The sequence below is a fragment of the Pinisolibacter aquiterrae genome, assembly GCF_019160155.1.
Classification (GTDB): Bacteria; Pseudomonadota; Alphaproteobacteria; order Rhizobiales; family Ancalomicrobiaceae; genus Pinisolibacter; species Pinisolibacter aquiterrae.
Genome location: NZ_JAFNIH010000019.1, coordinates 276,363 through 331,949 on the forward strand (window position 1 = coordinate 276,363; position 55,587 = coordinate 331,949).

The window sequence follows — 55,587 nt, forward strand, 5'->3', positions numbered from 1 at the left end:
GCGGGCGAGCATCAGGCGGCCGCGCTCGCCGCCCGAGAGCACCGAGACCGGCGTGTTGGCCTGCTCCGGCGAGAACAGGAAGTCCTTCATGTAGCCCATGACGTGGCGCATCTCGCCGCCGACCGAGACGTTGTCGCCGCTGCCCCCGGTGAGCGTCGCCTTCAAGGTCGCGTTCGGATCGAGCGCCTCGCGCTTCTGGTCGAGCGTCACCATCTCGACGCCGGCGCCGATCTTGATCGTGCCGGAATCCGGCTGGAGCCGCCCCGTCAGGAGCCCCAGCAGGGTCGTCTTGCCGGCCCCGTTGGCGCCGATCACACCGATCCGGTCGCCACGGGCGATGCGGATCGAGAAATCGACGACGATCGGCCGGTCCCACGCCTTGGAGACGCCCTTGGCCTCGATCACCAGCTTGCCCGACTGCTCGCCCTCGGTGAGGCTCATCTTGACCTCGCCCTGGACCCGCCGCTCGGTCCGGCGCTTCTCGCGCAACGCGCCGAGATCGGCGAGGCGGCGCTGGTTGCGCTTGCGCCGCGCCGTCACGCCGTAGCGCAGCCAGTCGAGTTCCATCGCGATCTTACGGTCGAGCTTGTGGCGGTCCTTCTCCTCCTGCTCGAGCAGGTCGTCGCGCCACGCCTCGAAATCCTTGAAGCCGCGATCCATCCGCCGCGTCTCGCCGCGATCGAGCCAGACCGTCGCCCGCGAGAGGTTCTCCAGGAAGCGCCGGTCGTGCGAGATCAGCACCAGCGCCGAACGCATGGTCTTCAACTCCGCCTCGAGCCATTCGATGGCGGGAAGGTCGAGATGGTTGGTCGGCTCGTCGAGGAGGAGCACGTCGGGCTCCGGCGCCAGCACCCGCGCCAGCGCGGCCCGGCGGATCTCGCCGCCGGAGAGCGTCTTGGGATCCTCGTCGCCGTGGAGACCGAGATCCTCGAGCAGCCGCCGCGCCCGATAGACGTCGTCGCCCGGCCCGAGCCCCGCCTCGACATAGGCGAGCGTGGTGGGAAAGCCCGAGAGATCCGGTTCCTGCGGCAGATAGCGGATGGTGACGCCGCCCTGGACGACGCGCTCGCCACCGTCGGCCTGAAGGATGTCGGCGGCGACCTTGAGGAGGGTCGATTTGCCCGAGCCGTTGCGGCCGACCAGACAGATGCGCTCGCCCTCGTGCACCATCAGCTCGGCGCCGTGGAGGAGCGGCCCGCCGCCGAAGGTCAGGGTGATGTCGCGAAGGGTGAGAAGAGGTGCTGCCATGGCGTCTCGCTTACCCGATCGGCTCGCGAAACGCCATGGCGGCGAGGATCACACCACGTGTTCGGGTCCCGGGAAGACCCGCGCCTTGACCTCGTCGGCATAGGCCGAGGCCGCGCCCGAGACGATCGTCGCCAGATCGGCGTATTTCTTGACGAACTTCGGGGTGAAGTCGGTGAAGAGACCGAGCAGGTCGTCGATCACCAGAACCTGCCCGTCGCAGGCCGCCGAGGCGCCGATGCCGATCGTCGGGATCGAGATCGCCTCGGAGATCGCGGTCGCCACCGTCGCCACCGTGCCCTCGATCACCACCGAGAAGGCACCCGCTTCCTCGACCGCCTTCGCGTCGGCGATGAGCGCCGCCGCCCCCGCCTCGTCGCGGCCCTGGGTGCGGAAACCGCCGAGCGTGTTGACCGACTGCGGCGTGAGGCCGATGTGCGCCATCACCGGAATGCCGCGCTGGGTGAGGAAGCGAATGGTCGGCGCCATCTCGACGCCGCCCTCGATCTTCACCGCCTGCGCGCCGGTTTCGATCATCGTCCGCGCGGCGCTGCGATAGGCCTGTTCCGGGCTCTCCTGATAGGTGGCGAAGGGCAGATCGATCACCACCACCGCCCGGCTCGAGCCGCGCACCACCGCCGCGCCGTGGGCGATCATCATGTCGAGCGTCACCGGCAGGGTCGAGGAGAAACCGTAGACCACCATGCCGAGCGAATCGCCGACCAGCAACAGGTCGACATGGGGGTCGAGCAGCTTGGCCATCGGCGCCGAATGGGCGGTGAGACAGACCACTGGCACCTTGCCCTTGGCGTTGCGGATGTCGCGCACGGTCCGCCGCCGGATCTCACGAATGGCACTCATGTTCGCTCTCGCTGGTTCGAAGGACGAGGAGGGGCGGCCGATCAGCCGCCCTGCCCCCAGGCCGTCATCGCGTCGGCGAGCGCCTGATCGCCGCTGCCCGCCTTCTCGAGGGTGAGGATCGCCCGCCGCCCGTTCTCGTAGAGAAGCGGCACGTCGATCCAACCGCGCTCCTTGAGGAGCTTGAAGTTGCGCTCCTTCTCGGCCTCTCCCGAGCCGAGCGCGATCCAGAAGAAGTTGTCGGCGACCTTGGCGGAGGCCGCGACCAGCGGGTCGCCGCGCGCCTGTTCGGTCGCCTTCATGATCAGCGCCGGAACCCCGGTCACGGCTTTGCCGTCGAAGTCGCTCGGCACCTGGAACTTGATCTCGACCAGATGGCTCGCCGGGAACGAGGCGTCCGCGTTCGGCCGCATCGACAGATTGACCACCATCTTGCGATCGGGGATCTCGGCCCGCACCCGGAGCATCACCGCCCCGTCCTTGCCGACGGTCGGATCCGGCACCACCTGCCACACCACCTTGCCGGAGGTGATCAGCGCCTGAGCCCCGGCCTTGCCCTCCTCGTAGAGGATCGCCTTCTGGGCGACCAGCGGCACCGCCTGTTTCGGCGGCGCCGGCGGCTCGGCCGGCTTGGTGCCGGTATCGCCCTGGATCTGCGGCGTCGTGGTGATGGTCTGGGTCGGCACCGGCTTGACCGTGCCCGCCGGCCGCGCGCCCGTATCGTCGGAGGCGAGACGGTCGGTCGCCTTGGGCGCCGGCTTGTCGCCGGCGTTGCGCTTGGTGACGTCGGCGATCTTCTCGCCGGAGCCGCCGAAGAAGGCGGAGATCACATCGCGCTGCGACCACAGCGCGACGATGCCGATCACGAAGACCACGATCGCCGCGCCGAGACCGATCACCACCGGCAGACGCGACGGCGGCTTCTCGCCGTTGACCACCGTGTCGCGCCGGCGCCGGCGTTCGGCCGCCTCGCGCTTGCGCGGCGGCTCGCCGCCCTCGCGACCGAAGCTCGGAGCCGGCGGCGCCTCCGGCGCGCTCGGTTCGGCGAGCGCGTCGCGCGCCTGTCGCCCGAGCTCGGCCGCCGCCCCGCCCAATTGCCCCGCCTCGACCACCACCGCGCCCAGAGCCGCGCTCGGCGCGGTGTGGCCGGGAACCGTCGGCGGCACCTCGCGCGAGGGCTCCTCCTCGGCGGGAACCTCCGCCGCCGGCTCGGGGGCCGCCACGCTCGGCACCGCGGCCGGAGCGGGTTCGGGAACCGGGGAGCGCACCGCCGGCGCGCTCGGCGTCGGCTTCAGGAGCCCCTTGGCCGCCTCCGATTCGACCTTGCGGATCGCTTCTTCCAATTGCAGGCGCTGTTGGGTGATCTCGGAGGGCGACAGCGGCGGATCGAACGCCTTCAGCTGATTGACCAGCGCCGAGCGGGCCTTCTCGTAGACCGCCCGGCGCGCCTCCCCGTTGGGAGCGGGCAGGGCCGAGATCGCCCGTTTCAGGATCGCGTGATAGTCAGCCATTCCAAGCCTTCCGCAGGCGGTTTCGAGGACGCCCCCGCAAGCGCGCCTCGCCCATCCGTTGCCTCGGCGTCACCGCCGTCCCCGAGAGTCTCGGCGGCGTTGTGCCGCTTCGAACCATACGCCCTGTCGTGGCACCGAGCGAAGCCCTCGATGAGGGTTTCGCCCCGCGCCCGTCCCCGTGCCGCCGGTGCCGGCCGAGCCGTTCCGGCGGCGTCCTTGCTCAGTCGCGGAACGGATCCTGGACCAGGATCGTGTCCTCGCGTTCCGGCGAGGTCGACAGCATCGCCACCGGCGCGCCGATCAGTTCCTCGACGTGACGCACGTATTTGACCGCCTGCGCCGGCAGATCGGCCCAGGAGCGCGCGCCCCGGGTCGTGCCCTGCCAACCCTCGAGCGTCTCGTAGACCGGCACCACCCGCGCCTGATCGGCCTGGGAGGCCGGCAGATGGTCGATCTCCTTGCCGTCGAGCAGATACTTCACGCAGATCTTGATCTCGTCGAGCCCGTCGAGCACGTCGAGCTTGGTCAGCGCGATGCCGTCGATGCCCGAGACCTGCACGGTCTGGCGCACCAGCACCGCGTCGAACCAGCCGCAGCGCCGCTTGCGCCCGGTCACCGTGCCGAACTCGTGGCCTTGGGTGCCGAGGAAGTCGCCGATCTCGTCGGTCAGCTCGGTCGGGAACGGGCCCTCGCCGACCCGGGTCGTGTAGGCCTTGGTGATGCCGAGCACGTAGCCGATCGCGCCCGGTCCGAGGCCCGAGCCGGTCGCCGCCTGACCCGAGACCGTGTTGGACGAGGTCACGAAGGGATAGGTGCCGTGATCGATGTCGAGCAGCGCGCCCTGGGCACCCTCGAACAGGATCCGATCGCCGGCGCGCCGGCGCTGATCGAGCAGCCGCCAGGTCACGTCCATGAACGGCAGTACCTTGTCGGCGACCGAGGTCAGCTCCTCGAGCAGCGTCTCGACCGCCACCTCGGGCTGGCCGAGGCCGCGCCGGAGCGCGTTGTGATGGGCGAGCAGACGCTCGATCTTGGCCGGCAGGATCGACGGCTCGGCGAGATCCATCAGACGGATCGCGCGACGGCCGACCTTGTCCTCGTAGGCCGGGCCGATGCCGCGCCCGGTGGTGCCGATCTTGGTGCCGGAATTGGAGGATTCGCGCTTCTGATCGAGTTCGCGATGAACCGAGAGGATCAGCGTGCAGTTCTCGGCGATGCGCAGATTCTCCGGCGTCACCGAGACGCCCTGCGCCGCGAGCCGGCCGATTTCGGCGACCAGCGCGTGGGGATCGAGCACCACGCCGTTGCCGATCACCCCGAGCTTGCCGGGGCGCACCACGCCGGACGGCAGCAGCGAGAGCTTGTAGGAGACCTCGTCGATCACCAGCGTATGGCCCGCGTTGTGGCCACCCTGGAACCGCACCACCACATCGGCGCGTTCCGACAACCAGTCGACGATCTTGCCCTTACCCTCGTCGCCCCACTGCGACCCGACGACAACCACGTTGGCCATTGCGCCCTTTCCCGCGCCGGTCTCGAGACCGGCCGAACCGAAACGCGCCCTCGCGCCGTTCGCCTCCGGCGCCACGCGTCGCGCGGGTCGGAGGGACGAAGGCGCCCGAGGGCGATCGAACCACGCCGCGCGTCCGCCACCCCGAGGAGGTCGCGCGCGGCGGCGGGACTATAGCCGCAATCCTCCGTTGGCGCGACCCTCCCGACGTCGGGGTCCGAGCGCCGGTAGCCCGCGCCGATCGCGGCCCGCGACCAGGGGTCGCGCCCCCCGCGCCCGACCCGCGCCCGATCGTCGCGAATGCCGGATTTCCCTTAAAGATTCCGGTAACTTCACCGAGCGTAGAGTGGCAGGGCGCCCGAACGTCCCCACGGAAGCGGCGCTTTCCGGATGGTTCCGATGAGCCTGTCGACGGAACCGCTCCCAGCGTGAGGATGGAATGCGAATCGTCTTGGCCGAACCGAGTCGCATCGGGCTGCGTCTGATGACCCAGATCCTCACCGAGGGTGGGCACGAGGTGCTTCCGTTCAACGACGGGGCGGTCGCCTTGGAATGTCTCCACGGCGACGAGACGGTCGACGTCCTCATGACCTCCTTCGAGGTGCCCAACGTCTCCGGCCTGGAACTGTGCTGGGAGGCCCGCCTCATCGCCAACGGCCGCCGCCCGATCTACGTCATCGCCATGTCCTCGACCCACGACCGCGATCGTCTGATCGAGGCCCTCGACAGCGGCGCCGACGACTTCATCACCAAGCCCCCGGTCCCGGCCGAGCTGTTCGCGCGCCTGCGCGCCGCCGAGCGCATGACCAAGGCGAGCCGCGAACTGTTGCGCCTCGCCACCGTCGACACCCTGACCGAACTGCCCAACCGCCGCGCCTTCTTCGACCGCGCCGGAGCCGTCATGCTGCGCCGGGAGAACGACCCGCCGGTCTCGGTGTTGATGTTCGACATCGACCATTTCAAGCGGGTCAACGACACCTGGGGCCACGACGTCGGCGACGCCGTCCTGACCGCTGTCGCCGAGGTGGTGCGCACCCGCGCCGGCCATCCCGCCCGCCTCGGCGGCGAGGAATTCGCCCTGCTGCTCGACGGTTGGGACATGCTCGACGCCTATCACGAGGCCGAACGCCTGCGCCTCGCCGTCCAGGCCCTCGTCATCCCCGTCCCGGGATCGACTCTTTCGGTGACGATCTCGATCGGCGTCGCCGAGCACGTCTGCGGCCAGACCGTCGATCAGGTGCTGAAACAGGCCGACATCGCCCTCTATGCCGCCAAGACCAGCGGCCGCAACCGGGTCGTCGCCGCCCATTCCACCAGCAAGCCGCACGAGGAGACCGGCTTCGCCGAGGCCTCCGAACCGGCCCAGACCATCTATCTGGCCTGCTGACCCCCCGGCCCGATCCGGCGCTCGCGCCGACCCGCCTCCGCGCCCGTCCCGAACCCCGTCTCGCCCTCGTCCGGGCGGCGAACCCACGACATGGCACCTGCGCGCGCCCTCGACTTTACTTTACCCCCCGCCTCGGCTTCCTTGACCGCGCCCGCCCCTCTCGAAGAGCAAGCCCCGTGCGTCCCACCCCCTCCGGCATCTGGCAGAGCCCCTATCCGCTGCTGACGCTCGCCTCGATGCAATGGGCGGCCAACACCGTGGCCGGCCGCCTCGCCGTCGGCGAGATCTCGCCGATGTTGCTGGCGTCGCTGCGCTGGGGCCTCGTGCTCCTGGTGCTGATCGCCTTCGACGCCCGTTCGATCCGCGCCGAGCTGCCGGTGCTGCGGCCTCGCTGGAAGCTGCTGTTTCTCCTCGGCACGGCCGGCTACACCGCCTTCACCGCCTTCTTCTTCGCCGCCGCCCATCACACCACCGGCGCCAACATGTCGATCATCCAGGGGGCGATGCCGTTCTTCGTCTTCACGCTCGCCTTCGTCACGCGCGGCCGCCGCGTCCGGCTCGCCCAGGCGCTCGGCATGGTCTTCGGCGTCGCCGGCGTCGCCCTGGTCGCCACCCGCGCCGACCCGGAGGTGATCCGCACCCTCTCCTTCAATCTCGGCGATCTCTTCATGATCGGCGCGACCATCTCCTACGCGATCTACACGGTCTGGCTCGAGGATCGGCCGAGCGTCTCCTCGCTCACCCTCTTCACCGCGCTGGCGGCGGTGGCGCTGGTGACCTCGATCCCGCTGACCCTGATCGAGGCGGCGACCGCCGGCACCTTCTGGCCGACGCCGAAGGGCTGGCTCATCACGCTCCTCGTCGCGATCTTCCCCTCGTTCCTCGCCCAGGTCTTCTACATTCGCGGCGTCGAACTGATCGGTCCCGGCCGCGCCGGCATCTTCGTCAACCTCATTCCGGTGTTCGGCGCCGCCATGGCCGTCGCCTTCCTCGGCGAACCCTTCGGCTGGTATCAGGGCGTCGGTCTGGCGCTGGTGATGGCCGGGATCGTCCTCGCCCAGAAGCGCTGACGCGGGCGCGATCGAAAATCGGGTGGCGCGAAGCCCCGCGCCACGCCATGAAGGGCGAAAGACGACCGACCAGACCGGAGCCGACCATGCCGATCGCCGCCTGGGGAATGCTCCTCGCCCTGTCGGGCCTCTGGGGCGGATCCTTCCTGTTCAATCGCATCGCCGTCGCCGAGATGCCCACCCTGACGGTGGTCTTCGCCCGCGTCACCCTCGCCGCCCTCGCGCTCCTCGTCGCCGCCCGCCTCGCCGGGATCGACCTGCCGCGCGATCGCGCCTCCTGGCGCGATTGGCTGGTGATGGGCCTCCTCAACAACATCGTCCCCTTCTGCCTGATCGTCTGGGGCCAGAAGACCATCGGCGCCGGCCTCGCCTCGATCCTCAACGCCACCACCCCGATCTTCGGCGTGATCATCGCCCATCTCTTCACCCGCGACGACAAGGCGACGCCCCTGAAGGCGCTCGGCATCGCCTTCGCCTTCGTCGGCGTGGTGGTGCTGATCGGCGTCGACGCGCTCGCCGGGGTCGGCGACCATCTGACCGCCGAGCTCGCCTGCCTCGGTGCCGCCGTCTCCTACGGCTTCTCGGCGCTGTGGAGCCGCCGCTTCCGTGGACGCCCGCCGATCGCCACCGCCGCCGGCCAGCTGATCTGCTCGAGCCTGATCCTCGCCCCCGCGATCCTCCTCCTCGACGCACCCTGGACCCGCCCGATGCCGAGCGACGCCGCGATCGGCGCCGTCGTCGGCCTCGCCCTGCTCTCCACGGCGGTCGCCTATATTCTCTTCTTCCGTCTCAACACCCTGGTCGGGCCGACCAACACCATCCTGGTCACCTTCCTGATCCCGCCGAGCGCCATCCTTCTCGGCATCCTCGTGCTCGGCGAAAGACTCGCCCCGCAGCACGTCGCCGGCGTGCTGCTGATCGGCGCCGGCCTCGCCGCGATCGACGGCCGCCTGGTGCGCCGCTTGCGCCGGCCCTGAACGAAGAGAGGCGGCGGGATCGCTCCCGCCGCCTCTCTTCGTTTCGACCTGGACTCATCGGTTCAGAAGGTCAGACGCTTGGCCTGGACCACGCCCTCGAGCCCGCCGACCTTGGCGAGCAGCTCTTCCGACACCGGCCCGTCGACGGCGATCAGGCAGATCGCCTCCTCGCCCGCCGCCTTGCGGCCGAGCGCGAAGGTGGCGATGTTGGTCTCCACCTCGCCCATCAGCGTGCCGAGCCGGCCGATGAAGCCGGGCTTGTCCTTGTTGGTGACGTAGAGCATCGACGGCTGGAACTCGGCATCCATCTGGATGCCCTTGATCTCGACGATGCGCGGCTTGCCGTCGGCGAAGACGGTGCCGGCGACCGAGCGCTCCTGCCGCTCGGTCTTCACCGTGAGGCGGATCAGGCTGTCGTAGGTGCCGGCCGATTCACGCCGCACGTCCTCGACCGCGATGCCGCGTTCCTTGGCCATCACCGGCGCCGAGACCATGTTGACCGAATCGAGCTGCGGCTTGAGGAGCCCGGCGAGCGCCGCCGCGCCGAGCGCGCGGGTGTTCATCGTCGAGACGTCACCTTCGTATTCGATGCGGACGCCGGTGATCCCGGTCTCGGTCAGCTGACCGGCGAAGGAGCCGAGGAGTTCCGCGAGCCGGACGAAGGGCGTCAGCTTCGGCGCCTCTTCCGCCGACACCGACGGCATGTTGAGCGCGTTGGTGACCGCGCCGGTCAGAAGGTAGTCGGAGAGCTGCTCGGCGACCTGCAGCGCCACGTTCTCCTGCGCCTCGTTGGTCGAGGCACCGAGATGGGGCGTGCAGACGACGTTCGGATGACCGAACAGGACGTTCGAGGTGGCCGGCTCCTCGACGAAGACGTCGAAGCCGGCGCCGGCGACGTGACCGGACTCGAGCGCCGCCTTGAGCGCCGCCTCGTCGACCAGACCGCCACGGGCGCAGTTGATGATGCGCACGCCCTTCTTGCACTTGGCGAGGTTCTCGGCCGAGAGGATGTTGCGGGTCTTGTCGGTCAGCGGCGTGTGCAGGGTGATGAAGTCGGCGCGCTTCAGGAGTTCGTCGAGTTCGACCTTCTCCACGCCGAGATCGGCGGCGCGCTCCGGCGACAGGAACGGATCGAAGGCGATCACCCGCATCTTCAGGCCGATGCCACGTTCGGCGACGATCGCGCCGATGTTGCCGCAGCCGATGATGCCGAGCGTCTTGGCGGTGATCTCGACGCCCATGAAGCGGTTCTTCTCCCACTTGCCGGCCTGGGTCGAGGCGTCGGCGGCGGGGATCTCGCGGGCGACCGCGAACATCAGCGCGATGGCGTGTTCGGCGGTGGTGATCGAATTGCCGAAGGGGGTGTTCTCGACGATGATTCCCTTGGCCGAGGCGGCGGGAATGTCGACGTTGTCGACGCCGATGCCGGCCCGGCCGATCACCTTGAGCCGGGTCGCCTTCTCGAGCAGCTTGGCCGTGACCTTGGTCGCCGAGCGGATGGCGAGACCGTCGTAGTCGCCGATCACCTCGGCGAGCTTCTCCTTGTCCTTGCCGAGCGAGGGCAGGTAGTCGACCTCGACGCCGCGATCCTTGAAGATCTGGACGGCGGCGGCGGACATGGAATCGGAAATGAGAACGCGCGGAGCCATGAGTTGCACCTCGTGAGACGGGGTCGCGCGTCGATCTTCGCCGCGACCGCGACGTCTGAAATCGGAGTGAACGGGAAGGTCGGAGACGGCCGGCTGGCCGCCCCCGAGGTCTGTCGTGCGCTCAGAGCGCCGCCTTGGCTTCCGCCAGCGCCCAGTCGAGCCAGCCCGTCAGGGCCTCGACGTCGGCGGTCTCGACGGTGGCGCCGCACCAGATCCGGAGACCCGCCGGCGCGTCGCGATAGGCGCCGATGTCGTAGGCGACGCCCTCCTTGTCGAGGCTCGCGACGATCGCCTTGGCGACCTTGGCGACCGTCTCCGCGCCCTTGGCGACGACGTCGGCGTCGACGATCGACAGGCACACGGAGGTGTTGGAGCGGGTCGCCTCGACCTTCGGCAGGAAGGCGAAGGACTTCGACGCCGCCACCCAGTCGGCGATCGCCTTGGTGTTGGCGTCGGCGCGGGCCATCAGGCCCTTCAGCGAGCCGACCGTCTTCGCCCATTCGAGCGCGTCGAGATAGTCCTCGACCGCCAGCATCGACGGGGTGTTGATGGTTTCGCCGACGAAGATGCCGTCGATCAGCTTGCCGCCCTTGGTCATGCGGAAGATCTTCGGCAGCGGCCACGCCGGCTTGTACGTCTCGAGCCGTTCGACCGCGCGCGGGGAGAGGATCAGCATGCCGTGCGCCGCCTCGCCGCCCAGCACCTTCTGCCAGGAGAAGGTGACGACGTCGAGCTTGGCCCAGTCGAGATCCTGCGCGAAGGCGGCCGAGGTCGCATCGCAGATCACGATGCCCTCGCGGTCCGCGGCGATCCAATCGGCGTTCGGAACCCGCACGCCGGAGGTAGTGCCGTTCCAGGTGAAGACCACGTCGCGGGTCTTGGTGTCGACGGCGGAGAGATCGGGCAGCTCGCCATAGGCCGACTTGAAGACGCGCACGTCCTCGAGCTTCAGCTGCTTCTGAATGTCGGTGACCCAGCCTTCGCCGAAGCTCTCCCAGGCCAGCATGTCGATGCCGCGCGCGCCGGCCATCGACCACATCGCCATTTCGACGGCGCCGGTGTCGGAGGCGGGCACGATGCCGATCTTGTAGTCGGCGGGCACGCCGAGCACTTCGCGGGTGAGATCGATCGCGCGCTGGAGCTTGGCCTTGCCGGGCTTGGCGCGGTGCGAACGACCGACCAGAGCGCCCGAGAGGGCTTCGAGGGACCAGCCGGGGCGCTTCGCGCAGGGGCCGGAGGAGAAGTTCGGGCAGACGGGCTTGGTGGTCGGACGAGCAGTCGTCATGTGATTTCCATCCTTTCAGATGGGCGCCCTTCGGTGGGGAAGGGTGTCCCGGAGACGTCGCTATCGGAAGCGGGGCCGGGAATCAATCGTCTCCCCTCACGAGAGGTGGATGTTCGCGTGGCGCCATATCGTCGCGGGGCCCCCGCGGAAGCGTCGCCGAACACGAAAGAGGCGCGGCCCTCGCGGCGCCGCGCCTCCTCGATCGACGGGTCCTTTCGGACGGATCAGTACTTCGCCACGACCGGCGCCGAGGCGTAGATCGGGGCCTTCGGCACGACCGGATCGATCACCCAACGCGCGCCGATGTGGACGTCGTGGAAGCCGAGGTTCTTGATCTTCAGCTGCTCGTTGCAGCCCGTGCCGCTGAAGCAGGTCAGATTGCCCGAGGTGATCGTGCCGTAGTCCTTGTAGGAATAGCCGACGTCGAGCTTCAGGTTGGGGTTGACGTCCCAGGACATGCCGGTGTGCAGCGCCCAGGCGAAGTTCCACTTCGAGCTGCCCGCCATCACGCCCTTCTGGGGCACCTGCGGGCTGCCGGCGACGTAATAGCTGGTGTCGATATAGGTGTCCGACATCTGGTTGTAGGCGACACCGAGGCCGGCGCCGACATAGGGCGTGATGCCCGACCAGGTGCCCATGTCCACGTAGCCGTTGGCCATGAAGGCGAGCGAGCGGGTGTGGGTGTCGTAGTTCACGTAGTTGGTCGAGGGCAGGCCGCCGTAGGTGCTGGCATAGGTCGAGACGCCGCGCAGACGCGAGCTGCCGCGATATTCGGCGGTGATGTCGCCGCGCAGATAGTCGTTGAACTGATAGCCGACGCCGAGCTGAATCATCGGCGCGTCGGTCATGTCGCGGTGAATGATCGTCTTCGCCAGACCGGGCTCGACGTCCTCGATCGAGGGCTTGCCGGCGATCGCCACGCCGACGTCGCCGCGCAGATACCAGCTGCCCGACACGATCGGATCGGCCACCGACGGCACGATCGCCGGACCACGCAGAGGCGACGCCATGTCGGCCGCCTGCGCGACCGCCACGAGGCCGAAGAAGGCCGTACCGGCCAAGAGAGACGTCACGATCTTGGTCATGGGATCATTCCTGCCTGTTCCGAAGGCTCGCGGGGCGAACCGACCTGCTGTCTTGCTCGGGTCGATTTCAGCACGGTCTTGGTTAATGAAGGGTTGAAGTGCTCGAAGGTTTCGCGCCGCGTCATCAACCATGTACATCGCCGACGACTTGGAGCCGGGAAATCCGTCGCGACCGCGCCGCCCGTCCGGATCGCCTCGGCGATCCGCGAAACCCCGCCGAACGGACGGATTTCCGCCGCTTCTGGGGCGGATAGAGGGCGATCCGAGCGGAGGCGGCGGCCGCCTTGCTCGACCGGCACCTTGCCCCCGATTTGTTGAGCTTTTCTTAACCGTGACGATGTTCGTGAAAAATCAACCTTGATGAAATCTTGACGACCGCGACGAACGAAGACGCCCCGCGTCCCGGGGGGACGCGAGGCGCGATCGTCGTCGAGAAGAATTCGGTCGGATCAGGTCGCGGCGCGGCTCAGCGCGGAGACGATGTCCTCGACCACCGAGTCGAGCAGCGCCGCGTCGTCGGCCTCGCCCATCACCCGGATCAACGGCTCGGTGCCCGAGGGACGGATGACGAGACGGCCACTTCCATTGAGACGTCCCTCGCCCTCGCGGATCGCCGCCTGCACATGGGCGTCGTCGAGCGGGCGCCCGCCCTGGAAGCGGACGTTGCGGAGCACCTGCGGCACCGGCTCGAACCGATGGCAAATCTCCGAGACCGGCCGATCCTGCCGCTGCACCACGGCGAGGATCTGCAAGGCGGCGATCAGCCCGTCGCCGGTGGTCGAATAGTCGGAGAGCACGATGTGGCCCGACTGCTCGCCGCCGACGTTGTAACCGCCGTTGCGCATCTCCTCGACCACGTAGCGATCGCCGACCTTGGTGCGCACCAGCTCCAGGCCGATGCCGGAGAGATGCCGCTCGAGCCCGAGGTTCGACATCACCGTGGCGACGATGCCCTTGCGCGACAGGCGCTGGTCCTCGGCGAAACTCTCCGCCACCACCGCCATCAGCTGATCGCCGTCGACGATGACGCCCTTCTCGTCGACGATGATCACCCGGTCCGCGTCACCGTCGAGCGCGATGCCGATGTCGGCGCGCAGTTCCGTGACCTTGCGCTGCAACTGCCCCGGCGCGGTCGAGCCGCAGCCGTCGTTGATGTTGCGGCCGTCCGGCTCGACGCCGATCTTGAAGACCTCCGCGCCGAGTTCCCACAGCGCGTCCGGCGCCACCCGATAGGCGGCGCCGTTGCCGCAGTCGATCACCACCCTGAGACCCGACAGCGACAGGTGACGCGGCAGCGTCCGCTTGGCGAATTCGATGTAGCGATCCTGCACGCCGTCGATGCGCTTGGCCCGCCCGAGATCCGGCGAGGCCGCCAGCCGCGTCGACAGATCCTGATCGAGCAGATCCTCGATCTCCTTCTCGATCTCGTCGGAGAGCTTGTAGCCGTCCGGACCGAAGATCTTGATGCCGTTGTCGTAATAGGGATTGTGCGAGGCCGAGATCATCACCCCGAAATCGCAGCGCAGCGACCGCGTCAACATCGAGACGCCCGGCGTCGGGATCGGCCCCGTCATGAACACGTCGACGCCGACGGCGGTGAAGCCGGCCACCATCGCGGTTTCGATCATGTACCCCGAAAGGCGCGTGTCCTTGCCGATCACCACCCGATGGCGATGACTTCCCTTGCGGAAAGACAAACCCACCGCCATGGCCACCTTCATCGCCAGTTCCGGCGTGATCGGCCATGAGTTGGCGCGGCCGCGAATGCCGTCGGTGCCGAAGAGTTTACGACCCATGTCCCTGCGTATCCCGTCGTCGTCGCGAGGGGCTCGGGTGCCCGCTCGTCGGCGCGCACCCTACAACACGGCCCCCGGCACGACCAGTGCGCTCCGCCGCAGCCCCTGGTCGCACGACCCGAGGCGGCGGTGGAGGACGGGATCGTCGGCCCGACGCTCCCGCGTCAGGCGTGTTCGACCGCCTTGGCCGCCTCGGCCGCCGCCGCCAGCGCGTCGCCCTCGCCCTTCACGCCGTTGAAATAGGCGTTGAGCAGGACCGCCGAGATCGAGGCGAGCAGGATCCCGGACTCGAGCAGCGGCGCCATCACCTTCGGCATGTGCTCGAAGAACTTGGGCGCCACCAAGGGGATCATGCCGAAGCCGATCGAGAGGGCGACCACCAGGAGGTCGTTCTTGCGCGCCTTGAAGTCGACGTTGGCGAGGATGCGGATGCCCGTCGCCGCGACCATGCCGAACATGCAGAGACCGGCGCCGCCGAGCACGAACTGCGGCACCGCCTCGACGAGCGACGCCATCTTCGGCATCAGGCCGAGCAGCAGCATGATGACGCCGCCGACCACCGCCACCCAACGCGACTTCACGCCGGTGACGCCGACCAGCCCGACGTTCTGCGAGAAGGACGTGTAGGGGAAGGTATTGAAGACGCCGCCGAGGAAGGTGCCGACGCCGTCGGCCCTGAGACCCTTGGTCAGGCGCGCCTCGTCGACCTCGGTGCCGGTCATCTCGCCGAGCGCCAGGAACATGCCGGTCGATTCGATCATCACCACGATCATCACCAGGCACATCGTGACGATCGCCGCCACGTCGAACTTCGGAATGCCGAACTGGAAGGGCAGCACCAGCCCGAACCACGGCGCGGAGCCGACCTTCTCGAAATGCATCAGCCCGAAGACGGAGGCGATCACGCAGCCGACGACGATGCCGAGAAGAACCGAGACGTTGGCGAGGAAGCCGCTGCCGTATTTGGTGAGGACCAGGATCGTCACCAGCACGAAGAAGGCGATCGCCAGATAGGCGGGATCGCCGAAGGCCGGATTGCCGACACCGCCGCCGGCCCAATTGACGCCGACCCGCATCAGCGTGATGCCGATCACCGTGATGATCGTGCCCGTCACCACCGGCGGGAACAGGGGCAACAACCTGCTCACGAACGGAGCAATCAGCACACCGAAGAGGCCCGCCGCCATCACCGCCCCGTAGATGCCGAGGATGCCGAGTTCGGGGTTGGTGCCGATCGCGATCATCGGCCCGACCGAGGCGAAGGTCACCCCCATCATCACCGGCAGCCGAATGCCGACCCCCGGCACGCCCCAGGCCTGGATAAGGGTGGCCAGCCCGCCGGCGAAGAGATCGGCGCTGATCAGCATCGCCACCTGCTCCGGCGGCAGCTTCAGGGCCCGTCCGACGATCAGAGGCACCGCCACGGCACCCGCGTACATCACCAACACATGCTGTAGGCCGAGCGCCCCCAGGCGCGGCAACGGCAGACGCGCGTCCACCGAATCGATGTTCTCCGACATGAATTCGTCCCCCGGATCCATTGGTGGCCGGTGCCCCTCAGGACCCGCCCCGGAGAAACGAAGCAAGCTTCGGGCCAGATCGTATACATATTTCACCACCGCCGAAGACGGTCGGAAACGACGATGCCCGCCGAGGGGGCGGGCATCGCGAGATTCCGGATGGGGCGAAGGAAGCCGATCAGCTCGGCTGCGGCATCGGATCGATCCCCGGTTCGCCGCCCTTGCTGTCGCGCCCGGTGGAACCGGCCGGCGGCACCGCCGAGGACCGCGGCGTCGCCGAGACGTCGCCCCCGTCGCGGCGCGGCGGCTTGCCGGCCAGGATGTCGTTGATCTCCTCGCCGGTCAGCGTCTCGTATTCGAGCAGGGCCTCGGCGAGCGAAATGAACTGATCGTGGTTCTCGGTCAGGATGCGCTTGGCCTCGTCATAGGCGGTCTGGACGATGCGCTTGACCTCGCGGTCGATCTTCTGCGCGGTGTCCTCCGACATGGTGGTCTTCTGACCCATCGAATAGCCGAGGAACACCTCTTCCTGATTGTCGCCGTAGGCGACGGTGCCCAGCTCGTCGGAATAGCCGAAGCGCATCACCATGGCGCGCGCCATCTTGGTCGCCTGCTCGATGTCCGAGGAGGCACCCGAGGTGATGTTCTCGCGACCGAAGGTCAGTTCCTCGGCCGCGCGTCCGCCCATCGCCGAGGTGAGACGCGAGGTATACTCGATGTATTTGGTCGAGTAGCGATCGCCTTCCGGCAGATAGGCGACCATGCCCAGCGCCCGGCCGCGCGGAATGATCGTCGCCTTGTGGACCGGCCAGCCCTGCGGCACCTTGAGGCCGACCAGCGCATGACCGGCCTCGTGATAGGCGGTCAGACGCTTTTCTTCCTCCGACATGGCCATCGACTTGCGCTCGGCGCCCATCATGACCTTGTCCTTGGCGTCCTCGAACTCGGACATGGTGACGAGGCGCTTGTTGCGCCGCGCCGCCAAGAGCGCCGCCTCGTTGACGAGGTTCATCAGGTCGGCGCCCGAGAAGCCCGGCGTTCCGCGCGCCAGCACGCGCAGATCGACGTCGGGCGCGGTCGGCACCTTGCGGACATGGACCTTGAGGATCTTCTCGCGGCCGTTGACGTCCGGGTTCGGCACCGTGATCTGACGATCGAAGCGGCCGGGACGCAACAGCGCCGGATCGAGCACGTCGGGCCGGTTGGTGGCGGCGATGATGATGATGCCTTCGTTCTGCTCGAAGCCGTCCATCTCGACCAGCAACTGGTTCAGCGTCTGCTCGCGCTCGTCGTTGCCACCGCCGAGGCCGGCGCCGCGATGACGGCCGACCGCGTCGATTTCGTCGATGAAGATGATGCAGGGCGCGTTCTTCTTGGCCTGCTCGAACATGTCGCGGACGCGGCTGGCGCCGACGCCGACGAACATCTCGACGAAGTCGGAGCCCGAAATGGTGAAGAAGGGCACGTTGGCCTCGCCGGCGACGGCGCGCGCGGTCAGGGTCTTACCCGTGCCCGGGGGGCCGACCAGGAGCACGCCGCGCGGGATGCGGCCGCCGAGCCGCTGGAACTTCTGCGGATCGCGCAGGAACTCGACGATCTCGAGCAGATCCTCTTTGGCTTCGTCGATGCCGGCGACGTCCTCGAAGGTGACGCGGCCGTGCGCCTCGGTCAGGAGCTTGGCCTTCGACTTGCCGAAGCCCATCGCCTTGCCGCCGGCACCGCCCTGCATCTGCCGCATGACGAAGAGCCAGATGCCGATGATCACCAGCATCGGCATCCACGAGATCAGCGCTCCGAGGAGCGAGAAGTTCTCGCCCGCCGGCCGCGCGACGATGGCGACGTCCTTCTGACGCAGCGTGTCGACGACGTTGGCGCCCGCCGGCGCATAGGTCTGGAAGGTGCCCTGCGCCTTGTAGGAACCGGCGATCTGCTGGTCGGTGATGGTGACCTGCTTGACCTTGCCCGCCTCGACGTCGTCGAGGAACTGCGAGAACGCGATCTCGTTGGTGCCACCGCCGCGACCCGGGTTCTGGAAGAGTTGGAAGAGCGCGATCACCAAGAGACCGACGATCACCCAGATGGCGAAATTCCTGAGATTGGCGTTCATCGAAGATCCTGTTCTCGCGCTCGCGAGGCACCCGCTGTCGCCGTCCGACCCGCGTCCGTGAAGGGAAGATAGGGTTCACCCCCCCGAATGCCAAGACGATGGCGAAAAACTCGACCGACCCTATGACGAAATCGTTACCGTTTCTCCCGCCCCGGCGAGGCCGAAACCGCCGATCGCGACGCCTTCGAGCCCCCCCTTCCCGGCCCCCATGTCGCCGAGGCCCGGCACCGTCGTCGTCCCGCGCGCGTCGCGGATCGCCGTCGCCCCGGCGAGCACCCCGGCGCTCGGCGCCGGCCGGCCGAGCCGATCGGCGGAAAGACATCGCCCGGCGAGAAACGCTCGCCGCCCCGCCTCGCCGAGCGGTCCGACCGCGACCGGCCCCGGCGCCGCCGCGTCGACTGCGACGACCCGCCCCGCCCAGACGATCCGCTCGCCCGGCCGCACCAGACGCTCTCGCGCCCGCCCCGCTTCCGGGACGAACCACAGAACGCCGCGCCGCCGCTCGACGCGCACCCCGGCGAGCGTGCGCACCACCCGGTCGCCCGCGCCGAGCGCCGCGTCGAGCTCCTCGCAAGCCGCGAGCCGCGGCCCATAGGCGGCCCCGCCGATGGTGGCGATCAGCCGCGACAGGAGCCGCAACCGAACCTCCGCCCGCGCCGCCGCGTGGAGCCCCGCCTCGAGGCGTACCCAGCCGGCCGGATGAGCGCTCCCCGCGCGTCGCATCAGATCGTCGACCGCCTCGTCGATCACCGCCGCGCCGCGCGCCATCGCCGCCGCCGTCGCGACGAGCCGGTCGCGGGAGAGCCCGAGCGCGATGAGCCCCGGCATCGCCGCGCGCATCCGCGCCCGCTCGAAACGCTCGTCGCCGTTGGAGGGATCCTCGGTCCACGTCGCCCCGCGTGCCGTGAGCGTCGCCACCAGCCGCGCCTTGGGAAAGGTGAGAAGTGGCCGAAACCACGCCAGCCCGTCGTCGCGGCGCACCCGCGCCATGCCCGCGAGCCCGGCGACGCCGCTGCCGCGCGCCAATCGCAGGAGAAAGGTCTCGGCCTGATCGTCGGCGTGATGGGCGAGCACCACGGTGTCGAGCCCCTCGGCCCGCGCTGCCGCCGCCAAGAGGCGCCGTCGCGCCGCGCGCGCCTCCGCCTGGAGATTGGCGACGGGCTTCTCGCCCTCCCAACGCAGGACCCGGTGAGCGAGCCCGCGTTCGGCCGCGATCCGTCCGACGAAGGCGGCCTCGTCGCGGGCTTCGGCCCGCAGTCCATGATCGATGGAGACCACCACCGCGCGCGGCAGGCTCGGCTCGAGCGCGCGGACATCGGCCCACAGATGGAGGAGCGCCAGCGAATCGGCGCCGCCGGAGACGGCGAGCACGACGCCGTCACGTCCCGGCATCGGCGTCAGCGCCGCGAGCGCCTCCGCCGGCGAGACGGGAAGGGCGTCAGCACTTGCCACGGGCCCGCTCGGCCGCCGCGCGATCGCGCACGGTCTTGGAGGCCTTGGGATATTTGGCCAGCAACTCGTCCCAGGAGGCGCAGGCGGCCTTCTTCTCGCCGAGACCGGAGAGCGCCATGCCGAGCTTCAGCAGGCTGTCCGGCGCCTTCGGCCCGTCGGGAAACTGGGTGTAGCTCTTGAGGAAGGCGTCGGCCGCCTCCTTGTTGCGCTGACGCGCGAAATAGCTCTCACCGAGCCAGAATTGCGCCGCGCCGATCCGCTTGTCGGTCGGATGATTGGCGAGGAAGGTCTTGAAGCTCTGTTCGGCGAGATCGTATTCGCCGTTGAGAATATAGCCGTAGGCGGCGTCGTATTCGTCGCGCGGGCTCGCCGTCGGCGCCACCGACGCATAGCGCGGATCGACGCCCGGCACCGGCGCGCTCTCAGCCGGCGTGGCCGACCGCGACCGCACGCCCGGGGCGCCCAGTTCCATCGGCGCGCTGGAACCGATCAGGCCGCCGATCGGATCGGCGCCGCCCGGCAACTGCCCGAGCGTGGCCGGCGGCGCGCCCCGGCTCGGCGCCGCCGCCATGGCGGTGGAGGCGCCGTCGTCCGGCGCCTCCGACTTCTTCTGCGGCTTGGGCGCGGCGTGCCCGGCGCCGTTCTCCAACTCCTGCAGACGGAACTCGAAGTCCTTCTGCTGGCGCGCCAGCGTCTCCTGGAGCTGGCGAATCTGGAACGACAACTGCTCGATCTGGCCGTTGAGGCCGCGCATCTGGCCCTCGAGCTGGTTGAGGCGCACCGACATCTCGGCCGCCTGCCGATCGTCGCCGCCACCACCACCACCGAAGAGGCCCTGCGCGGCCGCCGGCCGTCCGGCGAAGACGGCGAGGCCGATCGCCAGGCCGAGCACCGCGAGAGGCGCGACGAAGCGTCGAGCCGCTCCCCGTCGCGGCGAGAAAAATGAAACTGGTGTCCGTTGCGCCATGAACGACGACGCTCCTTCCCCTTGTCCGAACGGACCGCGCCGACCGGGTCCGACCGAGGATCCTCCTAACATGACCCGCCGCATTCGGCCAAAATTTGTCGCCCGAGCGATCTTTTCGCGAGACACGACCCGAGTCGCGGTCTTTTCGCGAGGCCGCGCCGAAACCGCCGCCTCGCCGCGCGATCGGCCGGCCGAAACGAAAACGGCGGCCCCGAGGAGCCGCCGTCCGATGCCGTCGCGTCCGGCCGACCCTACCACTCGGGCGGGGCCGCCGATCCGTCCGATCACATGGCGCCGCCGAGCACCGTCACCGCGCGGCGGTTCTGGTTCCAGCAGTTCTCCGCGTCGCAGACCGCGACCGGGCGCTCCTTGCCGTAGGAGATGGTCTTCAGGCGGGTCGAGGAGACGCCGCGCGCCATCAGATAGTCGCGGGTGGCGGCCGCGCGGCGGGCGCCGAGGGCGATGTTGTATTCGCGGGTGCCGCGCTCGTCGGCGTGACCTTCGACGGTCACCGAATAGCGCGGATAACGGGCGAGCCACGCCGCCTGACGATCGAGCGTCGAGCGCGCCTCGGTGGTCAGGTCGGTGCTGTCGACGGTGAAGAACACGCGGTCGCCGACGTTGACCACGAAGTCCTGCTGCGAGCCCGGGGTCGCAGCACCCGCGCCGCCCAAGCCGCCGGCACCGTCGCCGGCGCTGTCCTGCTGACTGGCGCAGGCGCCGAGCGTCAGAGTGGTGGCGAGAACCGCCGCGAACTTGAATCCGCGCCCGAGCGCGATGCTGCTGAACATCCTGGAACTCCTTCGGATCACCCCGATGACCTTCCGGTAACCTTGACGGACCGTGGTTAAATCGTGGTTCAGAAACTTGGTGAACGAAGTCTTGACGCGAACTTTTTTCGAAGAGAAAGGCGCGGCGTTTCGTCGAATTCGACTTCACCGCCCGAGCATGGCGGAAAGGTGTCGCCGCGACGGCCTTCGCGCGACCGTCGGGGACGGTCGCGCGACGTTGCCGAAATGCATCACTTCTGCAGCGGCGACCACGCCGGATCCGAGGCGGAGCCCGGCGTCTTGACCTGAGTCAGCACGTGGCCGGTGACGTCGGCGAGCCACAGTCGCGAATCGCCGCCCTCTTCCTTGAAGAACATCACGTAGCGGCCGTTCGGCGCGAAGGTCGGCCCTTCCGCGTGGAAGCCCTCGGTCAGGATGCGTTCGCCGGTGCCGTCCGGCTTCATCACGCCGATCTTGAATCCGCCGCCGTCCTGCTTGGTGAAGGCGATGAACGGATTGTCCGGATCCGGCGACCACACCGGCGTGGCATAGCGGCCCGAGCCGAAGGAGATGCGCTTGGCGCCACCGCCGCCGGCCGACATCACGTAGAGCTGCTGGGTGCCGCCGCGATCGCTCTCGAAGACGATCTGCGATCCGTCCGGCGAGAACGACGGATGGGTGTCGATCGCCGCGCCCTCGGTCAGCTGGCGCATCCCGCGACCGCCCAGTTCCATCGCGAAGATGTTGGCGTTCGCCTCCTTCTGCATCGAGAAGACCAGCGTGTGGCCGTCCGGCGAGAAGCGCGGGCTGAAGGTCATGTTGGGGAAGTCGCCGACCAGCTGGCGCGCGCCCGAGGCGACATTGAGGATGAAGACCTTCGGCTCGCCCGCGCCATAGGCCATGTAGGCGATCTGCTGGCTCGACGGCGAGAAGCGCGGCGTCAGAACGAGTTCCTGGCCCCGGGTGAGGTAACGCACGTTGGCGCCGTCCCAGTCCATGATCGCGAGCTTCTTCACCCGCGCCGTCTTCGGCCCGGACTCGTCGACGAAGACGATGCGGCTGTCGAAGAAGCCCTTGAACCCGGTCAGGTTCGAATAGGCCGCGTCGGCGACGATGTGGGCGAGCCGGCGGACGGCGTCCTGCCCCGCGCCGACCTGGGTGCCGACCAGCTGGGTGCCGCCGAACACGTCCCAGACGCGCACCTGCGCGGTGACCTGATTGCCCGACCGCGACACCGTGCCGGCGATCAGCGCCTGTGCGCCGATGCCCTTCCAATTGTTGAAGTTCGGCATCTGATCGGCGCCGACCGTCCCCTCGAGATAGGAGGACGGATCGAGCACCGTGAAATAGCCGGAGAGCCGCATGTCGGCGGCGACGATCTGCGCCACCTCGCGCGCCAGGGCCGGATCGCCGCCGAACTGCGGCACCGCGATCGGCATCGGCTGGAACGCCGCGCCGGGCGTCACCGTGATCTTCAGCTCGGCCGAAGCCGGCGTCGGCGCGATCGTGAGCCCCGCCGCCGCGCCGAGCAGCGTCAGCGCCAGAGCAGTCGCGGCACCGAACCTGCGACCGACGCGCTTCGCGTCGGCGGCCCGCGCCGTGGGGGGGAACTCCATCGATGTCGTCGTCATCGTCGTCCTCGTCGTCGGGAGGGAGCGTCTCGCCTCGTCGCGATCATGCCCCTCGAACATCACAGATCCTTGGGATCGAAGGTCGCCTGCACCTGACTCCACGCGGAGAACTTCTCCGAGGGCAGTTTGTAGGGACCGCATTGAATGAGCGCGCGCCGGGCCGAAGCGGCCAGGCTGACGCCGAGCGGGTGGGCCGGCGCCTCGATCACCGACGGCTGACCGTTGAGCGAGCCGTCGGCGTTGAGCGAGAAGCGCATCGTCACCTTGAGCCCCGCCTCGGCCGCGCCGATCGGTGGATTCCAACACTTCTTGATCTGGCCGATCAGACCGTCGGTCTCCGCCTGGGTCATCCGCACCACGTTGATCTTGCCGGTGGGCGAGCCGAGCGACGCGGTCTTCTGTTCGTGACCCGAGGCGGAACCCGTCTGGTTCTTGTTGAGCACGTCGGAAATCTGCGACGAGAACGCCTTCGAGCTCGACGCCTGCTTGGCCGCGGCCGCCTTCGCGTCTGCCGCCGCCTTGGCCTTGGCGTCGGCTGCGGCCTTCGCATCCGCGGCCGCTTTCGCCGCCTTGGCATCCGCCGCGGCCTTCGCGTCCGCGGCCGCCTTCGCGTCGGCGGCGGCTTTCGCGTCGGCCTTGGCCTTGGCGTCGGCGGCGGCCTTCGCGTCCGCCTTCGCCTTGGCATCGGCGGCGGCTTTGGCGTCCGCCTTGGCCTTGGCCTCGGCCGCCTTCTTCTCGTCGAGCTTCTTCTGCTCCTCGATCAGCTTGTCGAGCGCCTTGGTATCCTTCGGCGGCTCCTTCGGCTGAGGCGGCTTGCCCTCGCCGACATCCTTGGCCTTCTCCGCCTCCTTGGGCAGATCCGGCTTCGCCTCGGCGACCTTGACCGGCGCCGGCTTCGGCTCGGGCGCCTTGACCGGCTCGGCCTTGGCGGGCTCGGCCTTGGCCTCCTGCTTGGGCTCGGGCTTCGGCTCGGCCTTCGGCAGCGGCTTCGGTTCGGGCACCTTGATCGGCTCGGGTTTCGGCGGTTCGGCCGCCTTCGGCGGCTCCGGCGTCGGTTCGGGCCGGGGCGTCGGGCGCGCCTCAGGGAGCGGCGGCGGCGGCTCCTCGTGCGCGTCGGTGCCGGCACGGGCGCCGTCGGCCTCCTTGGCCGCCTTGGCCATGTCCTTCGGCGTCACTTCGTCCTTGGGCTTGGCCGTCTTCTGGCCGAGCTTCAGGTCCGCGACGGTCGCGATGGGCACGAATTCGATCGGCATGGCGTCGACCGCCGGCGTCTCCTCGCGCTTCTCGAAGCCGGGGAATCCGAACAGGATCCAGGCGAGGAGCGCGGCATGGAGAAGGGCGGAGGACGGGAGACCCGGGCGCATGCCGCGATCACCTCGACGCGGTTTCGGGAAGCGAGACGAGACCGATCTTCTTGTAACCGGCGTCGTTCAGCCGACCCATCACCTTGAGAATGGAGCCATAGTCGGTCGACTTGTCGCCGCGCACCAGGATCCGCTCGTCGACGCCGTTCTTGGCGATCGCCTGCAGCTTCGGCACCAGCTCGTCGATCTTGAATTCGGCGTCCTGGATGTAGATCCGGCCCTGACCGTCGAGCGAGACGGTGATCGGCTGGGTCTGGCCCTCCATCGCCTTGGCGCGGGTCTCCGGCAGATCGACCGGCACGCCGACCGTCATCATCGGTGCCGCCACCATGAAGATGATCAGGAGCACCAGCATGACGTCGATGAACGGCGTCATATTCATTTCGCTCATCACGCCGCCGCGCGAGCGCCGCCGTCCGCGCCGCCCGCCCGAGACACCCGATCCGCCGACCGCCATACCCATGGGTCTCTCCTCAGGCCGCCTGCCGCTCGTCGATCTGACGCGACAGGATGGCGGAGAATTCGTCCGCGAAGGTCTCGAGCCGGCCACCCAGCGCGCCGGCGTCCGACGACAGCTTGTTGTAGGCGATGACCGCCGGGATCGCCGCGACCAGACCGATGGCGGTGGCGAAGAGCGCCTCGGCGATGCCGGGCGCCACCACCGCGAGCGAGGTGTTCTTCGAGGCCGCGATGCCCTGGAACGCCGTCATGATGCCCCACACCGTGCCGAAGAGGCCGATGAACGGGCTCGACGACCCGATCGTGGCGAGCACCAGGAGATTGGACTGGAAGCGATCGACCTCACGGTTGATGGTCACGTCCATCACCTTGTCGATGCGCTGCTGGAGCGAGCCGATCGCCGGCCGTCCGCCCTCGTGGGAGCGCTTCCATTCGCGCATGGCGGCGACGAAGAGCGCGGGCATGCCGTGATTGGCGCGCGCCGACAGCGTCCGATAGAGATCCTCGAGGCTCTGGCCCGACCAGAAGATCTGCTCGAAGTTGTCCATCTGGCGACGGGTCTTCATGTAGAGCACGATCTTGTCGACGATGATCGCCCAGCACCAGACCGAGGCCGAGAACAGGCCGAGCATCACCAGTTTGACGACGATATGCGCGCTCCAGAACATCGAGAGCAGCGTCATGTCGGTATGCGGCGCGGCCAGCGCGGCCTGAGCGACTTCGGGATTCATGTGTCGAGTACCCTTTCGGCCGAGAAACGGCGCGGGCGACGGACCAACCGGCGGGATGACCGACGGCGATGGAAGAGACGGATCCGGCGGCGCCGGGTCGCGCCCCCGTGAGGGGCGACCTTTCGGCGCGCATCGTCGTTCCCGTCCTCGGACCCGAGATCCTTCTGCCCGGCGAATGTGACCAAACGAGGACCCTGCCGGGTCCCCTTCACCCGTCAGCAAGCCATTGTCATGGTTAAGGAACCGTTACGGTTGTTGCACTGCGGAGGAGATCGCGCGGCGGCGGTTCACTCCGGATGACCGATCAGGGCCCGGATATCGGCCGGCACCCGATGCGGCCGCGCGTCCGGTCCGAGGCACACGACGGTGACGACGGCCGTGGAGATCGTCTCCTCGCCGCGCTTGAGAACCTGATCGAGCACCATCCGCGCGCCGCCGATCTCGCGGGTCGAGGTGGTGACCTCGAGCAGGTCGTCGAGCCGGCCCGGCCTGAGATAGTCGACCTCCATGCGCCGGACGGCGAAGAGCAGCGGATGGTCGGACGCCTGCATCTCGGACTGGCTGATGCCGAGCGCGCGCAGATATTCGGTGCGGCCGCGCTCGAAGAATCGGACGTGGGAGGCGTGATAGACGATCCCGCCTGCGTCGGTGTCCTCCCAATAGACGCGGACCGTGATCGTGTCCTCGAAATGGGGGGTGGGATTGCCGGGCTTCTCGATCGTCATCACACCGTCTCCGCTCGCGGCGGAAGCAGGATCCGCCCTCGACCCCGACACGACGGAACACGGCCGAACGGGGTCCATGCCGCACTGCGACAGGCGACGAATAGAGAATGTCGGTGCCCACATCAACCCGAACCGGATCGAAGCCGGCGTCCTCGCGCCCAGATCCCTCGATCGGGCGATCGATGCCGACCTCGGATCGCCGATCGGTTCGGCGTGCCGCGCTCAATCGAAGCGATACCGCGCGCCGACGAGGAACTGATTGAAGGAATTCTGCTTCGACGTCGCGGTGATGGTGTAGCCACCAAACTCCTTCGACGTCTTGATCCGATCGACATAGAGATATTTGTAGCCGAGATCGATCGTCAGATTCCTGGAGACGTCGTACGACAGACCCGCCATGGCCGAGGCGGCGAAACTGGCGCTGTTCGAACTCGCGATCTGGTACTGCGTGCTCACCCCGCCCGAGGTCAATCCGGCCGTGAGGTCGCTCCACGACACGGCGACGCCGACGCCCGCGCCGAGATAGGGTCGAAGCGCCGTCTTCGTATCGAAGTCGTGATAGACGTCGAACATGATCGGAAGGATCGTGCTGGTGTTTCTGACGCTCCCCGAATAGGTCGTTCCGCTCACGACGGCCGCCGGGGCATTGTACTCGATCCGGCTGTTGAGGATCGGGCTGACACTCAGTTCGACGCGCCAATCGGGCGTGACGTGCCCCCCCAGACCGAAACTCGTGGCGAGAGAGCCGTTGCGCGACAGACCGTCGATCGACCAACCTTCGATCGAAACCTCCGGCTTGTTGCCGATGCCGTATCCGACCGCGCCGCGCAGATACATGCCGTTGTAGAGGTCCTCCTCGGTCGCCTGCGCATAGGGCGTGCACCCGCCCGGCGGGAAACAGGATGCCACCGCGCTCCCGCTCCCGAACGACGCGAACAGAACCGTCGCCAGGGCGACTGCCGGCGATGAGCGATGTCTCATTTCGATGACCCCCGAGAACGCTTGCGACTCTGAGTAGCATCGTCTCGTTAGGGTTAATGAACCGTGAAACCTGCGGTCGCCGTCCCCGCCGGTCCGAACCGACGGTCGGGCTCGGGCACGCTCCGACACGAGCCCTCCCCCGCCTCACTCCTCGTCGAGGCCGAGGCCCAACTGCTCCGGACGACCGCTCGGCGGCTCGATCCCGAGATGGCGGAAGGCGCCCTGCGTCAGCATGCGCCCGCGCGGCGTCCGTTGCACGAAGCCCTGCTGGATCAGATAGGGCTCGACGATCTCCTCGATCGCGTCGCGCGGCTCTGACAGCGCCGCCGCGATCGTCTCGATGCCGACCGGACCGCCGCCGAACGAGACCGCGATCACCTCGAGATAGCGCCGGTCGAGCTGGTCGAGACCGGCCCGGTCGACCTCGAGCCGCACCAGCGCGCGATCCGCGATCTCGCGATCGATCGCCGCCTTGCCGCCGACGATGGCGAAGTCGCGCACCCGGCGCAGAAGCCGTCCGGCGATGCGGGGGGTGCCGCGCGAGCGCCGCGCGATCTCGTTGGCGCCCTCCTCGGTGATGGCGAGCCCCATCAGCCGCGCGCCGCGCTTCACGATGAATTCGAGCTCGGCGACCGTGTAGAAGTTGAGCCGGATCGGAATGCCGAAACGGTCGCGCAGGGGCGTCGTCAGGAGCCCGAGCCGGGTCGTCGCCGCGACCAGGGTGAACCGCGCCAGATCGATCTTGACCGACCGCGCCGCCGGCCCCTCGCCGATGATCAGATCGAGCTGATAATCCTCCATGGCGGGATAGAGGATCTCCTCCACCGCCGGATTGAGCCGATGAATCTCGTCGATGAAGAGCACGTCGCGCTCTTCCAGATTGGTCAGCAGCGCCGCGAGATCGCCCGCCTTGGCGATCACCGGCCCCGAGGTCGAGCGGAAATTGACCCCGAGCTCGCGGCTGACGATCTGCGCCAGCGTCGTCTTGCCGAGCCCGGGCGGGCCGACGAAGAGAACGTGATCGAGCGCCTCGCGCCGGGTCTTGGCCGCCTCGATGAAGACCGAGAGATTCTCGCGCGCCGCCTGCTGACCGACGAAATCGCCGAGCGCCTGCGGACGCAGCGAGGCGTCGAGATCCTCCTCGCGCTTCTCTCCCGTGACCAGTCGTTTGGGTGTCGCCATCGAATCGCGTCGTCCTCGAGATCGGCTCTACCGTTTCCCTAGCATGATGCGCGTCCGAGGACGAAGCGAGAACGAAGGAAGCGCTCCGACGCCTTTCCACCGATCGGCCGGTTCGGTGTAGTGTCGCTCGCCACTCGCCCGAACGGAGCAGCGACCATGACGATCCGTGCCCCCCTCCTCGCCGTCCTCGCCCTCGCCGCGACGGCGGCCCCGGTCGCCGCCCAGGGCGCCGCGCCCGCAACCCTCGCCTGCGCCCCGCCGCTCGGCCCGAAATCGTCCCACGCCGAGGTCGTCGCCGCCTATGGCAAGGCCAATGTCGTCTTCCGGATGATCGACGGCGCCGAGGGCGAGAAGATCGCCGCCACCGTCGTCTTCCCCGACGATCCGAAGCGCCGCCTCGAACTGATGTGGGCGGACGAGAAGAAGCGCTCCGGCCTCCTCGCCGTCCGCCCCGCCAAGGAGACCGCCCTCGTCGCCCCGAACGGCATCCGCCGCGGCATGACGCTCGCCGAGGTGGAGAAGCTCAACGGCCGGCCCTTCGTCCTGGTCGGCTTCGATTGGGACTACGGCGGCGCCGTCACCGATTGGAAGGGCGGCGCGCTGGCGGGCCCGGCCGCCGGCGGCTGCACCGTCTCGGTCTCCTTCGCCCTGCCGGAAGACGTCGACGAGGCGGTCTCCGCCGCCGTCGCCGGCGACACCGAATTCTCCTCGTCCGACACGACGATGAAGGCGGCGAAGCCGGTCGTCGACGGCTTCGCCCTCGGCTGGCCCCAACCCTGAGCGGCCCTTCGGTCACCCCGCCGCCATGTCGCGCGCCGCCCGCCTCCTCGATCTCGTCCAGGCCCTTCGCCGCCGGCGCGGCCCGGTCGCCGGCGCCGTGCTGGCGGGCGAGCTCGGCGTCTCCCTGCGCACGCTCTACCGCGACGTCGCCACGCTCCAGGCCCAGGGCGCGGCGATCGAGGGCGAGGCCGGCGTCGGCTACGTGCTGCGCTCGGGCTTTCTGCTGCCGCCGCTGATGTTCGCCGACGAGGAGCTCGAGGCCCTGGTGCTCGGCTCGCGCTGGGTCGCGGCGAACGGCGATCCGACGCTCGCCCGCGCCGCCCGCGACGCCCTCGCCAAGATCGCCGCCGTCCTGCCCGGCGAACGCCGCGAGACGTTCGACGAGCCCGGCCTACTGGTCGCCGATCGTCAGCTCCTCGCGACCGCCCCCGTCGGGCTCGACCTGCTGCGCCGGGCGTTGCGCGAGGAGCGGAAACTCACCCTCCTCTATCGCGACGCCGAGGGCCGCGAGACCCGCCGCCTCGTCTGGCCGATCGCCCTCGGCTTCTTCGAGACCACCCGCGTCCTGGCGGCCTGGTGCGAGAGCCGCGCCGCCTTCCGCCATTTCCGCGTCGACCGCATGGTCGCGGCAGAGATCGAGGAGACCCGCCCGCCACGCCGCCGCCGCGCGCTCCTCGCCGAATGGCGCCGCGCCGAGGGCATCCCACCGCGCCCGTGACGATCGCGCGCCCATGCCGCGAGAAGCGCCGCGAGAGGCGCCGCGCGTCGCTCGCACGCGTCGACTGCTGACGCGGATCGTCAGCAGCCCTGTCGCAGGATCGGGGCCTCCACCAACGAGGACCCCACCATGATCACGCCCCGTCTCCTGCTTCTCTACGTCGCCGACGCCCGCCGTTCCGCCGCCTTCTGGGCCGACCTGATCGGCACCCGGCCGGTCGAACTCTCCGACACCTTCGCCATGCTGCCGCTCCGCGACGGCCTGATGCTCGGCCTGTGGACGATCGACGGCGTCGCCCCGGCCGCCACGATCACCGGCGGTGGCGGCGAGATCGCCGTCGCCGTGGCGAGCGACGCGGCGGTCGACGCGACCCACGCCGACTGGTCGGCGCGCGGGCTCACCATCCTCCAGGCGCCGACCGCGATGGACTTCGGCCGCACCTTCACCGCCGCCGACCCAGACGGCCATCGCATCCGCGTCTATCACCCGGCCGGCTGAGGGCACGGGATCGTCGGAAGATCGTCGCAGGCCGGATACATCGGCCTGCGATGATCCCGGCGAGCCCCGTCCTCGCCGGAACCCGGACCATGATCGACCGCCGCCGTCTCCTCGCCACCGTCCTCGCCGCTCTCGGTCTCGCCGCCGCCCGTCCCGCGCGCGCCGCCGAGGAGCCGCGCGACTGCCCGACCCGCGATTGCGGCTGGGTCTACGATCCGGCGATCGGCGACCCCGAGCACGGCGTCCCGCCGGGCACCGCCTTCGCCGACATCCCCGACGACTGGGTCTGCCCCAATTGCGGACGCATCAAGGATCTGTGGTGACCTCGGACGCGGACGGATCGCCGAGACCGCGCCGCGCCCACATCGCCGCGCTCACGCCCGCCGCGACGAAGACCGCCGCGCCGATCCCGCCGTAGAAGACGGCCGGATCGAAGAGCCGAAGACCCCGCTCGCGGTGCTCGAGCCCGATCGCGAGCAGGACCGTCGCGATCGCGCTGCCCGCGGCGAAGGCGGCGATCGCCGCGCGCTTCGACCCCGGCCGCTCGAACCACCCGGCGAAGGCGAGGCCGACCGGAAGGCTCGCCCCGCCGACCACGCCGAGGACCGGCGGCAGGACGCCCGGCAGATCGCTCGCGAGATCGACGAGCGTCGCCCCCATGTCCCGCGCGGTCGTCATGCCGGCGGCGAGCACGACGACGATCAGCGCGACGCCGGCCGCGATCGCCGTCGTCGCCGCCAGCCGGATCGCCACGCCCCAACGGCGGCGCGGCGTCATTTCGCCAATTCCTTGAGGCCCAGCCGGATCAGCTTTTCGGTGGTCGCGTCCTCGCCCGCCTCGCGCGACGCCGCCGCCACCGCCGCGCTCGCCTGGATCTGCGGATAGCCGAGATTGACCAGCGCCGAGACCGCGTCGGCGAGCGGCTTCGGCGCCGTCTTCTCGGCGATGCCGCCGGAGAGCGCCACCAGGGCCGGATCGACCGAGGCGAAGGCCGGCGCCTTGTCCTTCAGCTCCTGGGCGATGCGCTCGGCGAGCCGCTTGCCGACGCCGTTGGCGCGGGAGAGCGCGGTCACGTCCTTCAGCGCGATCGCCGAGGCGATCTCGTTCGGCCGGAGCGCCGAGAGGAGCGCCAGCGCCACCTTGGTGCCGACGCCCTGGACCGTCGTCAGCAGGCGGAACCAATCCCGCTCTTCCGCGTCGGCGAAACCGTAGAGTCGGATCATGTCCTCGCGCACGATCGTCTCGATCGACAGAACCGCCGCCTCGCCCGGCGCCGGCAGATGCTGGAGCGTGCGCGACGAGCAGTAGCAGACGTAGCCGACCCCGCCGACGTCGAGGATGACCCAGTCGTCGCCGTATTCGTCGACCAGACCTCTGAGCTTGCCGATCATGCGCGCGTCCTCATCTTGCCGCGATCCGGAGCGCCCGGCCGAGCGTCTGGCGATGGTGGGCGTGGCAGATGGCGATGGCGAGCGCGTCGGCCGCGTCAGCCCCCTTCCACACCGCCTTGGGCAGGAGGATCCTGACCATGTGTTGGATCTGATCCTTGTCGGCGTGACCGGCCCCGACGATCGCCTTCTTGACCGCGTTGGGCTGGTATTCGGCGACCGACAGCCCGGCCCGCGCCGGCACCAGCAGCGCGACGCCGCGCGCCTGACCGAGCTTCAGCGTCGAGGTCGGATTGGTGTTGACGAACGTGTGCTCCACCGCCGCCTCGTCGGGGGCGTGATCGGCGATGACGCTCGTGAGCCCGTCGTGCAACTCCACCAGCCGCCCCGCCAGTTCGTCCGTCGCCGTCGAGGTGACGGTGCCGCAGGCGACGAAGGACAAGCGATTGCCGACGCTGTCGATCACCCCCCAGCCGGTACGCTGGAGGCCGGGATCGATACCGATGATTCGAACGACCTGGGTCATGCGCGCGACGCTACATGTTCTCGCTTCGTTTCGCAAAGGGGCGAGGCTTCGGAAGATCGCTCGTGACGCCCGCGACGTCGGGTCGAAATCGATCGACCCCGCCCCCGGCATCGACGGCGCGCGTTCCTCTTCTCCCCATCGCTGAAGAAGCGGCCCGAAGCGCGGACGAGGGCGCTCGGACGCGCACCGAGCCCTCCGATTTCCATCGCTTGACATTAGATCGTGCACGATATAAATCTCTCCCCATGACGACGAACGACCCGATCGGCCCCACGCCCCAGTTGAAGCTCGACGCGCAGCTCTGCTTCGCGCTCTATTCGACCATGCACGGTGTCGCCAAGGTCTATCGCCGCCTGCTCCGCGATCTCGATCTGACCTATCCGCAATATCTTGTCCTGCTGGTGTTGTGGGAGAAGGACGAGATCAACGTCTCGGAAATCTGCCAACGCCTCCAGTTGGAGACGACGACCCTGACCCCGCTCCTCAAGCGCCTGGAGGGACGCGGCCTGATCCGCCGCACCCGCTCGGCCGAGGACGAGCGGCAGGTGATCGTCACGCTGACCGCCGAGGGCCGGGCGCTGCGCGCCACCGCCGCCGGCATCCCCGACTGCATCGCCGCGGCGGCCGCCCTCCCGCGCGAGGATCTCGCCGACCTGCGCGGCCGACTGACCCGCTTGCGCGACAACCTCGCCGCCGCCGGCTGACCCGGGAGAGCCCCTCCCAGTCCGGCCGCATCGAGACACGCCGCCACCGCGAACCACGGCGCCCTCCTCCGGGGCCGCGTTTCGCCTGCCTTTCGCACAAAAATATATCGTGCACGATATGAATACGAACGATGTATCAACCGAGGAGAAGACCGATGTCCCTGGAAAAAGTTCTCTACCGCGCCACCGCGACCGCCACCGGCGGCCGTGACGGCATCGCCGCCACCGACGACGGCCACCTCGCCGTCAAGCTCACCGTGCCGAAGGAACTCGGCGGCCCCGGCGGCGAGGGCACCAACCCGGAGCAGCTCTTCGCCACCGGCTATTCCGCCTGTTTCCTCGGCGCGATGAAGTTCGTCGCCAACCGCGACAAGCTCCCCGTCCCCGCCGGGACCACGGTCACCGGCAAGGTCGGCATCGGTCCGCTGCCGACCGGCTTCGGCATCGAGGTGGAACTGCGGATCGCGCTCCCCGGCGTCGACCCGGAGGTCGCCCGCACGCTCGTCGAGCGCGCCCACGTGGTCTGCCCCTATTCCAACGCCACCCGCGGCAACATCGACGTCACCCTGACGCTGGTGTGACCGCCACCGGCGACGGAAAAGAAAAACGGGCGCCGGAGGTCTCCCTCCGGCGCCCGCTCGTGGTTTCGGTTCGGCTCCCGCGCCTCAGGCGGCGGTGAGCTTGGCCATGACCTCGTCGGAGATCTCGAAGTTGGTGAAGACGTTCTGCACGTCGTCGTCGTCCTCGAGCATGCCGATCATCTTCATCAGCGACATGGCGCGCTCCTCGTCGACCGGCACGGTGTTCTGCGGCTTCCAGTTCATCTTGACCGAGCTCGCCGTCCCCAGCGCCGCCTCGAGCGCCTTGGAGACCTCCGACAGGCCCTCGAAGGTCGTGACGATGACGTGGCTCTCCTCGTCGGAGACGACGTCGTCGGCGCCCGCCTCGATGGCGGCTTCCAGCACGGCGTCGGCCGAGCCGACCGAGACGGGATAGGTGATCTCGCCGATCCGGTCGAAGGAGAAGGAGACCGAATTGGTCTCACCCAGCGCTCCGCCGAACTTGGTGAAGGCCGCGCGGACGGCGCCGCCGGTGCGGTTGCGGTTGTCGGTCAGCGCCTCGACGATCACCGCCGTGCCGCCGGGGCCGTAGCCCTCGTAGCGAACCTCTTCGTAGTTGTCGCCGTCGGCACCGGACGCCTTCTTGATGGCGCGCTCGATGTTGTCCTTGGGCATGTTCTCGGCGCGCGCGTTGAGGATCGCCAGACGCAGCTTGGCGTTCATCGAGGGTTCCATGCCGCCCTGCTTGGCCGCGACGGTGATCTCGCGGGCGAGCTTGGAGAAGAGCTTGGAGCGGACCGAGTCCTGCTTGCCCTTCCGGTGCATGATGTTCTTGAACTGTGAATGTCCGGCCATGGTCGTCGTCTCGTCGGTCGCAGGCTGGAGTGAAAGCGGCGGCCCCGAGGCCGCGCGTCCCACCCGATCATGTGTCGAAGTGCGCCGCTTATAGTGTGCCCGGCCGCGAAAATCCAGCCGAGGCCGGTCAGAAGCGCGGCAGCGCCTGCGACAGACGGCCGCCGATCCGGATCGGCTCGACCCGGGTGGCGAGACCGCTCGCCTCGTCGACCTCCACCACCAGCCCGCACACCGTCGCCTCGCCGCCGGCCGGCTCGAACCGCGCCCGGCCGATCTTGGTGGTGAAGCGGTTGATCGGCTCGTCCTTCTCCATGCCGATGACGCTGTCGTAGTCGCCGCACATGCCGGCATCCGACTGGAAGGCGGTGCCGCCGGTCAGGATCTGCCAATCGGCCGTCGGCACATGCGTGTGCGTGCCGATGACGAGGGAGACGCGCCCGTCGAAATGATGCGCCATCGCCTGTTTCTCCGAGGTCGCCTCGGCATGGACGTCGAGGACGATCGCGTCCGCCTGCTCGGCGAGCGGACAGGCGGCGATCTCGCGCTCGGCGACCGCGAACGGGTCGTCGAGCGGATCCATGTAGATCCGCCCCATCACCGAGACGACGAGCACTCGCGCCCCGTTCTTGGCGACATAGAGATTGGCGCCCTTGCCGGGCGTCCCCTTCGGGTAGTTGGCCGGGCGCAGGAGACGCGGCTGTCGCTCGATGAAGACCAGCGCCTCGCGCTGATCCCACGAATGATTGCCCAGCGTCAGCGCGTCGGCGCCGGCGTCGATCAGATCCTGAGCGATCTCCTCGGTGATGCCGAAACCACCGGCGGCGTTCTCCGCGTTGACCACCACGAAGTCGAGGCGGAGATCGTCGACGAGGCCCGGCAGCCGATCGACCACCGCCTTGCGCCCCGCGCGCCCCACCACGTCGCCGAGAAACATCAGTCGCATGAAGGCGTCACTCCGAGGATGGGATGCGGGGCGTGATCGCCCCGGTTTCGGTGAGGATCAGATCGAGCCGCCGATCATGAGCCTCCGCGGGCACGCCGTCGACCCGTTGGCAGGCGAAGGCGAGCCCGATCTTGAGCCGCGGGCGCCGGCTCTCCAGCCGATCGAGGGCGCGGTCGTAATGGCCCTTGCCGTAGCCGATCCGGTGGCCGGCGCCGTCGAAGGCGGCGAGCGGCATCAGGAGCACGTCCGGCTCGACCTCGCCCGCCCGCGCCGGCGGCACCGAGAGGCCGAATGAGGCGGGCTCCAGTGCGTCGCCCTCGCGCCAGTCGCGAAAGACCATGGTGACCCGGTCCTCGCCCACCACCGGCAGGGCGAGCCGCGCCCCCGCCGTCGCCAATCGGCGCATCAGCGGACGCGGATCGATCTCGCTGCGGATCGGGAAATAGCCCGCCACCACCGTGCCCGGGGCGATCGGCGGCAGCGCGTCGCTCCGCGCCAGGGCCTCGGCGCCGAGGCGTCGAGCTTCGGGATCGAGCCCGTCGCGGCGCGCCAGGGCGGCGCGGCGAAGATCGGCCTTGGCGGCGGCGAACGGAGCGAGGGAGGGCGGGGTCTCGGTCATCGGCGGCTTCGAACGGTGGCCGATGCCACGAGAGAAGGAAGGAGTGACGAAGCCACCTCGATCGATGGAGATATCGATCCCGGGAAACCTACAACGTAGGTGGGCGCCGTTATGGGGAAGTCCACGGACCTCCCCAGGGACAGCTCCCGTTCGGATCGATAAGGCCCCGGGGATGCAAACTCCTGTCGCATCGCGCAGCCTCGTCGAGCGCGAATATAGGGCCGCGCCCGATCCTCCGCCAGTGCACCCCCGACGATCTCGGTGGACGGGCGCCGCTCGGACGGACTCTCAGCCCTCCGACGCGTCCGCCCGGCGCCGTCCCAGCGCCTCGGCGACCGAGCCGATCCGCCGCGCCGCCTCGTCGATGCGCCGGGCGATCTCCACCTCGACCTCGTCGCGCCGCTCGATCACCGCCGCGCGGGTCTCGCGTAAGGAGCGGTTCTCCGCCTCGAGGCTCTTGAGGCGGCGCTGTGTCTCGGAGAGCTCGTCCATCACCGTCACCGCCGCCATCACGGTCAGGCGTTGATCGCCGATCTCGCCGAAGGAGCCGCGCAGACCGTGGATGATCTCGTCGATGCGCTGCGCCAGGCCCTGCAGATGAGCCTCTTGGCCGTCCTCGCAGGCCATCCGATAGACGCGCCCGTTGATGGTCACGTTGACTTGAGCCATCGCCTCGCCTCAGCCGCCGTGCGCGTCGAGCACGGAACGGATCGATTCCATCGCCGCCACCAACCGCCGCGACACCTCGCGATTGGTCTCCTCGAGCAGATTGGCGCGCGTCTTCTCCTGGTCGAGCGTCTGACCGAGCTGCGAGCGGTCTTCCGCCAGCCGCGCGATCTCCTCCTCGAGCTCGGTATTGGAGCGATCCGTCTCGAAACGCCGCTCCGTCGCCGTCTCCAGCGCCTCGAGCGCCGCCGACAGTCGCCCGAGCGCCGCCTCGACGGCGGGTGCCTGAACCATCTGGACCCCTCCCGTGGCCGCCCGGGCCTCCTGAGCCCCGCGACCTCTCGTCCTGCGACACGCCGCCTCGTGGTCGACCCTCGACCCGACGGCCCGCGTCGTCCGGCCACCGCCGGCGACGCCGATCCGCCACGACCGATACCGTCGACCCGATCGTCGTCCGATTCGCCGAATGCGCGTCCAGAGCGGAATTTAGGCTTCCGCCGAAGCATGGGTCAATGTGATGCCGTCACCATGATCGTCGCGGCCGCGCGCGGCCGACGGCGGCGTCCACCGGAAGCGTCCGGGACCGCGCGGCTCTGACGCGCATTCGTTCGGATTGACACCCTCGACTGCCCTGCTATCAGTGCCCCGACCTCGATTTCGAGCGCGGTCTCGGCCGGCGCGTCACGCGACGCGCGAACGCCCTCGAAGGCGAATGCAGTTTTCCCGCCGCCCAAACCCGTTCCGACGGGTGGCGACGGAGGGGTGGAAACCCTCTCGCCGATCGGCCCTTCGGGATCGATCCCGGACCGAGCGGACCGCCCGACGGAAGTTCAACCGCCGATCGGGCGGAGAATCACTCGAGAGGAGAACATCCATGGTCGTCCGCGTCGCCATCAACGGGTTCGGTCGCATCGGTCGCAACGTGCTGCGGGCCATCGTCGAGTCGGGTCGCACCGACATCGAGGTGGTCGGCATCAACGATCTCGGCCCGGTCGAGACCAACGCCCATCTCGTGCGCTACGACAGCGTCCACGGCCGCTTCCCCGGCACCGTGACCGTCGCCGGCGACACCATCGACGTCGGCCGCGGCCCGATCAAGGTCACCGCCATCAAGGATCCGACCCAGCTCCCCTGGGCCGATCTCGGCGTCGACGTCGCGATGGAATGCACCGGCATCTTCACCGCCCGCGACAAGGCCGCCATGCATCTCGCCGCCGGCGCCAAGCGCGTCCTGGTCTCCGCGCCCGCCGACGGCGCCGACCTCACCGTGGTCTACGGCGTCAACCACGACAAGCTGACCAAGGATCATCTCGTCGTCTCCAACGCCTCCTGCACCACCAACTGCCTCTCCCCCTTCGCCAAGGTGCTCAACGACACCATCGGCATCGAGAAGGGCATGATGACGACGATCCACTCCTACACGGGTGATCAGCCGACCCTCGACACCATGCACAAGGACCTCTACCGCGCCCGCGCGGCGGCCCTCTCGATGATCCCGACCTCGACCGGCGCCGCCAAGGCGGTCGGTCTGGTGCTGCCGGAACTGAAGGGCAAGCTCGACGGCTTCGCGGTGCGCGTGCCGACCCCGAACGTGTCGGTGGTCGATCTGAAGTTCATCGCCAAGCGCGCCACCTCGAAGGACGAGATCAACGACGCCATCCGCGCCGCCGCCAACGGCCCGCTGAAGGGCATCCTCGGCTACACCGACGACAAGAACGTCTCGTCGGACTTCAACCACGACCCGCATTCCTCGATCTTCCACACCGATCAGACCAAGGTCATGGACGGCACGCTCGTCTCGGTCCTCTCCTGGTACGACAACGAGTGGGGCTTCTCCAACCGCATGTCCGACACCGCCGTCGCCATGGCGAAGCTGATCTGATCCGCCGGATCGAAACGAAGGGGCCGGTCTCGACCGGCCCCTTTTTTCTCGGAAATCATGTCAGGGAGAGAGATCATGAGCGCCTTCAAGACCCTCGACGACGCCGACGTGAAGGGCAAGCGCTGCCTCGTCCGCGTCGACCTCAACGTGCCGATGGAGGAAGGGCACGTCACCGACGACACCCGCATCCGCGCGGTGTTGCCGACCATCACCGAGATCGCCGACAAGGGCGGCAAGGTGATCCTGCTCGCCCATTTCGGCCGCCCCAAGAACGGACCGGAAGACAAGTATTCGCTGGAGCAGGTGGTGCCCGCGCTCGCCTCGCGCCTCGGCATGCCCGTCGCCTTCGCCGCCGATTCGATCGGTCCGGTCGCCGAGGCGGCGATCGCCGAGATGGCCGACGGCGACGTGCTCCTGCTCGAGAACACCCGCTTCTACAAGGGCGAGGAGAAGAACGACCCCGCCCATGTGAAGGCGCTCGCCGCCCTCGGCGATCTCTACGTCAACGACGCCTTCGCCACCGCCCACCGGGCGCACGCCTCCACCGAAGGCCTCGCCCATGTGCTGCCGGCCTTTGCCGGCCGCTGCATGCAGGCCGAGCTCGACGCGCTGACCAAGGCGCTCGAGACGCCCGAGCGGCCCGTCGCCGCCGTCGTCGGCGGCGCCAAGGTCTCCTCCAAGCTCGAGCTGCTCGGCAATCTGGTCAAGAAGGTCGACTACCTGATCATCGGCGGCGGCATGGCCAACACCTTCCTCGCCGCCGAGGGCGTCGCCGTCGGCAAGTCGCTGTGTGAGCACGACCTCGCCCCGACCGCCCGCGAGATCGTCGAGAAGGCGAAGGCCGCCGGCTGCACCATCGTGCTGCCGGTCGACGGCGTCGCGGCCAAGGAATTCAAGGCCGGCGCCGAGAACCGGGTCGTCGCCAACGGCGACATCGCCGCCGACGAGATGGTGCTCGACGCGGGCCCCGCCTCGATCGCCGCGGTCGTCGAGCTGCTCGGCAAGGTCAAGACGCTCGTCTGGAACGGCCCCTTCGGCGCCTTCGAGATCGAGCCCTTCGACGCCGCCACCAATGCGGTCGCTCTCGAGGCGGCGCGTCTGGCGGCAGCGGGCGAGCTGGTCGCGGTCGCCGGTGGCGGCGACACCGTGTCGGCGCTGAACCATGCCGGCGCCGCCGAGGACTTCACCTACATCTCCACCGCCGGTGGCGCCTTCCTCGAGTGGCTCGAGGGCAAGGCGCTCCCCGGCGTCGAGTGCCTGCGCAAGGCGTGATCCGCCCGCGCCCGACGTGACCCACGGCCCGGACCTCACCGTCCGGGCCGTTCGTCGTCCGTGCCCGCCTTACCCGCGCCGAATTCGCGGGCGATTTGACATCGTGGCCCGAAGGGACTTGAACCTCGGGAGCCCCATTCATTCGAGGAACCGCCCGTGGCCCGTCTCTGTCTCGTCACCCCGCGCAGCATCGATCTCGCGAGCTTCACCGCGAGCCTCGAGGCGGCGGTCGCGGCCGGCGACGTCGCCTCGCTGATCATCGATCTGCCGACCGCCTCCGACGCCGACCGCCGCCGCGCCGCCGATCACCTGACGCCGATCGCCCAAGCGGCCGACGTCGCCGTCCTCGTGCGCAACGACACCCGCGCCGGCGGTCGCGCCAAGGCCGACGGCGTCCACATCGACACCGGCATGGCCGACCTGCGCGCCGCCCTCGACACCTTCCACCCCGGCGGCATCGTCGGCGTCGGCGGCCTCGAGACCCGCCACGAGGCGATGGAGGCCGGCGAGACCGAGGTCGACTACGTCTTCTTCGGCGATCTCGACCGCCCCGAGGAGCCCGAGGCCGCCCGCCGCGCGCTCGACCTCGCCGAATGGTGGACGCCGCTGTTCGAACCGCCCGTCGTCCTCCTCGGCGGGTCGACGCTTCTCTCCTGCGACGAGGCCGCCGCGACCGGCGCCGAATTCGTCGCGCTGCGCGACGCGATCTGGAACGATCCGCGCGGACCGGCCGAGGCCGTGCGCGAGGCGAGCGCGCGTCTCGCCGCCGTCGAACCCGAGAGCTGAGGCCGCCGATGTCGTCGCGTCCGCGCTCCTCGCTCGCCCTCGCCGTCGCCGCGCTCGCCCTCCTCGGCCTGCCGGCGCTCGGCCGCGACGCCCGGGCCGAGACCCCCGCCAAGGCGCGGACCGCGCCGCATCGGTCCGACGCGAAGGCGCCGCCCGCCCCGCTGCCGCCCGGAGCCCTGGCGCCCCGGCTGGCGCCGACCCTGCCCGAGTCGACCGAGCGCGTGCTCCACGGCCCGACCATGTCGCCCTCGCCGCCACCGAGCGAGGACGATCCCGATCCGGTCTATGCCGCCTTCCAGCGCGGCCTGTGGCTGCGCGCCCTGTCGCTCGCCATTCCCCGCGCCGAGGCCGGTGACACCGCCGCCATGACCATGATCGGCACGCTCTACGAAGGCGGCATCGGCATCCCCGTCGATCTCGCCAAGGCCGCCAGATGGTACCGCCTCGCCGCCGACAAGGGGGATCGCGAGGCTCGCTCGGCGCTCGCCCAGATGTATGTCGCCGGGCGCGGCATGCCGAAGGATCTCGGCGAGGCCTGGAAGCTCTTTTCCGCCGCCGCCGCGCAGGATCAGCCGATCGCCCTCTACAACGGCGCGATCATGATGTTCGACGGTCGCACCGCGCCGCACGACCCGGAAAAGGCGACGGCCTGGCTGAAACGTGCCGCCGAACTCGGCAACATCGAGGCGCAATACGCCTACGCGACTCTCCTCTCCGACGAGGAGAACCCGCGCCACGATCCCCTCACCGCCGCTCGCTGGATGCGTGAGGCGGCGATGTCCGGCTTCGAGGCGGCCGAGATCGACTTCGCCCTGATGCTGCTCAACGGACGCGGCGTCGCCAAGTCGCCCGAGAACGCCTTCGTCTGGTTCCATCGCTCGGCGCTGCGCGGCAACGCCATCGGCCGCAATCGGCTGGCGCGCATGTACGCCGTCGGCATCGGCAGCGCGCCCGATCCCGTCGCCGCCCTCACCTGGCACACGCTCGCCAAACGCCAGGGCCTGCCCGACATCTGGCTCGAGACCCGCCTCGCCGATCTCTCCGACGAGGCGCGCCGCCGCGCCGTCGCGGAGGCCGACCGCATCGCCGCGCGCGGCGCCGGCGTCGACCTCGAAGCGGACGAAACGCCGCAGCCCCGCCCCACATCCCCCGCCGACGCCGCCCCGAAGCGGCCCTGAACGGCATTCCCCCTTGAACCGGGCGGCGTTTCGTGGTGACGAGAGGCCGAACCCAGAAGCATGGAACGATCGATGGCACGCTCGGCACTCCTCAACGTCATGGTCGACGCCGTCCGCAAGGCGGGTCGCTCGCTGGTGCGCGATTTCGGCGAGGTGGAGAACCTCCAGGTCTCCCACAAGGGACCGGCCGACTACGTCTCCGCCGCCGACCGCAAGGCCGAGCAGATCCTGCGCGACGAACTCGCCCGCGTCCGCCCCGGTTACGGCTTCCTGCTCGAGGAGAGCGGCGTCGTCGAGGGTACCGACCCGACCCACACCTGGATCGTCGACCCGCTCGACGGAACCACCAACTTCCTGCACGGTATCCCGATCTTCGCGATCTCGGTGGCGCTCCAGCGCAACGACCAGATCGTCGCCGGCGTGATCTACAACCCGATCATGGACGAGCTCTACGTCGCCGAACGCGGCGCCGGCGCCTTCGTCAACGATCGCCGCCTGCGCGTCGCCGCCCGGCGCGAACTTCACGAATGCGTGATCGGCACCGGCATTCCCTTCCTCGGTCACGGCGATCACGCCCGCTTCCTCGCCGAGGCCGGTACCGTGATGCGCGAGGTCGCCGGCATCCGCCGCTGCGGCGCCGCCTCGATCGACCTCGCCTGGGTCGCCTCGGGCCGCCTCGACGGCTTCTGGGAGCGCAGCCTCAAACCCTGGGACATGGCGGCCGGTATCCTGATGATCCGCGAGGCCGGCGGCTTCGTCACCGACCTCTCCGGCCGCGACCGCATGCTCGAGACCGGCTCGGTGATGGCCGGCAACGAGAACGTGCACAAGCGTCTGGCCACCCTGCTCGCCAAGGCCTGACCCGGCCCGACCGACGCTCGCGGATGTCATGGCCGTGACGCAGGCTGCGTGCTTGTGTCGATCCCCGTCGCCGGTCATGCTGGCGACGGAACCGACGAGAGGTCTGGAATGGCTCGCGATCTGGAACACGAACGTCTCTCCAGTCCTCAGGTCTACCTGTGGCGGATGGTGATCTTCCTGGTGATCGCGGGCTTCGTCGGGGTGATCCTGCAGCGTCAGGCGATCACGGCGTTCCACGCCAATCCCGGCCTCAACGGCTTCATTCTCTTCGTCGCCGCCCTCGGCATTCTCCTGGCGATGCGTCAGGTGGTCCGGCTCTTCCCCGAGGTGCGCTGGGTCAACGCCTTCCGGCGCGGCGACATCGACACCTCGACGCTCGCCCGCCCGCGCCTGCTCGGGCCGATGGCCGCGCTGATCGGCGATCGCGGAACCACCGGGCTCACCCCGGCGGTCAACCGCTCGATCCTCGATTCGATCGGCATGCGCCTCGACGAGACCCGCGAGATCACCCGCTACATCGCCGGCACCCTGGTCTTCCTCGGCCTGCTCGGCACCTTCACCGGCCTCTCCGAGACGGTCTCCTCGGTCGGCGACACGCTGAAGACGCTGAACGCCGGGGCGAGTGATCTCGGCGTCGTCTTCGAGGACCTCAAGAGCGGCCTCGCCAGGCCGCTCGCCGGCATGGGCATCGCCTTCTCGTCCTCGCTGTTCGGCCTCGCCGGCTCGCTGGTGATCGGCTTCCTCGACCTCCAGGCCGGCGCCGCGCAGAACCGCTTCTACAACGAACTCGAGGATTGGCTCGCCGCCGAGACCGATCTCGAGGTCGCGAGCCCCGCCGCCGGTGGCGCCACCGAGAGCCTGCGCGCCTCGATCGATCGCCTCGCCCGCGCCGCCCAGGACGGCGGCGGCGGCCGCAACACCGCGGCCGCTCTGGTCGATCTCTCCGAATCCTTGCGCGAGCTGGTCGGGCAGGTCCGCTCCGAACAGGCGCAGATGCGCACCCTGATCGACAGCCAGTCCGACGAGGCCCGCGCCACCCGCGCCGCGCTCGAGCGCATCGCCGACGGCCTCGCCCCCCGCTCCCGCGAGACCGACGAGAGGTGACGATGCGCTCCGCCCGCCGTCGTTACACGCCCTTCGACTATTGGCCCGGCTTCGTCGACGCGCTGTCGACTCTGGTGCTGGTGATCGTCTTCCTCTTGTCGGTGTTCATGCTCGCGCAGTTCTTCCTGTCGCGCGAGATTTCCGGCAAGGACAACGCCCTCGTCAAACTGCAGAAGCAGATCGCGCAATTGACCGAGCTCCTGTCGCTCGAGCGCGGCGGTCGCGCCGAACTCGACGGCGAGGCCTCGCGTCTGCGCGCCGGCCTCGCCGAGGCGACCGCCGAGCGCGACCAGCTCCAGTCGCGTCTGACCGCGCTGCAACAGGGCGCGGTCGCCGGGGCCGACGCCCGCGCCGGCGCCGACGTCGCTCTCGACGCCGAAAAGCGCCTCTCCGCCCAGGCCCTCGCCCAGATCGAACTGCTCAACCAGCAGATCTCGGCCCTGCGCCGCCAGATCGCCGCGCTCGAGCAGGCCCTCGACGCCAGCGAGAACCGCGACAAGGAGAGCCAGACCAAGATCGCCGATCTCGGCAAGCGCCTGAACGTCGCGCTCGCCCAGCGCGTCCAGGAACTCCAGCAATATCGCTCGGACTTCTTCGGCCGCCTGCGCGAGATCCTCGGCAACCGCCCCGACATCCGCGTCGTCGGCGACCGCTTCGTGTTCCAGTCGGAGGTTCTGTTCCCGGTCGGCTCCGATGCCTTCGACGAGCAGGGCAAGGCCGCGCTCGACCGGCTCGCCGGGGCCGTGCGCGATCTCGAGCGCGAGATCCCCCCCGACGTGCCCTGGACGCTGCGCATCGACGGCCACACCGACGATCGGCCGATCGCCGCCGGCGGCCGCTTCGCCTCCAACTGGGAATTGTCGGCCGCCCGCGCCATCGCCGTGGTGCGCCGTCTGGTCGAGGACGGCGTCTCGCCGAAGCACCTGGTCGCCGCCGCCTTCGGCGAGTTCCAGCCGCTCGAGGACGGCAAGACCGAGGAGGTCTATGCTCGCAATCGCCGGATCGAGATCCGCCTGACCGATCGCTGACCCCGCGCCTCCTCGGAGCCGATCATGAGCGATGCCCCCGCCTCCGCCCCGCCGATCCGCTACCCGCCCGGCATCGCCGGCAAGCGCCGCAAACCGTGGCTGAGGAAACAGGACCGCCTGCGCCGGACCTTGCGCGAGATCGTCGCCTACGTCCCTGCCCATGGCGCCGAGGTGGTCGACCTCTGGGTCGCCTCCTGGGCGCGCACCCTGCCCGAGATCGATTTCGAGGCACGCCGCCCCTGGATCGCCGATCGCCTCGCCGCGGCCGGAGACAAGGGCGTCGCCGTGCGGGTGGCCTTCTCCGAGGTCGGCGAGGCGATGGGCTTCGTGATGATCGATCCCGCGACCGGCTGGCTCGATCAGATCGCCGTCCACCCCGCGTTCTGGGGCGCCGGCATCGCCGAGGCCCTGATCGATGCCGCCCGCCGGATCTCGCCCGCCCGCATCGGCCTCGACGTCAACGCCGACAATCCCCGCGCCGTCGCCTTCTATCGCCGGCAGGGCTTCGCGGTCACCGGCGAGGGCCGCAATCCCCGCTCCGGCCTGCCGACCCTGGTGCTCGAATGGCGCCCGGTTGGGGCCGTCGCGCCTTCCCCCGGTCCATGAACGAAGACCCCCTGGCGAGGGTTCGCCGCCCTCTGAACGAAGAACGCCGGGCGAAGGTTCGCCCCCCTCTGAACGATGAACGCCGGGCGAAGGTTCGCCCGGCGTCGGTCGTCACGAATCCGGCGGCGAGCCTCGCAGCCGACGCCTCGCGTCGGGAGAGTCCTTCGCCGAGAAGAAGGATCAGGCGCAGCGCTTGAAGAGGTCGTCCAGCGCCTGCAGGCGGCTGTTCATCGACTCGTTCATCGCGTGAGCGACCGGAATGGCGGCGATGCCGATGCGCTTGCCGGTCACCAGCGAGACCGAGATCTCGCCGCCCGCGCCGTCGACGGCGACGGACTTCACGGTCGGCAGATCGGAAACCATGGCGGCGATGAGATCGGTCATCTCGCAGACCGAGAGCCGAGCCTTTCCGAGGAGTTCGTTCGGGTTGACGCGTTGGCCGGCGATCATGATGGTTGCCCTCGGGTTGTTCTCCGGATCTTCCCTTCGAAGATCCGTCTGTTTGTCTTCGAATTGTACCGATCGAGTATTGCGCGGAGCTTAAGGTCATGGCGCGCCGCTCTACTCGTCCACGTCACGACATCGACTTGGTTAACCCGTCCCTCGACCGGCCGCCACCGGCGAGGAAGGCCCGAGCCGTCGCTTCGCGGCCGCTTCCTCGCAACGACTCGTGACTTTTTTGCGACCGCGAAGACGGCCCTCGCGAATATCCCCGCCGCCGCCGTCTCCGCTCTCGATCCCGTCGAGGGACGAATCGTCGAAGCGCCGGCGCCCCCTGTCCCGAGACGGTGCAAAACGCCTGAGAATAGCCACGATTTCACCGTCGATTAAGGTTTCCGAACGATCATCGTGGGGTCCGGTCATCCGGATTTCGAGTGGTTCGCCACTCGGCTCGTTGCCTCCCATGAGACTTGCGCGAGAGCCGCGCGACCCGCGGCTCTCGATTTTTCGAGACGGCCGCGCTCCGGCGCCGGAATGCGCCCCGGCGTTAACCCTGTCTTCGAAAAGTAGAGGGAAGTCCGAGGTTCGGCTGCGGTTCTGGCATCGCGGCTGCTATGCCGGAAGGATCGAAGATCGGTGTCCCACGCGGAGACCGTCGGCGACGCGACGAGGAGATGGGTGATGAACCGGGACGTTCCGACCGATCGAGGCCCCGAAGGCGGCGAGACCGTCGACTTCGCGACGCGCTTTGCCGGCTCCGAGACCTTCCGCGCGCTGTTCCGTGAGGGCATGGCGCTGGTCGAGGAGACCGCCTCCTATCTCGACGGCCCCGGCCGCAGCGAGAGCCGTGGCCTGTCGCGCGCGGCGTCCCTGATCTACGCGACCGAATCCATGCGCCTGACCACCCGCCTGATGCAGCTCGCCTCCTGGCTCCTGCTCCAGCGCGCCGTCAACGAAGGCGAGATGACCCAGGAACAGGCCGGCCTCGAGAAGGCCAAGGTCCGCATCGAGAGCGACCGCCCCGAGCGCACCGGCCCCGGCTGGGACGAGGTGCCGGAGACGCTGCGCGATCTCGTCGACCGCTCGCGCCGCCTCCAGGAACGCATCCGCAAGCTCGACGATGCCATCTATACCGCCGAGGAGCCGCAAGCCCGCGAGGCCGTTCCCAATCCCGTCGCCGACCAGCTCGGCCTCCTCGCCCGCGCCTTCGAGGCCGACTGAGCCCCCGGCGGCGCGACGCCCCCTCCGTCGCATGATCGGGGCGCAGCTCCCACCCCGTCGCAAGGACGTGAAAAAACCCCGGCCTCTCGACCGGGGTTCCTCATGTCGTCGACGTCGTTCGGGTCGATCAGAGACCGAAGCCCTTGAACTTGTCCTTGAAGCGCGAGATGCGGCCGGCGCGGTCGAGCATCGTCTGCGAGCCGCCGGTCCAGGCCGGATGCGAGCTCGGGTCGATGTCGAGGTTCAGCGTGTCGCCTTCCTTGCCCCAGGTCGAGCGCGTGAAATACTCGGTGCCGTTGGTCATCACCACCTTGATGGTGTGATAGTCGGGATGGATGCCCTGCTTCATCGTGACTGCCCCACTCTGGTGACCCACCTCGCAGGACGCGCATCGTCGATGCGGAGCGAGAGCGATCACGTGATCGTGTCCAAAGAGATCGCAACGAAGACGAGGCCGCGTCGGCGCATGCGACGTAGCCGTCTCGTCGGTTCGGGCGCGTACATAGCTCAATTGAACGAGGGGAACAAGGGCGAGTGGCGCCCCGTCACGCGCTTTCCCGCCGCGTTCGCCGCGGGCTTGGGCCGAAATCACGGTGTCGGGACTTGATCCGACGCTTCGAAGAGTTCAAGGAAAACCCTTCCCGCGCTCCGAGCCGACTTCGGGCGCCCTCGACGAGGACCCTGAGACAGTGGCGAGATCCGCGAACACCACCGATGCCTCCGGCCGGCCCGCTCAGCGCCGTTCCGTCCGCCCCCTCAAGGCCCTCTTCCCCCTCGTGGCGCATCATCGCGGTCATGCTTTCGCCGCCCTCGCCGCCCTGATCGCCGCCGCCGGTGTCACGCTGGCCCTGCCGCTCGCGGTCCGGCGGATGATCGACCACGGCTTCTCCGCCGCCGACAGCGCCTTCATCGATCGCTATTTCGCGGTCCTGATGGTGCTCGCCGGTGCCCTCGCCCTCGCCTCCGCCACTCGCTACTATCTCGTCACCTGGCTCGGCGAGCGCATCGTCTCCGACCTGCGCCGCCAGGTCTTCGCGCACGTGACCCGGCTCTCGGCCGATTTCTACGACCGCTCGCTCTCCGGCGAGATCGTCTCGCGCCTGACCGCCGACGCCACCCAGATCAAGGCCGCCGTCGGCGCCTCCGCCTCGATCGCGCTGCGCAATCTCTTCCTCTTCCTCGGCGCCGTGACGATGATGGTCGTCACCAGCCCGCGCCTGTCGGCCTATGTGCTGCTCGCCATTCCCTTCATCGTGCTGCCGTTGGTCGCCTTCGGCCGCAAGGTCCGCGCCCGCTCGCGCCTCGCCCAGGACACGCTCGCCGGCGCCGCCGCCTTCGCCTCCGAGAGCATCGGCGGCATCCGCGCGCTCCAGGCCTTCGGCAACGAGGGCGCCGCCGTCTCCCATTTCGGCGCCGCCGTCGAGCGCGCCTTCGAGGCGGCCCGCTCCTCGACCAAGGCGCGCGCCTTTCTGACCGCCGTCGCCATCTTCATGGTGTTCGGCTCTGTGGTGGCGGTGTTGTGGACGGGGGCCCGCGACGTGCTCGACGGGCGCCTGACCCCCGGCACGCTGTCGCAATTCGTGCTCTATTCGGTCTTCGCCGCCGGTGCTCTCGGCGAACTCTCCCAGGTCTGGGGCGAGATCTCCCAGGCCGCCGGCGCGGCCGAGCGCCTCTCCGAGCTCCTCGCCGAGACCCCCACCATCGCCGCCCCGGCGAACCCGGTCGCCCTGCCGACGCCGCCGCGCGGCGAGGTCCGCTTCGAGGCGGTCCGCTTCGCCTATCCCGGCGCGCCCGATCGCGGCGTCCTCGACGGCGTCGACCTCACCGTCACGCCGGGCGAGAAGGTCGCCCTTGTCGGCCCCTCCGGCGCCGGCAAGTCGACGCTCTTCCATCTGCTGCTGCGCTATTACGATCCCGCCTCCGGCCGCGTGCTCGTCGACGGCGTCGACGTCAAGACCGCCGATCCGACGCTGGTGCGCGATCGCATCGCCATCGTTCCCCAGGACACGGTGATCTTCGCCGACACGATCATGGAGAACATCCGCTACGGCCGCCGCGACGCCACCGACGCCGAGGTGATCGAGGCCGCCCGGACCGCGCTCGTCGACGAATTCGTCGCGAAGCTCGCCGAGGGCTGGGCGACGCAGGTCGGCGAACGCGGCGTCACGCTCTCCGGCGGTCAACGCCAGCGCATCGCCATCGCCCGCGCCGTGCTCCGCGCCGCGCCGATCCTCCTCCTCGACGAGGCCACCAGCGCCCTCGATGCCGAGAGCGAGGCCTTCGTCCACACCGCGCTCGAGCGCCTGATGGTCGGCCGCACCACTCTGGTGATCGCCCACCGCCTCGCCACCGTGCTCGAATGCGATCGCATCCTCGTGCTCGACGACGGCCGCATCGTCGAGGAAGGCACCCACGAGCGCCTCGTCGCCGAGGACGGCCTCTACGCCCGTCTCGCCCGTCTCCAGTTCCAGGGCGGCGCAGGAACCGAAGCGCCGGCGGCGTGAGATCCTCGCTCTTCGCCGAGCCGAAAGAAGACGGGGCCCGACGAGGGCCCCTTTTTTTCGTCTCCGCGCGCCGCGTGGCGACGCCCGCGATCAACGCTTCAGATAGATGCTCGACGTGCCGACCGATCCGCTCGCCGCCGAGATCGGCTTGTCGCTCGACGCCAGCGTCCAGTTGACGGTGTTCATGATGAGCGTGTTGAGCACCATGGTCAGCTTGTTGGACGAGACGCTGGCGCCCGAGTTGAGGGTCAGGTTGCGGCTCGGCAGATACATCAGCCCTTCCATGTTGGCGCCGTTGGTCGCGTTCATCGTGAAGGAGGTCTTCGCGAGGTTCGACGCCTCGTACCACAGGAGATTGGCGTAGGTGCCCGTCGTCGGCGCGGTCAGATTGAGCTTCACCGTGCCGTTGAACTGGATGTAGGACGTGTCGGCGAAATAGAAGGTCACGCCGGTGCCGTTCCAGGTGCCACCGTTGACGTTGACGCCGCCGCCCTTGAAGACGTAGACGCCGGGCTGGAAATTGACCGTCGGGGCGTTGTTGAGGTTCTGCCAGCCGCAATAGACGCCCGGATAGGCCGTGATCGTGCCGCCGTTGACGTTCTGATTGGAATAGGTGCAAGTCGCCGAGGCCGGCACCGGCAGCGTCCCGGCGAAGGGATCGGCCGCCGTGGTGCAGCTCTTGGCGAGCGAGGCATGGCTGCCGCCGTTGTCGAGCACCTGCGAGCCCGCCACGCAGGTCTTCTTGGTGGAGAAGACCGTGCCGGCGTTGAAGGTCGCGGCGGGATTGCCGGTCGACTTGACGTCCACCTGGCAATCGGGCGCCGACAGATTGGCGCCGCTGTTGAGCAGCAGCCCCGGCGTCGCGGTCGTGCTCAGGAGCAGGATACAGACCTTGTTGGCCGTCACCGGCTTCACCGCCGTCGCCGTCACCTGCAGCGCCAGCGCGTCGACCGAGAAGAGCCCCGCGACCGAGGTCGCCAGCGACGCCGCCGCCGTGCCCTTGTAGTTGCCGTCGGCGTCGTAGCCGAAGGATTTGGAGGTGACGTTCACGCTCGTGTCGAGCGCGCCGGTGAAGGTCTTGTCGGCCACCGTCGTCCACGACGTCGTGCCGTCCTTGGCGCCGGCGAGCACCGCCGCGTCCATCGCCGCCTGCATCTCGGCGCGGGCGCTCGAGGCGCGGGAGAAGTCGATCGCCATGCCGATGCCCATCATCATCGGCAGGGCCGCCAGGGCCACGATCACCACGATCTGCCCGCCGCGATCGGCGAGGAAACGGTCGAACAAAGTCTTCGATCCGACCCGCCGACCGATACCGCAGAGAGAGGTGCGGCGTTTTCTATCGAAGATGGGCATGCCCCGACTCCACTGTCATACGATCTTCGATATGGCAGCAAAGTTTGAAGGGGCTGTTAGCAGCTTCGGTAAATGATCCTTATTCGCAATCTCGGACTCGATCGGGTTCCCCGGCGTCGCACGCTCGGATTCATCGCGTCACCCAGGCCGGCATCGCCTCCCAGCCGAGCTGCTCCTCGAGGCTCACCCGGCGCCGCACGACCGCGAAACGTCCCGCATCCACGAGCACTTCCGGCACCAGAGCGCGGGCGTTGTAGGTGCCGGCCATGGTCGCGCCATAGGCGCCCGCCGTCGCCAGGACCACCAGATCGCCGGCCGAGAGCGGCGGAAGTGCCCGCCGCTTGGCGAACGTGTCGGAGGATTCGCAGATCGGCCCGACCACGTCGTAGGCGAGGTATTCGATATCCGATTCCGGCAGCTTCACCGGCACGATGTCGTGGTGGCTGTCGTACATCGCCGGGCGCATCAGATCGTTCATGCCGGCATCGACCACCGCGAAGCGGATCTCGCCGCCGTCCTTGACGAATTCGACCCGGGTGACCAGCACGCCCGCATCCGCCACGATCGACCGCCCCGGCTCGACCGCGAGCGCGCAACCGAGATCGCCGACCGTCTCGCGGATCGTCGCGGCGATTTCCGAAGGCGTCGGCGCCAGCTCGTTCTGATAGGGAATGCCGAAACCGCCGCCGAGGTCGAGCCGCTCGATCGTGTGGCCGCGCTCGCGCAAGCCCCGCACCAGACCCGCCATGCGGCGGTAGGCCTCCGCGAAGGGCTTGGTCGCCAGGATCTGCGAGCCGATGTGCACCGCGAGCCCGACCAGCCGGATGTTGCCCATCGCCTTCAGCTCGTTGTCGAGCCGGCCGAGCCGATCGGCGTCGACGCCGAACTTGTTGTCGCGCTTGCCGGTGGTGATCTTGGCGTGGGTATCGGCATCGACGTCCGGATTGACCCGCAGCGCCACGTCCGCGACCAGCCCGAGTTCGCCGGCGATCCGATCGATCCGCCACAGTTCCTCGTAGGATTCGGCGTTGATCTGATGGATCCCCGCCTTCAGCGCCTGGGCGATCTCGGCATCGGTCTTGCCGACGCCCGAAAAGACCACCCGCGCGGCCGGAATGCCCCCGGCGAGCGCCCGGGTGAGTTCGCCGCCCGAGACGATGTCGGCGCCGGCGCCCTCCGCGGCCAGGATCGACACCACCGCGACGTTGGCGCAGGCCTTCATCGCGTAATGGACGGAGACGCCGAGCGGCGCCAGCGCCTCGGCGAGCCCGCGATAATTCTCGCGCACACGCTGCGTCGAATAGAGATAGAACGGCGTGCCGACCGCCGCCGCGACCTCGGAGACCTTCACGCCTTCGAGCGCCAGTTCGCCGTCGAGAACGGACCAACAGGAGGCGGGCAAGCGGCGGGTGAGATCGGTCATGACGGGGTCCGTGGAGAACGGGGGGATCGGGACCCGGCGGCGTAGCATGTTTCGCGGGCGGACGGGAGATCGAAGACGCCCGAATTCGCGGCCGAACCATCGGCGTGCACCGCGGCCCGCCCCCCTCGCCTCGCGCAGAGGCACGAGCAATGCCTCAATTTTACTCGGATCGAGGGTATTGCGGACTCGTTCCCGGCGGAAACGTCATGGTAACATTGCAATCACTGCGGATGATACCGCCGTCGGACACGTCGTCCGACGGACACCATTGTCAGTAGGTCTTTTCAGCGAAGAACCGGCGAGAGCGATCTCGCCGGTTCTTTTTCTTCGGTTCCGCGATGTCCGCGTCCGTCACCGCGTCAGCGGCTTGTACTTGATGCGATGCGGCTCGACCGCCTGGGCGCCGAGACGGCGCACCTTGTCGGCCTCGTAGTCCTGGAAGTTGCCCTCGAACCACTCGACGTGGCTGTCGCCCTCGAAGGCCAGGATGTGGGTGGCGAGACGGTCGAGGAACCAGCGGTCATGCGAGATGACCACGGCGCAGCCGGCGTAGTCCTCGAGCGCCTCTTCCAGCGCGCGCAGGGTCTCGACGTCGAGATCGTTGGTCGGTTCATCGAGGAGCAGCAGGTTGGCGCCGGTCTTCAGCATCTTGGCGAGGTGGACGCGATTGCGCTCACCGCCCGAGAGCATGCCGACCTTCTTCTGCTGGTCGCCGCCCTTGAAGTTGAAGGTCGAGCAATAGGCGCGGGAGTTGATCTCGCGCTTGCCCAGATAGATCACGTCGTTGCCGCCGGAGATCTCCTCCCACACGGTCTTCTTCGGATCGAGCGCGTCGCGCGACTGGTCGACGTAGCCGAGTTTGACGCTCTCGCCGACGGTGATCGTGCCGCCGTCGGGCTTCTCCTGCCCGGTCAACATGCGGAACAGCGTCGTCTTGCCGGCGCCGTTGGGACCGATCACGCCGACGATGCCGCCCGGCGGCAGCTTGAAGGTGAGGTCGTCGATCAACAGGCGGTCGCCGTAGCCCTTCGACAGATGCTCGAAGTCGACCACGTTGTTGCCGAGCCGCTCGGCGACGGGAATGATGATCTGGGCGGTGGTGACCTGCTTCTCGGCCGCCTTCTGCACCAGCTCCTCGTAGCGCTGGATACGCGCCTTGGACTTGGCCTGACGCGCCTTCGGCGAGGCCGAGATCCACTCCTGCTCGCGGGCGAGCGAGCGCTGGCGGCCCTCCTCGTCGCGGCCTTCCTGGATCATCCGCTTCTGCTTCTGGCCGAGCCAGGCGGAATAGTTGCCCTCGTAGGGAATGCCGCGGCCGCGATCGAGCTCGAGGATCCACGAGGTGACGTTGTCGAGGAAGTAGCGATCATGGGTGACGATCAGCACGGCACCCTTGTAGTCGCGCAGATGGCTTTCCAGCCACGCCACCGATTCCGCGTCGAGATGGTTGGTCGGCTCGTCGAGCAGCAGCAGGTCGGGCGCCGAGAGCAGCAGCCGGCACAGCGCCACCCGGCGGCGCTCGCCGCCCGACAGCGCGGTGACGTCGGCATCCGCCGGCGGACAGCGCAGCGCGTCCATCGCCATCTCCACCTGACTGTCGAGATCCCAAAGGCCCTGGTGATCGATCTGATCCTGGAGCGTGGTCATCTCTTCCATCAGCTCGTCGGAATAGTCTTCCGCCAGCTGCATCGAGATCTCGTTGAAGCGGTCGACCAGCCCCTTCTTGGCGGCGACGCCCTCCATGACGTTCTCGACGACCGACTTCGCCGGATCGAGCTGCGGCTCCTGTTCGAGATAGCCGACGGTCGCGCCCTGCGCCACCCAGGCCTCGCCGGTGAACTCCTTGTCGAGCCCGGCCATGATCTTCAGGAGCGTCGACTTGCCCGAGCCGTTGACGCCGAGCACGCCGATCTTGGCGTCCGGGAAGAACTGGAGGTGGATGTTGTCGAGGACCTTCTTGCCCCCGGGATAGGCCTTCGACAGGCCGTGCATGTAATAGATGTACTGATAGGACGCCATGTGGAGTTCGCCGCTCGCCGTCTGGAATGGGGGACCACGGCCGGCGTTCGCGTCTTCCGCGCCGCTCCCCGTGTCGATCCAGGTCCTTCTACCGTCCGAACCGTCGGCGAGCAATGAAATCCCGCCGTTTCACCGGCCGAGAACCGCGAGCCGCTCCTTGCCGTCCATGAGGACGAGGTGGTTCACGCGTCCGACGTCGAGATCGAGCCGCAGCGTCTCCTCGCCCACCGTGTATTCGACCACCGCCGTCCCGCTCTCGCCCCCGACCGCCAGGATCTCGAGCCGGTCCGGAGGCAGCGTGACGAGATCGCCAGCCCCCCATTTGGCGCGCAGGTGGACCGGAACCGGCAGATGGTTGACGACCGCGACGAAGCCCGGCGCCACCACCGGATCGCGCAGGCGGCGGAACCGGAAGGTGCCGGGCGCCGCGCCGTCTCTGCCGTTCGGGACGATCTCGACCAGCACCGGCCGGGCCGCGGCGTCGCCGAAGAAACACTCCGGACAGACCTGACGGACGATCGTCGCCGGCACCGCGGCGGGATCGATGACGGTCATCGGCGCCCCCACCGCGACATGTCCGGGAAAACCGAGGATGCGTTCGCCGCCGTCGCGGCGGGGCACCAGCACCTGCAGGTCGGCCCCGAAGTTCGGCGTCAATCGGCCGGCTCGGCCGGACATCTCATGGGACAGGGTCTGCGCGAGGGCCTCGCCCCCGAACAGGGCCACGACGAACCAAGTCGAGAGGAAAACAGAACGCCGCATGCGGATCTCCCCCGATGTCGCGCGCCACCGGGCCGAGGCGCGCCCGCAGCCCTCGCTAGATCCCCTTGGGCGCTTCGCCTTCTCCGGCCGGTCGCGCCGGCTTTCCTTCGTCCGGATTCTGATTGAGCCGCCCCAGCATGTAGCCCACGATCGTGCCGAACAGGCCGAAGGCGGGCGCGATCTGCTCGTTGGTGAAGCCGGCGACGATCAGCACCAGCGACGAGACGACGATCACCACGATGATCAGCGAGCGCAGCAACTGGTCCTTCGAACCACCCCTGGTCGCCGTCGTCATGATCAGGATGACGGCGAGGCCGAAGGCGCACACGACCAGAACCAGACCGGCGGAGAGCAACGCCTTGAAACGCTCGACCTCGGGGTCGACGGTCGGCACCGGCATCCAGGCCTTCGCCGCCTCGCGGCGTTCGGCCTCCTGATCGGTGATCGCGCGGCGCGCGGCGCCGAGATCGGTGGCCGGCGGCGCCGACTGGGCGACGGCGGCGCCCGAAGGGGCGAACGGGAGCCGCCCGGCATGCGGCACCGACGATGCCGTCAGACACGCGAAGACGAGTACGGCGAGAATCCAGAGGCGTCGCATGCGGGGCCTCCATCGTCGATCCCGGAGGAT

At 69.0% G+C, this 55,587-nt stretch carries 55 protein-coding genes and 1 other RNA gene (1 of these 56 cut by a window edge); 19 read left to right on the forward strand and 37 right to left on the reverse strand.

The window, feature by feature from the left end:
- The 4 genes from J3S89_RS05595 to J3S89_RS05610 form a co-directional block, all read right to left on the reverse strand.
- A protein-coding gene (locus J3S89_RS05595; RefSeq protein ID WP_217926485.1) for an ABC-F family ATP-binding cassette domain-containing protein crosses the window boundary here: on the reverse strand, positions 1–1,248 show its 5' portion. 561 nt of this gene lie to the left of the window's left edge; the window shows 1,248 of its 1,809 coding nt (coding positions 1–1,248); it begins with the start codon at positions 1,246–1,248; its stop codon lies off the left edge, out of view.
- Positions 1,249–1,296: 48 nt separating this feature from the next.
- A complete protein-coding gene (gene panB, locus J3S89_RS05600; RefSeq protein WP_217926486.1) occupies positions 1,297–2,106 on the reverse strand; it encodes a 3-methyl-2-oxobutanoate hydroxymethyltransferase in 810 nt (269 codons plus the stop codon).
- 41 nt (positions 2,107–2,147) lie between these two features.
- Positions 2,148–3,614 (reverse strand): hypothetical protein, encoded by a 1,467-nt coding sequence (locus J3S89_RS05605; RefSeq protein ID WP_217926487.1) that lies wholly within the window; start codon positions 3,612–3,614, stop codon positions 2,148–2,150.
- A 220-nt stretch (positions 3,615–3,834) separates the two neighbouring features.
- Positions 3,835–5,127 (reverse strand): adenylosuccinate synthase, encoded by a 1,293-nt coding sequence (locus tag J3S89_RS05610; RefSeq protein ID WP_217926488.1) that lies wholly within the window; start codon positions 5,125–5,127, stop codon positions 3,835–3,837.
- A 436-nt stretch (positions 5,128–5,563) separates the two neighbouring features.
- Between J3S89_RS05610 and J3S89_RS05615 the strand changes: the two genes are divergently transcribed.
- The 3 genes from J3S89_RS05615 (at position 5,564) to J3S89_RS05625 (ending at position 8,558) form a co-directional block, all read left to right on the forward strand.
- Positions 5,564–6,511: a GGDEF domain-containing response regulator gene (locus tag J3S89_RS05615; protein WP_217926489.1), complete on the forward strand. Its 948-nt coding sequence runs from the start codon at positions 5,564–5,566 to the stop codon at positions 6,509–6,511.
- A 176-nt stretch (positions 6,512–6,687) separates the two neighbouring features.
- Positions 6,688–7,581: a DMT family transporter gene (locus J3S89_RS05620; protein WP_217926490.1), complete on the forward strand. Its 894-nt coding sequence runs from the start codon at positions 6,688–6,690 to the stop codon at positions 7,579–7,581.
- 86 nt (positions 7,582–7,667) lie between these two features.
- Positions 7,668–8,558, forward strand: coding sequence for a DMT family transporter (locus J3S89_RS05625; RefSeq protein ID WP_217926491.1), 891 nt, complete (start codon positions 7,668–7,670; stop codon positions 8,556–8,558).
- A 62-nt stretch (positions 8,559–8,620) separates the two neighbouring features.
- On the opposite strand, the gene serA is transcribed toward J3S89_RS05625, so the two are convergent.
- The 17 genes from serA to ruvB form a co-directional block, all read right to left on the reverse strand.
- On the reverse strand, positions 8,621–10,207 hold the full coding sequence (serA, locus tag J3S89_RS05630) for a phosphoglycerate dehydrogenase (RefSeq protein WP_217926492.1): 1,587 nt from the start codon (positions 10,205–10,207) through the stop codon (positions 8,621–8,623).
- Positions 10,208–10,328: 121 nt separating this feature from the next.
- Positions 10,329–11,492, reverse strand: a complete 1,164-nt coding sequence (locus J3S89_RS05635) for a phosphoserine transaminase (RefSeq protein WP_217926493.1) — start codon at positions 11,490–11,492, stop codon at positions 10,329–10,331.
- A 224-nt stretch (positions 11,493–11,716) separates the two neighbouring features.
- Positions 11,717–12,577, reverse strand: coding sequence for an outer membrane protein (locus J3S89_RS05640; RefSeq protein WP_217926494.1), 861 nt, complete (start codon positions 12,575–12,577; stop codon positions 11,717–11,719).
- A complete protein-coding gene (locus J3S89_RS05645) occupies positions 12,574–12,876 on the reverse strand; it encodes a hypothetical protein (protein ID WP_217926495.1) in 303 nt (100 codons plus the stop codon). Before J3S89_RS05645 ends, J3S89_RS05640 begins: the two co-directional genes overlap by 4 nt.
- A gap of 150 nt (positions 12,877–13,026) precedes the next feature.
- Positions 13,027–14,373, reverse strand: a complete 1,347-nt coding sequence (glmM, locus tag J3S89_RS05650) for a phosphoglucosamine mutase (RefSeq protein ID WP_217926496.1) — start codon at positions 14,371–14,373, stop codon at positions 13,027–13,029.
- Positions 14,374–14,537: 164 nt separating this feature from the next.
- Positions 14,538–15,893 (reverse strand): nucleobase:cation symporter-2 family protein, encoded by a 1,356-nt coding sequence (locus J3S89_RS05655; protein WP_217926497.1) that lies wholly within the window; start codon positions 15,891–15,893, stop codon positions 14,538–14,540.
- Between the two features lie 178 nt (positions 15,894–16,071).
- Positions 16,072–18,000, reverse strand: a complete 1,929-nt coding sequence (gene ftsH / locus J3S89_RS05660) for an ATP-dependent zinc metalloprotease FtsH (protein ID WP_217926498.1) — start codon at positions 17,998–18,000, stop codon at positions 16,072–16,074.
- Positions 18,001–18,120: 120 nt separating this feature from the next.
- Positions 18,121–19,452, reverse strand: a complete 1,332-nt coding sequence (gene tilS / locus J3S89_RS05665) for a tRNA lysidine(34) synthetase TilS (RefSeq protein ID WP_217926499.1) — start codon at positions 19,450–19,452, stop codon at positions 18,121–18,123.
- Complete coding sequence (ybgF, locus tag J3S89_RS05670) at positions 19,439–20,344, reverse strand: tol-pal system protein YbgF (protein ID WP_217926500.1); 906 nt, start codon at positions 20,342–20,344, stop codon at positions 19,439–19,441. The genes tilS and ybgF overlap by 14 nt, the downstream gene beginning before the upstream one ends.
- 359 nt (positions 20,345–20,703) lie before the next feature.
- Complete coding sequence (gene pal, locus J3S89_RS05675) at positions 20,704–21,210, reverse strand: peptidoglycan-associated lipoprotein Pal (RefSeq protein WP_217926501.1); 507 nt, start codon at positions 21,208–21,210, stop codon at positions 20,704–20,706.
- Positions 21,211–21,440: 230 nt separating this feature from the next.
- Complete coding sequence (gene tolB / locus J3S89_RS05680; protein WP_230489254.1) at positions 21,441–22,820, reverse strand: Tol-Pal system beta propeller repeat protein TolB; 1,380 nt, start codon at positions 22,818–22,820, stop codon at positions 21,441–21,443.
- A 59-nt stretch (positions 22,821–22,879) separates the two neighbouring features.
- Positions 22,880–24,184, reverse strand: coding sequence for a cell envelope integrity protein TolA (gene tolA / locus J3S89_RS05685; protein ID WP_217926502.1), 1,305 nt, complete (start codon positions 24,182–24,184; stop codon positions 22,880–22,882).
- Between the two features lie 7 nt (positions 24,185–24,191).
- On the reverse strand, positions 24,192–24,647 hold the full coding sequence (gene tolR, locus J3S89_RS05690) for a protein TolR (protein WP_217926503.1): 456 nt from the start codon (positions 24,645–24,647) through the stop codon (positions 24,192–24,194).
- A gap of 10 nt (positions 24,648–24,657) precedes the next feature.
- Positions 24,658–25,374 (reverse strand): protein TolQ, encoded by a 717-nt coding sequence (gene tolQ, locus J3S89_RS05695; RefSeq protein ID WP_217926504.1) that lies wholly within the window; start codon positions 25,372–25,374, stop codon positions 24,658–24,660.
- Between the two features lie 287 nt (positions 25,375–25,661).
- Entirely contained in the window at positions 25,662–26,099 is a 438-nt protein-coding gene (gene ybgC, locus J3S89_RS05700; RefSeq protein WP_217926505.1) for a tol-pal system-associated acyl-CoA thioesterase, read from the reverse strand.
- 222 nt (positions 26,100–26,321) lie between these two features.
- A complete protein-coding gene (locus J3S89_RS05705) occupies positions 26,322–27,008 on the reverse strand; it encodes an outer membrane protein (protein ID WP_217926506.1) in 687 nt (228 codons plus the stop codon).
- A 216-nt stretch (positions 27,009–27,224) separates the two neighbouring features.
- Complete coding sequence (gene ruvB / locus J3S89_RS05710) at positions 27,225–28,262, reverse strand: Holliday junction branch migration DNA helicase RuvB (protein ID WP_217926507.1); 1,038 nt, start codon at positions 28,260–28,262, stop codon at positions 27,225–27,227.
- Positions 28,263–28,418: 156 nt separating this feature from the next.
- On the opposite strand from ruvB, the gene J3S89_RS05715 reads away from it, so the two are divergent.
- The 4 genes from J3S89_RS05715 (at position 28,419) to J3S89_RS23490 (ending at position 30,581) form a co-directional block, all read left to right on the forward strand.
- Positions 28,419–29,042: a hypothetical protein gene (locus tag J3S89_RS05715; protein ID WP_217926508.1), complete on the forward strand. Its 624-nt coding sequence runs from the start codon at positions 28,419–28,421 to the stop codon at positions 29,040–29,042.
- Between the two features lie 25 nt (positions 29,043–29,067).
- Entirely contained in the window at positions 29,068–29,760 is a 693-nt protein-coding gene (locus J3S89_RS05720; RefSeq protein ID WP_217926509.1) for a helix-turn-helix transcriptional regulator, read from the forward strand.
- A 129-nt stretch (positions 29,761–29,889) separates the two neighbouring features.
- The gene (locus J3S89_RS05725) at positions 29,890–30,258 is read left to right on the forward strand and encodes a VOC family protein (RefSeq protein ID WP_217926510.1); all 369 of its coding nucleotides are present in this window, start codon (positions 29,890–29,892) and stop codon (positions 30,256–30,258) included.
- Positions 30,259–30,308: 50 nt separating this feature from the next.
- On the forward strand, positions 30,309–30,581 hold the full coding sequence (locus J3S89_RS23490) for a rubredoxin (protein ID WP_338020046.1): 273 nt from the start codon (positions 30,309–30,311) through the stop codon (positions 30,579–30,581).
- Here the strand turns inward: J3S89_RS23490 and J3S89_RS05735 are convergent.
- The 3 genes from J3S89_RS05735 to ruvC are packed head-to-tail and all read right to left on the reverse strand — an operon-like array spanning position 30,565 to position 32,172.
- Positions 30,565–31,035 carry a hypothetical protein gene (locus J3S89_RS05735; protein ID WP_217926511.1) on the reverse strand — a complete coding sequence of 157 codons (471 nt, stop codon included), beginning with the start codon at positions 31,033–31,035 and terminating at the stop codon, positions 30,565–30,567. The genes J3S89_RS23490 and J3S89_RS05735 overlap by 17 nt on opposite strands.
- Entirely contained in the window at positions 31,032–31,649 is a 618-nt protein-coding gene (gene ruvA / locus J3S89_RS05740; RefSeq protein WP_217926512.1) for a Holliday junction branch migration protein RuvA, read from the reverse strand. Before ruvA ends, J3S89_RS05735 begins: the two co-directional genes overlap by 4 nt.
- 10 nt (positions 31,650–31,659) lie before the next feature.
- Positions 31,660–32,172, reverse strand: coding sequence for a crossover junction endodeoxyribonuclease RuvC (gene ruvC / locus J3S89_RS05745; protein WP_217926513.1), 513 nt, complete (start codon positions 32,170–32,172; stop codon positions 31,660–31,662).
- A gap of 245 nt (positions 32,173–32,417) precedes the next feature.
- On the opposite strand from ruvC, the gene J3S89_RS05750 reads away from it, so the two are divergent.
- Together J3S89_RS05750 and J3S89_RS05755 are read left to right on the forward strand one after the other, a co-directional pair.
- Positions 32,418–32,876: a MarR family winged helix-turn-helix transcriptional regulator gene (locus J3S89_RS05750; RefSeq protein WP_217926514.1), complete on the forward strand. Its 459-nt coding sequence runs from the start codon at positions 32,418–32,420 to the stop codon at positions 32,874–32,876.
- 155 nt (positions 32,877–33,031) lie between these two features.
- A complete protein-coding gene (locus J3S89_RS05755; protein WP_217926515.1) occupies positions 33,032–33,457 on the forward strand; it encodes an organic hydroperoxide resistance protein in 426 nt (141 codons plus the stop codon).
- 84 nt (positions 33,458–33,541) lie between these two features.
- On the opposite strand, the gene J3S89_RS05760 is transcribed toward J3S89_RS05755, so the two are convergent.
- From J3S89_RS05760 to J3S89_RS05785, 6 genes are all read right to left on the reverse strand, one after another.
- Positions 33,542–34,291: a YebC/PmpR family DNA-binding transcriptional regulator gene (locus J3S89_RS05760; RefSeq protein ID WP_217926516.1), complete on the reverse strand. Its 750-nt coding sequence runs from the start codon at positions 34,289–34,291 to the stop codon at positions 33,542–33,544.
- Between the two features lie 127 nt (positions 34,292–34,418).
- Positions 34,419–35,234: a TIGR00282 family metallophosphoesterase gene (locus J3S89_RS05765; protein ID WP_217926517.1), complete on the reverse strand. Its 816-nt coding sequence runs from the start codon at positions 35,232–35,234 to the stop codon at positions 34,419–34,421.
- A 7-nt stretch (positions 35,235–35,241) separates the two neighbouring features.
- Positions 35,242–35,853, reverse strand: a complete 612-nt coding sequence (locus J3S89_RS05770; RefSeq protein WP_217926518.1) for a 5-formyltetrahydrofolate cyclo-ligase — start codon at positions 35,851–35,853, stop codon at positions 35,242–35,244.
- A 45-nt stretch (positions 35,854–35,898) separates the two neighbouring features.
- A non-coding RNA gene (gene ssrS, locus J3S89_RS05775) (6S RNA) lies at positions 35,899–36,057 on the reverse strand.
- Between the two features lie 84 nt (positions 36,058–36,141).
- Positions 36,142–36,522, reverse strand: coding sequence for a cell division protein ZapA (locus J3S89_RS05780; protein WP_217926519.1), 381 nt, complete (start codon positions 36,520–36,522; stop codon positions 36,142–36,144).
- Between the two features lie 9 nt (positions 36,523–36,531).
- Positions 36,532–36,813, reverse strand: coding sequence for a DUF4164 domain-containing protein (locus J3S89_RS05785; RefSeq protein WP_217926520.1), 282 nt, complete (start codon positions 36,811–36,813; stop codon positions 36,532–36,534).
- A gap of 580 nt (positions 36,814–37,393) precedes the next feature.
- Here J3S89_RS05785 and gap point away from each other — a divergent pair.
- From gap to J3S89_RS05825, 8 genes are all read left to right on the forward strand, one after another.
- Positions 37,394–38,401: a type I glyceraldehyde-3-phosphate dehydrogenase gene (gene gap, locus J3S89_RS05790; protein ID WP_217926521.1), complete on the forward strand. Its 1,008-nt coding sequence runs from the start codon at positions 37,394–37,396 to the stop codon at positions 38,399–38,401.
- 75 nt (positions 38,402–38,476) lie between these two features.
- Complete coding sequence (locus tag J3S89_RS05795; protein ID WP_217926522.1) at positions 38,477–39,673, forward strand: phosphoglycerate kinase; 1,197 nt, start codon at positions 38,477–38,479, stop codon at positions 39,671–39,673.
- 156 nt (positions 39,674–39,829) lie between these two features.
- A complete protein-coding gene (locus J3S89_RS05800; RefSeq protein WP_217926523.1) occupies positions 39,830–40,459 on the forward strand; it encodes a thiamine phosphate synthase in 630 nt (209 codons plus the stop codon).
- An 8-nt stretch (positions 40,460–40,467) separates the two neighbouring features.
- Positions 40,468–41,637: a tetratricopeptide repeat protein gene (locus J3S89_RS05805; protein ID WP_217926524.1), complete on the forward strand. Its 1,170-nt coding sequence runs from the start codon at positions 40,468–40,470 to the stop codon at positions 41,635–41,637.
- A 72-nt stretch (positions 41,638–41,709) separates the two neighbouring features.
- Entirely contained in the window at positions 41,710–42,498 is a 789-nt protein-coding gene (locus J3S89_RS05810) for an inositol monophosphatase family protein (protein ID WP_217926525.1), read from the forward strand.
- Between the two features lie 108 nt (positions 42,499–42,606).
- Positions 42,607–43,602, forward strand: coding sequence for a flagellar motor protein MotA (locus tag J3S89_RS05815; RefSeq protein WP_217926526.1), 996 nt, complete (start codon positions 42,607–42,609; stop codon positions 43,600–43,602).
- The gene (locus tag J3S89_RS05820) at positions 43,599–44,630 is read left to right on the forward strand and encodes a peptidoglycan -binding protein (RefSeq protein ID WP_420801352.1); all 1,032 of its coding nucleotides are present in this window, start codon (positions 43,599–43,601) and stop codon (positions 44,628–44,630) included. Before J3S89_RS05815 ends, J3S89_RS05820 begins: the two co-directional genes overlap by 4 nt.
- Before the next feature lie 24 nt (positions 44,631–44,654).
- Positions 44,655–45,236 (forward strand): GNAT family N-acetyltransferase, encoded by a 582-nt coding sequence (locus tag J3S89_RS05825; RefSeq protein ID WP_217926527.1) that lies wholly within the window; start codon positions 44,655–44,657, stop codon positions 45,234–45,236.
- Positions 45,237–45,416: 180 nt separating this feature from the next.
- Here the strand turns inward: J3S89_RS05825 and J3S89_RS05830 are convergent, their stop codons facing one another.
- The gene (locus J3S89_RS05830) at positions 45,417–45,686 is read right to left on the reverse strand and encodes a hypothetical protein (protein ID WP_217926528.1); all 270 of its coding nucleotides are present in this window, start codon (positions 45,684–45,686) and stop codon (positions 45,417–45,419) included.
- A 672-nt stretch (positions 45,687–46,358) separates the two neighbouring features.
- On the opposite strand from J3S89_RS05830, the gene rcdA reads away from it, so the two are divergent.
- Complete coding sequence (gene rcdA, locus J3S89_RS05835) at positions 46,359–46,898, forward strand: protease adaptor protein RcdA (RefSeq protein ID WP_217926529.1); 540 nt, start codon at positions 46,359–46,361, stop codon at positions 46,896–46,898.
- 127 nt (positions 46,899–47,025) lie between these two features.
- Here rcdA and rpmE read toward each other — a convergent pair whose 3' ends face one another.
- The gene (gene rpmE, locus J3S89_RS05840) at positions 47,026–47,247 is read right to left on the reverse strand and encodes a 50S ribosomal protein L31 (protein WP_217926530.1); all 222 of its coding nucleotides are present in this window, start codon (positions 47,245–47,247) and stop codon (positions 47,026–47,028) included.
- Positions 47,248–47,587: 340 nt separating this feature from the next.
- Here rpmE and J3S89_RS05845 point away from each other — a divergent pair, with 340 nt between their 5' ends.
- Positions 47,588–49,402 (forward strand): ABC transporter transmembrane domain-containing protein, encoded by a 1,815-nt coding sequence (locus J3S89_RS05845; protein WP_230489252.1) that lies wholly within the window; start codon positions 47,588–47,590, stop codon positions 49,400–49,402.
- Between the two features lie 90 nt (positions 49,403–49,492).
- Here the strand turns inward: J3S89_RS05845 and J3S89_RS05850 are convergent, their stop codons facing one another.
- The 5 genes from J3S89_RS05850 to J3S89_RS05870 form a co-directional block, all read right to left on the reverse strand.
- Complete coding sequence (locus J3S89_RS05850; protein WP_217926531.1) at positions 49,493–50,686, reverse strand: TadE/TadG family type IV pilus assembly protein; 1,194 nt, start codon at positions 50,684–50,686, stop codon at positions 49,493–49,495.
- Positions 50,687–50,885: 199 nt separating this feature from the next.
- On the reverse strand, positions 50,886–52,178 hold the full coding sequence (gene lysA / locus J3S89_RS05855) for a diaminopimelate decarboxylase (protein ID WP_217926532.1): 1,293 nt from the start codon (positions 52,176–52,178) through the stop codon (positions 50,886–50,888).
- Between the two features lie 351 nt (positions 52,179–52,529).
- Positions 52,530–54,197: an energy-dependent translational throttle protein EttA gene (ettA, locus tag J3S89_RS05860; protein WP_217926533.1), complete on the reverse strand. Its 1,668-nt coding sequence runs from the start codon at positions 54,195–54,197 to the stop codon at positions 52,530–52,532.
- Between the two features lie 129 nt (positions 54,198–54,326).
- Complete coding sequence (locus tag J3S89_RS05865; protein WP_217926534.1) at positions 54,327–54,959, reverse strand: hypothetical protein; 633 nt, start codon at positions 54,957–54,959, stop codon at positions 54,327–54,329.
- A 55-nt stretch (positions 54,960–55,014) separates the two neighbouring features.
- Entirely contained in the window at positions 55,015–55,557 is a 543-nt protein-coding gene (locus J3S89_RS05870; protein WP_217926535.1) for a hypothetical protein, read from the reverse strand.
- Between the last annotated feature and the right edge of the window lie 30 nt (positions 55,558–55,587).

Excerpts from the sequence above, each read along its gene's own strand:
- J3S89_RS05640 (WP_217926494.1), bottom strand. The coding sequence starts at position 12,577 with ATGACCAAGATCGTGACGTCTCTCTTGGCCGGTACGGCCTTCTTCGGC.
- J3S89_RS05725 (WP_217926510.1), top strand. The coding sequence starts at position 29,890 with ATGATCACGCCCCGTCTCCTGCTTCTCTACGTCGCCGACGCCCGCCGT.
- J3S89_RS05805 (WP_217926524.1), top strand. The coding sequence starts at position 40,468 with ATGTCGTCGCGTCCGCGCTCCTCGCTCGCCCTCGCCGTCGCCGCGCTC.
- ruvB (WP_217926507.1), bottom strand. The coding sequence starts at position 28,262 with ATGGCGACACCCAAACGACTGGTCACGGGAGAGAAGCGCGAGGAGGAT.
- ruvA (WP_217926512.1), bottom strand. The coding sequence starts at position 31,649 with ATGATCGGCAAGCTCAGAGGTCTGGTCGACGAATACGGCGACGACTGG.
- tolQ (WP_217926504.1), bottom strand. The coding sequence starts at position 25,374 with ATGAATCCCGAAGTCGCTCAGGCCGCGCTGGCCGCGCCGCATACCGAC.
- J3S89_RS05610 (WP_217926488.1), bottom strand. The coding sequence starts at position 5,127 with ATGGCCAACGTGGTTGTCGTCGGGTCGCAGTGGGGCGACGAGGGTAAG.
- J3S89_RS05785 (WP_217926520.1), bottom strand. The coding sequence starts at position 36,813 with ATGGTTCAGGCACCCGCCGTCGAGGCGGCGCTCGGGCGACTGTCGGCG.
- J3S89_RS05635 (WP_217926493.1), bottom strand. The coding sequence starts at position 11,492 with ATGACGACTGCTCGTCCGACCACCAAGCCCGTCTGCCCGAACTTCTCC.
- pal (WP_217926501.1), bottom strand. The coding sequence starts at position 21,210 with ATGTTCAGCAGCATCGCGCTCGGGCGCGGATTCAAGTTCGCGGCGGTT.
- tolR (WP_217926503.1), bottom strand. The coding sequence starts at position 24,647 with ATGGGTATGGCGGTCGGCGGATCGGGTGTCTCGGGCGGGCGGCGCGGA.
- J3S89_RS05810 (WP_217926525.1), top strand. The coding sequence starts at position 41,710 with ATGGCACGCTCGGCACTCCTCAACGTCATGGTCGACGCCGTCCGCAAG.
- J3S89_RS23490 (WP_338020046.1), top strand. The coding sequence starts at position 30,309 with ATGATCCCGGCGAGCCCCGTCCTCGCCGGAACCCGGACCATGATCGAC.
- panB (WP_217926486.1), bottom strand. The coding sequence starts at position 2,106 with ATGAGTGCCATTCGTGAGATCCGGCGGCGGACCGTGCGCGACATCCGC.
- ftsH (WP_217926498.1), bottom strand. The coding sequence starts at position 18,000 with ATGAACGCCAATCTCAGGAATTTCGCCATCTGGGTGATCGTCGGTCTC.
- J3S89_RS05720 (WP_217926509.1), top strand. The coding sequence starts at position 29,068 with ATGTCGCGCGCCGCCCGCCTCCTCGATCTCGTCCAGGCCCTTCGCCGC.
- J3S89_RS05765 (WP_217926517.1), bottom strand. The coding sequence starts at position 35,234 with ATGCGACTGATGTTTCTCGGCGACGTGGTGGGGCGCGCGGGGCGCAAG.
- J3S89_RS05715 (WP_217926508.1), top strand. The coding sequence starts at position 28,419 with ATGACGATCCGTGCCCCCCTCCTCGCCGTCCTCGCCCTCGCCGCGACG.
- J3S89_RS05755 (WP_217926515.1), top strand. The coding sequence starts at position 33,032 with ATGTCCCTGGAAAAAGTTCTCTACCGCGCCACCGCGACCGCCACCGGC.
- J3S89_RS05735 (WP_217926511.1), bottom strand. The coding sequence starts at position 31,035 with ATGACGCCGCGCCGCCGTTGGGGCGTGGCGATCCGGCTGGCGGCGACG.
- tolB (WP_230489254.1), bottom strand. The coding sequence starts at position 22,820 with ATGACGACGACATCGATGGAGTTCCCCCCCACGGCGCGGGCCGCCGAC.
- J3S89_RS05615 (WP_217926489.1), top strand. The coding sequence starts at position 5,564 with ATGCGAATCGTCTTGGCCGAACCGAGTCGCATCGGGCTGCGTCTGATG.
- ettA (WP_217926533.1), bottom strand. The coding sequence starts at position 54,197 with ATGGCGTCCTATCAGTACATCTATTACATGCACGGCCTGTCGAAGGCC.
- rpmE (WP_217926530.1), bottom strand. The coding sequence starts at position 47,247 with ATGAAGCAGGGCATCCATCCCGACTATCACACCATCAAGGTGGTGATG.
- rcdA (WP_217926529.1), top strand. The coding sequence starts at position 46,359 with ATGAACCGGGACGTTCCGACCGATCGAGGCCCCGAAGGCGGCGAGACC.
- J3S89_RS05770 (WP_217926518.1), bottom strand. The coding sequence starts at position 35,853 with ATGACCGAGACCCCGCCCTCCCTCGCTCCGTTCGCCGCCGCCAAGGCC.
- J3S89_RS05830 (WP_217926528.1), bottom strand. The coding sequence starts at position 45,686 with ATGATCGCCGGCCAACGCGTCAACCCGAACGAACTCCTCGGAAAGGCT.
- J3S89_RS05750 (WP_217926514.1), top strand. The coding sequence starts at position 32,418 with ATGACGACGAACGACCCGATCGGCCCCACGCCCCAGTTGAAGCTCGAC.
- J3S89_RS05780 (WP_217926519.1), bottom strand. The coding sequence starts at position 36,522 with ATGGCTCAAGTCAACGTGACCATCAACGGGCGCGTCTATCGGATGGCC.
- ybgC (WP_217926505.1), bottom strand. The coding sequence starts at position 26,099 with ATGACGATCGAGAAGCCCGGCAATCCCACCCCCCATTTCGAGGACACG.
- ruvC (WP_217926513.1), bottom strand. The coding sequence starts at position 32,172 with ATGACCCAGGTCGTTCGAATCATCGGTATCGATCCCGGCCTCCAGCGT.
- J3S89_RS05865 (WP_217926534.1), bottom strand. The coding sequence starts at position 54,959 with ATGCGGCGTTCTGTTTTCCTCTCGACTTGGTTCGTCGTGGCCCTGTTC.
- J3S89_RS05815 (WP_217926526.1), top strand. The coding sequence starts at position 42,607 with ATGGCTCGCGATCTGGAACACGAACGTCTCTCCAGTCCTCAGGTCTAC.
- J3S89_RS05795 (WP_217926522.1), top strand. The coding sequence starts at position 38,477 with ATGAGCGCCTTCAAGACCCTCGACGACGCCGACGTGAAGGGCAAGCGC.
- glmM (WP_217926496.1), bottom strand. The coding sequence starts at position 14,373 with ATGGGTCGTAAACTCTTCGGCACCGACGGCATTCGCGGCCGCGCCAAC.
- tolA (WP_217926502.1), bottom strand. The coding sequence starts at position 24,184 with ATGCGCCCGGGTCTCCCGTCCTCCGCCCTTCTCCATGCCGCGCTCCTC.
- lysA (WP_217926532.1), bottom strand. The coding sequence starts at position 52,178 with ATGACCGATCTCACCCGCCGCTTGCCCGCCTCCTGTTGGTCCGTTCTC.
- J3S89_RS05760 (WP_217926516.1), bottom strand. The coding sequence starts at position 34,291 with ATGGCCGGACATTCACAGTTCAAGAACATCATGCACCGGAAGGGCAAG.
- gap (WP_217926521.1), top strand. The coding sequence starts at position 37,394 with ATGGTCGTCCGCGTCGCCATCAACGGGTTCGGTCGCATCGGTCGCAAC.
- J3S89_RS05655 (WP_217926497.1), bottom strand. The coding sequence starts at position 15,893 with ATGTCGGAGAACATCGATTCGGTGGACGCGCGTCTGCCGTTGCCGCGC.
- serA (WP_217926492.1), bottom strand. The coding sequence starts at position 10,207 with ATGGCTCCGCGCGTTCTCATTTCCGATTCCATGTCCGCCGCCGCCGTC.
- J3S89_RS05625 (WP_217926491.1), top strand. The coding sequence starts at position 7,668 with ATGCCGATCGCCGCCTGGGGAATGCTCCTCGCCCTGTCGGGCCTCTGG.
- J3S89_RS05825 (WP_217926527.1), top strand. The coding sequence starts at position 44,655 with ATGAGCGATGCCCCCGCCTCCGCCCCGCCGATCCGCTACCCGCCCGGC.
- J3S89_RS05605 (WP_217926487.1), bottom strand. The coding sequence starts at position 3,614 with ATGGCTGACTATCACGCGATCCTGAAACGGGCGATCTCGGCCCTGCCC.
- J3S89_RS05870 (WP_217926535.1), bottom strand. The coding sequence starts at position 55,557 with ATGCGACGCCTCTGGATTCTCGCCGTACTCGTCTTCGCGTGTCTGACG.